42 protein-coding genes (1 of these 42 running past the window's edge) are annotated in these 57,671 nt (G+C 40.6%); 13 read left to right on the top strand and 29 right to left on the bottom strand.

Features of this window, described 5'->3' with window-relative positions:
• The first annotated feature begins 74 nt into the window (after positions 1–74).
• Positions 75–704 (top strand): transposase, encoded by a 630-nt coding sequence (locus tag CQ839_RS14325; RefSeq protein WP_103668971.1) that lies wholly within the window; start codon positions 75–77, stop codon positions 702–704.
• A gap of 129 nt (positions 705–833) precedes the next feature.
• Here the strand turns inward: CQ839_RS14325 and CQ839_RS14330 are convergent, their stop codons facing one another.
• The 11 genes from CQ839_RS14330 to CQ839_RS14380 form a co-directional block, all read right to left on the bottom strand.
• Positions 834–1,775, bottom strand: a complete 942-nt coding sequence (locus CQ839_RS14330) for a glycosyltransferase family 2 protein (RefSeq protein WP_103668972.1) — start codon at positions 1,773–1,775, stop codon at positions 834–836.
• Entirely contained in the window at positions 1,772–2,173 is a 402-nt protein-coding gene (locus CQ839_RS26040) for a GtrA family protein (protein ID WP_103668973.1), read from the bottom strand. The genes CQ839_RS14330 and CQ839_RS26040 overlap by 4 nt, the downstream gene beginning before the upstream one ends.
• An 81-nt stretch (positions 2,174–2,254) precedes the next feature.
• Entirely contained in the window at positions 2,255–3,160 is a 906-nt protein-coding gene (locus CQ839_RS14340; RefSeq protein WP_103668974.1) for a transketolase family protein, read from the bottom strand.
• Complete coding sequence (locus tag CQ839_RS14345; RefSeq protein WP_103668975.1) at positions 3,157–3,972, bottom strand: transketolase; 816 nt, start codon at positions 3,970–3,972, stop codon at positions 3,157–3,159. Before CQ839_RS14345 ends, CQ839_RS14340 begins: the two co-directional genes overlap by 4 nt.
• Positions 3,965–5,020: an NAD(P)-dependent oxidoreductase gene (locus CQ839_RS14350; RefSeq protein ID WP_103668976.1), complete on the bottom strand. Its 1,056-nt coding sequence runs from the start codon at positions 5,018–5,020 to the stop codon at positions 3,965–3,967. The genes CQ839_RS14345 and CQ839_RS14350 overlap by 8 nt, the downstream gene beginning before the upstream one ends.
• Positions 5,017–6,363: a lipopolysaccharide biosynthesis protein RfbH gene (rfbH, locus tag CQ839_RS14355; RefSeq protein WP_103668977.1), complete on the bottom strand. Its 1,347-nt coding sequence runs from the start codon at positions 6,361–6,363 to the stop codon at positions 5,017–5,019. Before rfbH ends, CQ839_RS14350 begins: the two co-directional genes overlap by 4 nt.
• Positions 6,364–6,383: 20 nt before the next feature.
• A complete protein-coding gene (locus CQ839_RS14360) occupies positions 6,384–7,361 on the bottom strand; it encodes an NAD-dependent epimerase/dehydratase family protein (protein WP_103668978.1) in 978 nt (325 codons plus the stop codon).
• Positions 7,355–8,143 (bottom strand): glucose-1-phosphate cytidylyltransferase, encoded by a 789-nt coding sequence (gene rfbF / locus CQ839_RS14365; protein WP_103668979.1) that lies wholly within the window; start codon positions 8,141–8,143, stop codon positions 7,355–7,357. The genes CQ839_RS14360 and rfbF overlap by 7 nt, the downstream gene beginning before the upstream one ends.
• 225 nt (positions 8,144–8,368) lie before the next feature.
• Positions 8,369–10,636 carry a hypothetical protein gene (locus CQ839_RS14370; RefSeq protein ID WP_103668980.1) on the bottom strand — a complete coding sequence of 756 codons (2,268 nt, stop codon included), beginning with the start codon at positions 10,634–10,636 and terminating at the stop codon, positions 8,369–8,371.
• 108 nt (positions 10,637–10,744) lie between these two features.
• The gene (locus CQ839_RS14375; protein ID WP_103668981.1) at positions 10,745–11,485 is read right to left on the bottom strand and encodes an ABC transporter ATP-binding protein; all 741 of its coding nucleotides are present in this window, start codon (positions 11,483–11,485) and stop codon (positions 10,745–10,747) included.
• On the bottom strand, positions 11,486–12,292 hold the full coding sequence (locus CQ839_RS14380) for an ABC transporter permease (protein WP_103668982.1): 807 nt from the start codon (positions 12,290–12,292) through the stop codon (positions 11,486–11,488).
• 175 nt (positions 12,293–12,467) lie between these two features.
• Between CQ839_RS14380 and CQ839_RS14385 the strand changes: the two genes are divergently transcribed.
• Both CQ839_RS14385 and CQ839_RS14390 read left to right on the top strand, forming a co-directional pair.
• A complete protein-coding gene (locus CQ839_RS14385) occupies positions 12,468–12,758 on the top strand; it encodes a GDP-mannose 4,6-dehydratase (RefSeq protein WP_103668983.1) in 291 nt (96 codons plus the stop codon).
• 8 nt (positions 12,759–12,766) lie between these two features.
• Positions 12,767–13,903, top strand: coding sequence for a glycosyltransferase family 4 protein (locus tag CQ839_RS14390; RefSeq protein WP_103668984.1), 1,137 nt, complete (start codon positions 12,767–12,769; stop codon positions 13,901–13,903).
• A gap of 95 nt (positions 13,904–13,998) precedes the next feature.
• On the opposite strand, the gene CQ839_RS14395 is transcribed toward CQ839_RS14390, so the two are convergent.
• Positions 13,999–15,732: a ShlB/FhaC/HecB family hemolysin secretion/activation protein gene (locus CQ839_RS14395; protein WP_181016203.1), complete on the bottom strand. Its 1,734-nt coding sequence runs from the start codon at positions 15,730–15,732 to the stop codon at positions 13,999–14,001.
• A gap of 156 nt (positions 15,733–15,888) precedes the next feature.
• Here CQ839_RS14395 and CQ839_RS14400 point away from each other — a divergent pair, with 156 nt between their 5' ends.
• The gene (locus CQ839_RS14400) at positions 15,889–19,641 is read left to right on the top strand and encodes a DUF4347 domain-containing protein (RefSeq protein ID WP_181016204.1); all 3,753 of its coding nucleotides are present in this window, start codon (positions 15,889–15,891) and stop codon (positions 19,639–19,641) included.
• A 191-nt stretch (positions 19,642–19,832) separates the two neighbouring features.
• On the opposite strand, the gene CQ839_RS14405 is transcribed toward CQ839_RS14400, so the two are convergent.
• Positions 19,833–21,527 carry a VanW family protein gene (locus tag CQ839_RS14405; protein ID WP_103668986.1) on the bottom strand — a complete coding sequence of 565 codons (1,695 nt, stop codon included), beginning with the start codon at positions 21,525–21,527 and terminating at the stop codon, positions 19,833–19,835.
• Positions 21,528–21,789: 262 nt separating this feature from the next.
• Between CQ839_RS14405 and CQ839_RS14410 the strand changes: the two genes are divergently transcribed.
• Positions 21,790–25,158 (top strand): DEAD/DEAH box helicase, encoded by a 3,369-nt coding sequence (locus CQ839_RS14410; RefSeq protein ID WP_103668987.1) that lies wholly within the window; start codon positions 21,790–21,792, stop codon positions 25,156–25,158.
• Between the two features lie 60 nt (positions 25,159–25,218).
• Positions 25,219–26,058 carry an SWIM zinc finger family protein gene (locus CQ839_RS14415; RefSeq protein ID WP_103668988.1) on the top strand — a complete coding sequence of 280 codons (840 nt, stop codon included), beginning with the start codon at positions 25,219–25,221 and terminating at the stop codon, positions 26,056–26,058.
• Between the two features lie 37 nt (positions 26,059–26,095).
• On the opposite strand, the gene CQ839_RS14420 is transcribed toward CQ839_RS14415, so the two are convergent.
• The 13 genes from CQ839_RS14420 to CQ839_RS14480 form a co-directional block, all read right to left on the bottom strand.
• Positions 26,096–28,270 (bottom strand): hypothetical protein, encoded by a 2,175-nt coding sequence (locus CQ839_RS14420; protein ID WP_181016205.1) that lies wholly within the window; start codon positions 28,268–28,270, stop codon positions 26,096–26,098.
• A 141-nt stretch (positions 28,271–28,411) separates the two neighbouring features.
• The gene (locus CQ839_RS14425; RefSeq protein WP_103668990.1) at positions 28,412–29,785 is read right to left on the bottom strand and encodes a cache domain-containing protein; all 1,374 of its coding nucleotides are present in this window, start codon (positions 29,783–29,785) and stop codon (positions 28,412–28,414) included.
• A 44-nt stretch (positions 29,786–29,829) separates the two neighbouring features.
• Entirely contained in the window at positions 29,830–31,302 is a 1,473-nt protein-coding gene (locus CQ839_RS14430; RefSeq protein WP_103668991.1) for a hypothetical protein, read from the bottom strand.
• 63 nt (positions 31,303–31,365) lie between these two features.
• Positions 31,366–32,442: a phage tail protein gene (locus CQ839_RS14435; RefSeq protein ID WP_103668992.1), complete on the bottom strand. Its 1,077-nt coding sequence runs from the start codon at positions 32,440–32,442 to the stop codon at positions 31,366–31,368.
• Positions 32,443–32,456: 14 nt separating this feature from the next.
• A complete protein-coding gene (locus CQ839_RS14440; protein WP_103668993.1) occupies positions 32,457–34,670 on the bottom strand; it encodes a putative baseplate assembly protein in 2,214 nt (737 codons plus the stop codon).
• Positions 34,671–35,015: 345 nt separating this feature from the next.
• Entirely contained in the window at positions 35,016–35,423 is a 408-nt protein-coding gene (locus CQ839_RS14445) for a GPW/gp25 family protein (protein WP_103668994.1), read from the bottom strand.
• A gap of 61 nt (positions 35,424–35,484) precedes the next feature.
• Positions 35,485–35,775, bottom strand: a complete 291-nt coding sequence (locus CQ839_RS14450) for a PAAR domain-containing protein (RefSeq protein ID WP_103668995.1) — start codon at positions 35,773–35,775, stop codon at positions 35,485–35,487.
• 192 nt (positions 35,776–35,967) lie between these two features.
• Entirely contained in the window at positions 35,968–37,851 is a 1,884-nt protein-coding gene (locus CQ839_RS14460) for a VgrG-related protein (RefSeq protein ID WP_103668997.1), read from the bottom strand.
• A 42-nt stretch (positions 37,852–37,893) separates the two neighbouring features.
• Complete coding sequence (locus tag CQ839_RS14465) at positions 37,894–38,343, bottom strand: hypothetical protein (protein WP_103668998.1); 450 nt, start codon at positions 38,341–38,343, stop codon at positions 37,894–37,896.
• Positions 38,344–38,408: 65 nt separating this feature from the next.
• Positions 38,409–44,933 carry a hypothetical protein gene (locus CQ839_RS14470; RefSeq protein ID WP_103668999.1) on the bottom strand — a complete coding sequence of 2,175 codons (6,525 nt, stop codon included), beginning with the start codon at positions 44,931–44,933 and terminating at the stop codon, positions 38,409–38,411.
• A gap of 3 nt (positions 44,934–44,936) precedes the next feature.
• Complete coding sequence (locus CQ839_RS14475) at positions 44,937–45,446, bottom strand: phage tail protein (RefSeq protein WP_103669000.1); 510 nt, start codon at positions 45,444–45,446, stop codon at positions 44,937–44,939.
• Positions 45,443–45,619, bottom strand: coding sequence for a hypothetical protein (locus CQ839_RS25155; protein WP_181016206.1), 177 nt, complete (start codon positions 45,617–45,619; stop codon positions 45,443–45,445). The genes CQ839_RS14475 and CQ839_RS25155 overlap by 4 nt, the downstream gene beginning before the upstream one ends.
• Positions 45,620–45,766: 147 nt before the next feature.
• A complete protein-coding gene (locus tag CQ839_RS14480; protein WP_103669001.1) occupies positions 45,767–48,166 on the bottom strand; it encodes a substrate-binding domain-containing protein in 2,400 nt (799 codons plus the stop codon).
• Between the two features lie 125 nt (positions 48,167–48,291).
• Here CQ839_RS14480 and CQ839_RS14485 point away from each other — a divergent pair, with 125 nt between their 5' ends.
• Positions 48,292–48,501 (top strand): Nif11-like leader peptide family natural product precursor, encoded by a 210-nt coding sequence (locus CQ839_RS14485; RefSeq protein ID WP_103669002.1) that lies wholly within the window; start codon positions 48,292–48,294, stop codon positions 48,499–48,501.
• 67 nt (positions 48,502–48,568) lie between these two features.
• Here CQ839_RS14485 and CQ839_RS14490 read toward each other — a convergent pair whose 3' ends face one another.
• Positions 48,569–50,293 carry a tetratricopeptide repeat protein gene (locus tag CQ839_RS14490; RefSeq protein WP_258040747.1) on the bottom strand — a complete coding sequence of 575 codons (1,725 nt, stop codon included), beginning with the start codon at positions 50,291–50,293 and terminating at the stop codon, positions 48,569–48,571.
• A 153-nt stretch (positions 50,294–50,446) separates the two neighbouring features.
• On the opposite strand from CQ839_RS14490, the gene CQ839_RS14495 reads away from it, so the two are divergent.
• From CQ839_RS14495 to CQ839_RS14510, 4 genes are all read left to right on the top strand, one after another.
• A complete protein-coding gene (locus CQ839_RS14495; RefSeq protein WP_181016207.1) occupies positions 50,447–51,121 on the top strand; it encodes a pentapeptide repeat-containing protein in 675 nt (224 codons plus the stop codon).
• 90 nt (positions 51,122–51,211) lie between these two features.
• Complete coding sequence (locus CQ839_RS14500; RefSeq protein WP_258040741.1) at positions 51,212–52,861, top strand: DUF4157 domain-containing protein; 1,650 nt, start codon at positions 51,212–51,214, stop codon at positions 52,859–52,861.
• 293 nt (positions 52,862–53,154) lie between these two features.
• Positions 53,155–53,691 (top strand): Uma2 family endonuclease, encoded by a 537-nt coding sequence (locus CQ839_RS14505; protein ID WP_103669005.1) that lies wholly within the window; start codon positions 53,155–53,157, stop codon positions 53,689–53,691.
• A 314-nt stretch (positions 53,692–54,005) separates the two neighbouring features.
• Positions 54,006–55,814: a DUF4157 domain-containing protein gene (locus CQ839_RS14510; protein WP_258040742.1), complete on the top strand. Its 1,809-nt coding sequence runs from the start codon at positions 54,006–54,008 to the stop codon at positions 55,812–55,814.
• A gap of 168 nt (positions 55,815–55,982) precedes the next feature.
• Here the strand turns inward: CQ839_RS14510 and CQ839_RS14515 are convergent, their stop codons facing one another.
• Together CQ839_RS14515 and CQ839_RS14520 are read right to left on the bottom strand one after the other, a co-directional pair.
• Positions 55,983–56,318: a XisI protein gene (locus CQ839_RS14515; protein WP_103669006.1), complete on the bottom strand. Its 336-nt coding sequence runs from the start codon at positions 56,316–56,318 to the stop codon at positions 55,983–55,985.
• Complete coding sequence (locus CQ839_RS14520) at positions 56,306–56,722, bottom strand: XisH family protein (RefSeq protein WP_103669007.1); 417 nt, start codon at positions 56,720–56,722, stop codon at positions 56,306–56,308. Before CQ839_RS14520 ends, CQ839_RS14515 begins: the two co-directional genes overlap by 13 nt.
• 212 nt (positions 56,723–56,934) lie before the next feature.
• Between CQ839_RS14520 and CQ839_RS26045 the strand changes: the two genes are divergently transcribed.
• Together CQ839_RS26045 and CQ839_RS14530 are read left to right on the top strand one after the other, a co-directional pair.
• Positions 56,935–57,099: a pentapeptide repeat-containing protein gene (locus CQ839_RS26045; RefSeq protein WP_103669008.1), complete on the top strand. Its 165-nt coding sequence runs from the start codon at positions 56,935–56,937 to the stop codon at positions 57,097–57,099.
• Positions 57,100–57,175: 76 nt separating this feature from the next.
• Positions 57,176–57,671, top strand: partial view of a DUF4157 domain-containing protein gene (locus CQ839_RS14530; RefSeq protein ID WP_258040743.1) — the 5' portion only. 1,562 nt of this gene lie beyond the right edge of the window; only the first 496 of its 2,058 coding nucleotides appear in the window; its start codon is at positions 57,176–57,178; the stop codon falls past the right edge of the window.

Consider the following 57,671-nt stretch of genomic DNA (forward strand, 5'->3'; position numbering starts at 1 on the left):
GTCATTTGCCGTCGCGTCAATTATTTTTTCTTCTCTCAACCAGCCAAGTTAATTGTCGTCATCGGACAAGTTAGTTGACATTTAACACCCAAGGCAAGACTGTGATTGGTCTTGCTGATACTGAGTTTAGTACGGTGAAGTTTTTCAATACTGTCCGCGCCAAGTCTTGGCGCATCGTTGTCGGTGTACGCAACAATCGTAAACTTCAAGATGGCCGTACAGTCAAACAACTTTATCGTCATGGCAAACGTGGACAACAAATTTTGCTAGAAGGGCTAACTCAGCCTTTGACGTTCTCTTGGTTTTGGCTCAAAAGAGCTGATAGTAAACGGGAGTTACGCTTTGTTGTCTCTTCTCATCCTTATTCTGGTGCTTATCTGGTGATGTTAGGTCGTAAGCGTTGGGCGATTGAGGGATTCTTCAAAACCATCAAACATCGCTTTGGTTTGTATTGTTTTGGGCAATCTACAAAACTTGGTGTTTATCGTTGGCTTATTCTCTCTCTGCTTGCTTATCTTTTGGCTCATTGGATCGATCAGTGGTCTCTTCCTCTTGTCTTGGACTGGAAAGCTACCTGTGATTTAACTCTTTCTGTTTTATTCCCTTCTGTCGTTTGGTTGAAACTTCTCAGGTATATCCGCATTAGTGCCGATATTGCTGCTCGTCATGGCTTTGAAATTGTTCTCAAACCCATTCCCACCTAACTCTTTCAGGAATGGTGCAAGATCTGAGTTTTTTTAGGATGGTGATTGCCACTATCTCTAACAAAAGAAAAGCCACTCCAGGAACCCCAAAACTTATAAAATTTCATGAATTGTCTGTCGTCGAAAGATTTAAGACAACCTATCAAAATTAACTCGTTCTCTTTCTGTGACCAAAGGACGATTAAGCATTCTCAGATGCATTAGCCCCATATATTCGCCAATCATACCAATAAAAAACAGTTGAACAGAAGCAAAGAAAAACAAACCAATCGTAATCGGCGCGGTTCCTAATGGAAATGCTTGCCAAAAAACGAGTTTTGCGACTAGATAACCAATAGCAATTATTAGACTCAGGAAAGACGTTGTAAATCCTAATATGGTTGCTATTCTTAGTGGTATTCGAGAATGACTTGTAATACCAAGCATAGCTTCATCAAAATATCGAAAAAAATTATAACTACTTTTTCCTTTCTGTCGTTGCTTTTGTTTATATTGAACTTTGATACTGTAAAAGCCAAGTTCTTCTATCAGCCCACGAAAATAGGGATAGGGATCATTGATCTCTCTTAGAGTTTTTATAACTTCTTTGTCATACAACCCAAAACCTATAAAATGGCTAGTAAGTTCAATATCGGAGATTCTACGAATCAGAAAATAGTAAATATTTCTTGATATATATATCAAAAAGTTTTCTTTGCTTGGAATTTTTACGCCTTTAACAACAGTATATCCATCTTCCCATTTTTCAATAAACTCAGGAATCAGTTCGGGTGGTTCCTGCAAATCTGCTGGCAGTAAAACAACTGAATCACCTGAAGTTTGAAGAAGAGCATAATACATGGATCGAGTTGGTCCAAAGTTTCTACAGTTAATTATAATTTTTACTCTTTGATCTTCTTTAGCAATTTCTTTTAAAATTTGAGGTGTTTTATCCTTAGAAGCATTATCTATGAAGAGATGTTCATAATTGTATTGATCCAAATTGTCAAAAATCTGCTTAACACGGGAATAGACATCTAGTATATTTTCTTCTTCATTGTAACAAGGAGTGACTATACTAATTTTTTTCATTTATTTCGACTGTCGAATACAAATTGTTTGTTTAAAAAGTAGGAAAAGCAAGCTAATGGCAGCACTAAAAGTGCTTGCGATAAAAACAGGTTAATTCCTAAAGAGTTAGTGATTTTCAATACTCCTACATTTATCAAGTAAGTAAGTAGGTAAACTATAATGAAACGAATTATCAATCTATTGTTTCTTGTCTTAAATACTAGAGTTCCCACTGTTTTAAAATTAAAGAATATCCCACATACTGTCGCTATTAGCAATGCAAGACGATATTCTAACCTGACAAAAACTAGTAGGGAAAATATAGTATACCCAAATAGTGTATTAATGCCTCCGACGAATAAAAAACTAACAAATGTATTATTTTTTATTTTTGAAATAGTTGATTTAACTATCGACATTCATTTTAAAAAGTATTATTTGTTTTGCAAATCAAGTAATAATACAAGCTTAAAAAGCTATATTAAAACCTAAATTATTATTTAACTGTTTAATTTATTGATTCTTTTAAAAATTGATTCAGTATCTAAATGATGTTCTTTCATTAAATATTGATAACTTCCACAAAACCGAGAAAATTTATCTTGAATACCTATTCTACAAACTCTAGTTTGAGATAGTTCTGAGGTTATTTCAGCAATCGCCGATCCTACTCCTCCATATATTGAATGCTCCTCTAATACTACAATAAGTTCATGGCGTTTAGCGATAGAAACAACCTGTGAGACATTCATTGGTTTAATACAAGGAACACTCCAAACTTCAAGATCACCAAACCTTTCGCTAAGATCCATCGCTGTTTTCACCATTGAGCCAGTGGCAACCAAACACATTTTGCTATTGCCTTGCTTAATTTGAGATAAATCACCTAATGGAAAATCAGGTAAACAGCTATGAATCGGATGCAAATCGGCTTTGCCAATGCGCAAATAAACCGCTTGATTGGCTTCTAGTGCCAAATTCATGCATTGTGTCATCTCATAACTATCTGCGGGAGATAGAATTGCAATATGTGGTATTGCACGCAATGCAGCGATATCCTCTGTACTTTGATGACTAGAACCTAAGCTACTATACACAACACCCGCACCATCACCAACTAATATTACGGGCAATTGTTCATAGCAAACATCTAATTTAATTTGCTCTAATACTCTAATGGGGACAAAAGCACTTAGACCATAGACGAAAGGTCTAAATCCACTTTTAGCAAGTCCTGCCGCAACCCCCACCATATTTTGTTCTGCAACACCCGCATTAATATATTGCTCGGGACATTGTTGTCGAAATTCATCAAATAGCGCATAGCCATGATCTCCTGTCATTAAGATAACTCGTGGGTCAGACTTTGCTGCGTTGATTAGGGCATTGCTAAAAGCATTTCTCATGGCAAAGATATAACCTCTTTTTCTGACAATTCGGCGATCGCCTGATGATACGTTTCTGACGTAAGGCGTGTATAGTGCCAACGGTTATCTGATTCCATAAAAGATATGCCTTTACCTTTAATTGTATTCGCAATAATTGCTTTAGGTTTATCTGAATGCGAGTTTACTAGTTCATGAATTGTTTTGTCTAGTAAATGTTCATCATGACCATTGATTTCTAGGGTATCGAAACCGAAAGCTTCAAACTTATCGGTAATATTTCCCATGTCCATAACTTCTTGAGTAGAACCCATTGCTTGGTAACCATTGACATCAACAATAACGATCAAATTATCAAGTTTAAAATGAACCGCAAACATCAGGGCTTCCCAAATCGTTCCCTCGTTCAATTCACCGTCTCCAACAATTGCAAAACACTTTTGCTTAGTGCGATTACGTTTTGCGCCCAATGCCAAGCCAACACTTACAGATAAACCATGACCAAGCGAACCTGAAGAAACTTCAAGCCCTGCCACATGGGCATCAGAAAGCCCTTTGAGAGAAGTCCCATCACTAAAATAATTTTGAATATCATCATCGGTTAACCATCCTAATTCGAGCATACAAGCATATTGAGCCATGACCCCGTGCCCCTTACTGAGTACGAGATAATCTCGAAGTGGATCCTCAGGATGACCATTGCCTAAATTGAGATGTGATCGATAAAGTACTGCTAATATTTCAACTATTGAGAAAGCGCAGGCAATATGTACTGTAGAACCTGCATAGGCCATATCTAAAATGGTTTTACGCAGTTTTCCGACCTCAAACATAACGACTTTCTCCTGTTTGTTGATACCAATTTATGGATCGATTAATTGCATCTTCAATTGAAATCGTTGGTTTTAACTGTAATGAGTTAAATACTCTTTGAATTGAGGGGACATATCGTTCAATGGGTTGAGCTGGATCGTTTTTTTGTGCAATATGAATTTCTGGTTTATGCTTAAACGCCTGAGAGACTAATATTGCTAAATTCTTGATGCTAATTTCTTGATCTGAACCAACGTTATAGGGACAACAATTTTTTCCTCTAAACAATATATGCCATAGCCATATCGTTAGATCTGCCATGTATAAATAAGAACGATAAGCTGTGCCATCACCTTGGATATTTATTGGCGTTTTACTCAAGCCCGCATTAATGAAACTGGCGATCGCCAAATGACTATCTAAAGGTAAATAAGCCCCAATAAAAGCAAAACAACGGGCAATCTTCACTTCAAAATCATATATATTGGCATAACCAGCACATAGGAATTCTGAAACTCTCTTACCTTGACCATAGGCTGATTGAATACTCATCAAATCAGGGGATCCTTGATATTCTTCAAAAATATGAGTCATATCATTCGGTTGTTTTCCATAGACCGCACCTGAGCTAGTTAACAAAAATTTTTCAGCCCCACATTGCTTGGTAAATTCTAAAACATGTTTCGTTCCTTCTACAATAGTATTGAAGATATCTAAAGAACTATTTCTGTTACTGAGCAAGTTTACTTCTGTTGCTGCATGGATAACATAGGAAAATTGAAGTTCAGGAAAAACAAAAGATGTAATATCACCCACATGTAGTTTAATGGCCTGATTATTGGCTAAATGTGGAGCTTTTTTAGTAAAAGACTGAATGTTTCTAGTTAATACATAGATTGTTGAGTCTAGTGATAGGTTTTCATTCGCCCATACAAAGCTTTCCAGCAACCAGCATCCAAAAAAACCAGTTCCACCTGTGATGAAAATTCGCTTACCTCTTAGTTGCTCCCACAAATTATCAGTATGTAAGATAATATGATCTAAGTCTAATGCTAGCGGATTCCTCATCCCAATTTCTCCGAACAGAAGTTTTTGATGACCCCAACAACATATTTGAGAATATCTTCAGTTAAATGTGGATAAAGACCAAGCCAAAATGAGTTCTTCATTGCCCAATCAGTATTTTTTAAATCACCAACAACACGATAACTTAAGCCCTTATATGCTGGCTGTCTAGTTAAATTTCCTGCAAATAATAACCTTGTGCCAATTCGATTTGTTTCTAGGTGCTGTACAAGTTGATTACGGGAAAAAGAAGCGTTTTCTTTCACCGAAAGTAAAAATCCAAACCAACTAGATTCAGAATTAGGGGTCGATTCTGGTAATAACAAAACATCTTGTAAGTCTTGTAAGTGAGAATAGAGAAACTCAAAATTTTGTTTTCTTTTTTCGATAAATATCGGCAATTTATCTAACTGAGCTACACCCACTGCAGCTTGCATATCCGTCATTTTGAGGTTGTAACCAATATGAGAATAGGTGTATTTATGGTCATACCCTGTGGGTAATTCCCCAAGTTGCCATTCGTAACGTTTACCGCAAGTATTGTCTACCCCTGGTGGACACCAACAATCTCTTCCCCAGTCTCGAAAAGACTCAACGATCTTTTTTAGCCGACTATCACTAGTTAAAACCGCACCACCCTCGCCCATAGTCATGTGATGGGCTGGATAAAAGCTGACTGTCGATAAATGACCAAATGTTCCAGTTTTTCTCTGGCGGTAAGTAGTTCCCACTGCATCACAATTATCTTCGATGACCCATAAATCATGTTTCTGGGCAAATGCCATCACGGCATCAATATCAAAGGCATTTCCAAGAGTATGGGCAATCATGATCGCACGCGATCGCTCTGAAAGAGCAGATTCTAATTGAGAAACATCAATTTCATAGCTAGGTAACTGAATATCAACAAAAACTGGAACCAGTTGATTTTGAAAAATAGGGTTGACTGTTGTTGGGAACCCCGCAGCAACGGTGATAACTTCATCACCTGCTTTTAATCGTTTATCACCTAGTTTCGGAGAAGTAAGAGCCGTCAGGGCTAACAAGTTAGCCGAAGATCCAGAATTAACTAGCAAACAGTGTTTGACACCAATCCATTCTGCAAATCGTTTTTCAAATTCAGCCGCAAAGCGTCCTGTTGTAAGCCAAAAATCTAGTGAAGCATCAACAAGATTAACGATTTCAGTCTCATCAAATACCTTGCCTGAGACTGGCACATAGGTTTCTCCCTCAATGAATTCTTTTGGGGCAAACTTGTACTGGGAATAAGCTTTGACAGCTTCAAAAACCCGTGCTCGCAACTCACTTTCCTGATTAGATGCACTTGACTGGAGAGATTGAGGCATATCTGACTGAAGACCTAATATTAATTATTTAAAAAATTTTTATACCAATTGATTGTCTCATGTAATCCTTGCTCTAGAGAGTAGCAAGGTGACCATTGCAGTATATCGCGAGCTTTCTGAGCTGACAAATATTGATGCTTAATTTCATTTTTAGCTTGATTGAGAATGATGGGCTTAAGATGGCTTTGATCCATCAGGAGTAAAACTTTATCGACTATTTCTAAGACGGTGAGTTGTAGCTCATTGCTAAAGTTGAAAGCCTCACCCCAAATCTGGGGATTGTCCATCTTTTCGGCAAGATGTAGATAGGCTAATGCTCCATCGCGAACATAAAAATAATCTCTAATATAGCTACCGTCACTACGGATAGTTACTGACTTTTGGACAAGAGCAGATCTAATAGTATCAGGTACTATTCGGTTAAAGTTTAAGTCTCCACCACCATAAAAATTACCACATCGGGTCACACATACGGGCAGTCCATAACTGACATAGTAAGTACGGCAGATTAAATCAGCACAACTTTTAGAAACATCATAAGGATGTTCTCCTTGTAATGGAGTAGTTTCATCGTAGGGTAGTATGTCTTGATCTCCATAAGCTTTATCGCTAGATGCGACAACAATCCGACTGACTCCACCTACTTGACGGCAAGCCTCTAAGACATTCCAAGTTCCTTTGATATTGGCTTCAAATGTACCTAAAGGATCTCTGTTAGCCACTCCTACAATAGTCTGAGCAGCGAGGTGAAACACAGTATCTATCTCATACTCAGCAACCGTTCTTTTTAAAACAGATAAATCTTCTACTTTCCCATGAACAATATTAATTTGGGTTTGTGCAGTGTCATACAAACGAGACTTAGGGACAATATCTCTAACTAGCCCTGTTACATGTGCTTTGGATTCAACTAATTCATTCACTAGCCAACTACCCAACAAACCAGTGCAGCCAGTTACCAAAACAGAGCGATTTTTCCAAAAATCTTTATTTACCATACTTTCCAATGTGCTTGACCACTATTCCAAAGGTGATTTAACAATTCCATCTCTCGATAAGTATCCATACTTTGCCAAAAACCTTCATGTTGGTAAGCAGATAGTTCTCCTGTATTGGCTAATTTTTGCATGGGTTCTTGCTCCCAAATAGTATCATCACCCTCAATAAAATCCAGTACTTTTCGATTAAGAACGAAAAAACCGCCATTAATCCAACCTTCATGAGTTTGCGGTTTTTCAGTAAATGCTTCAGCAATACCATTTTTGATTAACAATTCTCCGTAGCGAGAGGATGGTCTAACGGCTGTGACAGTGGCAAGCTTGCCTTTTTTTTGATGAAAATCAACTAACGCCTTTACGTCTACATCGGCAACTCCATCACCATAGGTGAGACAAAACTTATCGCCATCAATATACTTACTAACATTTTTTAATCGACCTCCAGTCATCGTTTCTTCGCCAGTATCGACCAGAGTAACAGACCAATCATTTTCATCATGTCCATTAGAAAGCTTTGTGACTTTCTTACTACCCAAATCTACTCTGATATCAGAGTTCTTAAAATCATAGTTTAGAAAGTAATCACGAATCATATCTCCTTTATAGCCCAAGCAAAGTATGAAATCTTTAAAGCCATGGGTAGCATAAATCTTCATGATATGCCAAATAATGGGGCGAGGACCAATATTGACCATTGGTTTTGGTCTCCATTCGGTTTCTTCTTTAAGCCGAGTACCACGTCCGCCACAGAGAATAACTACAGGAGTATTAGATGCTGTCATATTTGTGAAACATATTCTTAGAAGACCATACTATAAAAGCAAGTAAGAAGACAATACTTGCCATAAACTAAACATGCTGTTGATTACTAATTCTAAATAACAAGAAGGTTTTGCAGAACGAACTGTTTCCAGAAGGCTTAAAAGGCAAAAGTATTGCCTTAATGAAGCTTTTACCCTTTTAGTTTTTAAAATTTTGTAGCCTATGCCGAACTCACTTTTATCAAATCACTTAATTTGTTTGATAGATTCAGACAATTCTTGACTAACTTTCTTAAGCAAGTCCATTCGTCTTTTGTTTTCAGGATTCTCAAATTTAGAGTTTATCACTCTAAATAACATCCTTCTAATGTCAAGTGGAGCATCAACTTGTCTAGAATTTGAATAAAACTTTAGGCTATATTTTCCTAATGGAACAGCAAGTCTTTTCCTTAAGGTTAAGGGTTGGTTGTTGATCAAGAACTTTTCTGTCCACAGATCACTGACAATTCTCAATTCTGATTTTTCAGACCATGTAGTTTGCAAAGTTATTTCCAAGTTTAGTTCTTGTGGAATATTAGTACTATTGGCAATATTAATTACGGAACTATCTGAAGACCAACGCCATTCCATCTCTGAATTAGACTCACTTTGATAAAATCCTTTGCCAAAATTGACATTTAAAGGTGATGGGTGTAGCCATAAATCCTTATCAAGATTTGAATATTTTTCTTGATAAAGACTATTATACTTGTTCATATTGTAAAATAACAAATCTTGTCTTGCAGATATTATTGGTTCTACGTTAAGTTTTTCCCGCAAATTATTTTTTAGTTCTTCTAATTCTCTACCTTTCCTATCATAACCATTAGTATCCACGTATATCCCTTGAAACCCAACAGAAGCAAGGACAACTAATTGTTCATCAAGTTTTAAGTTGTTAACCCATTGATGCCAGTCTTGATTTCTTCCTTTTAACGCACCAAAACTCCACTTCAAATTATTAGAATGAAAATATCCTCTAAACAAATCATAGGAATGTATTGAAGTCCCAGATGGGGGCGGATTTTCAGGGAAAAACATATAAGGCAGTTGATAAATCATAGATCCCTTATCAACTTGCTTCTCGATTTCACCAACAAAACTTCTGTCATCTATAAACGCATTTTTGGCAGTGTTATATTCTGTAGACAGAACAGGTACTTGATCGTAAATACCCAGAATCAGTATCAAAGAACAAAAAATGATTTTTACTTTGATTTTTGATTTTTTTAGTAGCTTGGCAACTAAGAAGCCAAAACTTAACAATGCAAATAGAGAAACAAATATACTAATCCTATTATAAGCTCTAATTTGAGGACTAATATATAGATTTATAAGAGATCCAAACCCTCCTGTTTGCGCTAGAAAAATAGTTGAGTAAGTCAAAATTGATAAATAGAAAAAGATATAGGTATGTATCTTTCTATTCGCATTCACTAGATATATAAGAGGGATAACTAGTAATAAAAGAAAGCCAATACTTCCAAAAAAACCCAATGAAGCAGCCACTGCTTCATTTTGGTTCTGAGGAAAACCTTTGTCATATAGCTCTCTAAACCATCTTAACAGAGCGAATCTATGATTTTGTATTGGTAGAAGCATCTGAGAGATTTTTAGTGAATACATATCTGCTTCTAATGGCAACCTAGAAGCTATCTGTGAGTTTCCTCCTTCTTTAAACCAATAAATAAAGTTCGGTATTAAGTTAACAAGAAAACCAAAAGATATTGTGCTAATAACAACTAATGGGTTGAGTAGTGTTGCGAGATATTTTCTTTTACAAAAAGTAACAAAAGCTATAATTAACACAAAGAAGCAAGTGAAGATAGCATAGTATGCTCCACTAGAACTGATCATCAGGCATAGAATAATGCAAGCAATTGATCTATTGCTCCAAGCAAATTTATTTTTATGATTAGATTCAAAAAAAATTTCTTCATTGATAAGCCATATCATTATCAGCAAAGAAATTGGAACTAGATAGTATGCTGACAAGTAGTAATGAGCAGTATATCTAAGAAAATGATAGTATTGGAAAGAATATAGAATGGATATGATTATCGAAATAGAAACAGGAAGTTTTATCTTTTGTGCAACTATATAAGTGGTTATAGATGCAAAAACAAATCCAAGAATAAAATATATATTGAAAGCAATAACATAAGAATAATCTTGACTACTAAACAAAAAGTTGATAATTTTTATTAACAAAAAATGAAATCCCTCAATCATAGGGAAGTCATAAAACTCTAGACCGAAAGGTGCAGCTAGGTTTTCATTGTTCAAATACCATCCATGATCGGCAATATTTTTAGCAGTAAATAGAGATATGGCGGAATCACCCAATATACCACCCATAGGAATTTTAAAATCGTATTCCCATAGCTTTGTTAAAAGAGAAAAAATCCCTAAAGTTAAGACAGTTAATAATAAATAGGGCTTTACCTTATTTACTGTTTCATCTTTTATAATCATTTGTAGTTTCCACCATATTTAACGTCTTTGCTACTTCTTTATTCACTGACACGACATTGCACAGAGTTTTGCCTCGGTCAATATTTTTAACAAGAAGAATTAATAGTCTTAAGTAACACTATCCAGATAGGATTTTACAACTTCCTTCGAGTCACCTGCTAATTTAAGATGCCCCTTACTAAGCCAAATCGCTTGATCGCAGGACTTTTGAATAAAATCCATTGAGTGAGATACCACCAAAATCGTCACATGGGAGTCCCAAAATTTATCAATGCGTTTTTGACATTTATTTCTAAAGCTCTCATCTCCCACCGACAAGACTTCATCGAGGATTAATATTTCTGGTTGGATATCGGTGGCGATCGCAAAGCCCAACCTTGCCACCATCCCTGACGACAAACCCTTAACAGGGACAAACCGATAATCCTCTAGCTCAGCAAAATCAAGAATCGAATCAATCCTCTCTTTCATCTCGGCTCTAGAAAATCCTAACAACACTCCATACAGCAGAATATTGTCCATCACTGAAATTTCTGAATCAAAGCCCGCGCCTAGCTCAATCAAAGGTGCAATTTGACCACGGACTCGCACCGTGCCAGTAGTGGGTTGCAGTATCCCCGAAATCACTTTTAAAAGTGTAGACTTACCAGCGCCATTGCTACCAATGATGCCAATTTTTTCACCCTTTTCTACTACTAGATCAATCTTATCTAGAACTAATTTCTTCGCTGGCTGCCGATATTTCCCCTCAAAAAAAGATAAAACCGTTTTCTTAAGGTCATAGGAAAACTCCTCTTGAGTCCTACGCCACAGAGATACTTGATCTAATCGAATCGCTTCTTCCGTCATCTATAACAAGTCCATAAACTGCGATCGCGAGTGGTGAAAATACACCCAGCCCAAAGCCGCAAAGATCGTACCACTTAATAAAGCACTCGCCACCATCATCACGTCAGGCAGATTACCAGACAGAGTAATCTGTCTTAGACTCTCAATGATTGGTGATAGGGGATTAATACTTAGAAATGGTTTAACCGCAGGTGGCACGATCGCCGCAGGATAAAAGACAGGGCTGCTAATCCAGAGCATAAAGGTGATTAGCTCATAAAAATAGGGTAAGTCCCGAAAAAACACATAGAGGGCGCTTACAAAAAAACCTACCCCCACGCAGAAAAGTACCAGAGCAATGAATGGCAGCAGAATGGCAACGGCATTGAGTAAATTTTTAGACTTAACTAAAGCCACAATCGCTAATAGTGGATAAGCCCCCATTAAAAACTGAAGTACATTAGCTGTAATCATCGAAACGGGAAAAACGCTCACAGGCAAACGAATTTTATTAAGTAAAGCACCATTACCCACAACACTGCTCAAAGCCTGCATAGTGGAAGCTGAGAAAAAGTTAATCACGATTAAGCCCGTTAGGGCAGCTAAAACGTAATTTAAGACTGAATCATCATAGTATTTGGCAAAAGTTGCACCAAAAATAGCTGTGTATAAACCCGTCATGATCAAAGGATTGAGCAGCGACCAGTAAATCCCCAAAAACGATCCTCGATAACGCACTTTTAAGTTGCGCCCGACCAAGACCTGTAACAGCTCTAAATAGTGCTGCATATCAGTGCTAATGTATTTTTTGCTTAGTGAAAGACTCATATTCAAATGACGTTGGTTATGTATAGGTTATCCTAAGTTGACAAGCAATGTTTTAGACTTTTCTCAAACCCCAATATCTACATAATTTCTAGCTGAGAGTCATCACTGACTAGAAATTTCAACGCTTGGGACGTTTGGGTGAGACCTTCATGGATAGCTGACCGATGTAGAAACTATGTACTTAATGCTCCAACAAGAGCAACCAGATGACTTGGTGATCGCCACAGGCAAGACAATCAGTTTGTCCAATTTTATTGCTGAGGCTTTGGCTTTTGGGATTTTGAACCTAAGCTGGCAGGAGCATATAATTTTTGAGCAATCTTTGTATCGACCAACTGATATTACGATCAGCCGAGCCAATCTTTGCAAAGCTAATCAGCAGTTAGGGTGGTATGCCACTACAAGTATCCAGAAAATTGTGCAGATTATGGTTGAAGAAATGCAAAGAAAACTGGCTCTTTATTAAATATCAAGATGACTAAAACTCCTAAAATCCATGTTTGGCTACCTGATATCTTTCAATTCAAAGGAGGTATACAGGTTTACTCTGCTTTTTTAATTCAGGCTTTAGAGCAAGTTTTACCAGATAGCGATCGCCATGTGTTTCTTAAGAACGATGCTCATCCAACCGAAGATATTAAGTTTGACGAACAGACCAAAAGCAGCTTTGCGGGGAGATGGAAAGCGACTTTTTGGCATACGCCGATCTTTGCTGCTCAAGTTTTATTGGCTGCGATCAAAGATCGCCCTGATTTAATTATTTGTGGTCATATAAATTTTTCACCACTTGCGGCAAAGATATTTAACCTGTTAAAAATCCCATATTGGGTAATTGTCTATGGCATCGATGCATGGGATATTGAAGATAAATCTAAAATACATGGACTGAAGTTAGCACAAAAGATTGTTTCAATCGGTGAATATACTCGCGATCGCATTGTCCGTGAACAAAATATATCGCCTGACCGAATTCCGCTTTTACCCGTAACTTTTGATTCTCGCCAATTTACTGTCAGCGCTAAACCTCAATATCTATTAGACCGTCATCAGTTACATCCTGATCAGCCAACCATTCTAACTGTGACACGTTTGGCTAGTGGCGATCGCTACAAAGGCTATGATCAGATCATTCAAGCTCTACCAGCTATTCGCCGTCAGATTCCCAATATTTGTTATCTGCTAGTTGGCAAGGGCGATGACCGCGATCGCATCGAAGCGATGGTTGATGATATGGATGTAAGAGATTGCGTAACCTTTGCTGGCTTTGTTCCAGATGAAGAGCTAGCAGATTATTACAATCTCTGTGATCTATTTGCGATGCCTAGTAAGGGAGAAGGATTTGGGATTGTTTATTTAGAAGCATTAGCCTGTGGCAAACCAACAATTGGCGGCAATCAAGATGGTGCGATCGATGCTTTGTGCAATGGAGAGTTAGGCGTTTTAGTTAATCCTGACAGCATCGACGAAATCGGAGAGACTATTGTCCAAATCCTGATGAACAAGCATCCTTTATCAATCTTGTATAAACCAGAGATGCTTAGACAAAAAGCGATCGCAAAATATGGCTTTGAGCAATTTAAACAAAATCTTGCATCTCTCTTGGCAGATTAACTGGCTAAGAGATCCGCCTCAATCCCCATTTTTAAGGGGGATTGAGGCGGATCTCTTAGAGCTTTTGACCGCAGAAAGTAATTCTTAAATGGTTGCTAAAATTGGTAGCCGATGCTGAAATAAAGCGAAGACTCTTGCAAATTAGAGCCGCGATCGCTGAGATTAACAAATGGAAGTGCATAATCAAGCCGTAGGTTTAGCCGTTTAACTGGCTCGAAAAGAATTCCTAATCCACCACCAGCTAAAAAGTTTTGATTAGGAAGCAAATTGAGATTTCTAGAGTTATTCCAAACAGTGCCGAGATCGACAAAAGGAGCTAACTGGAGAACTGTGCGACCTTCCTCATTTCGCGCCACCACAAATCGACTCTCCACAGAAAAGCGAATTCCATTATCACCTGAACGCGCATTTTGACGGAAGCCACGTAACGATTGCCCACCACCAATCACAAATTGCTGCGAGGGTAAAAGCGGATCAGCCGAGAGTTGAGTATCCAAAGAACCGATCAAAATTGTGTCAGTGCCAAGAACCTGAACTCGTTGAATCTGCCCTAGCCAGCTAAAGAAAGCCGCACTAGGATCAGTAACGAAAGTTGCACCAAATAGACCTGTACCGAGACTAAACTGCGATCGCAATGACCAAGCTCCTTCTGTATCGCGACTAGTATAGTCTTGCCCAAATTTAAATACACTAGTACGGCTAGTTCCATCGGATTCAGATCCAATTCCAAATGGTACTGCAAGATCGTTAAATAGGAATGTCTGACCTCTTTGATATTCATAGCCTAGAGAGAGCGCAAATTCTTCGCGAGGAGTGCGCATCAAAGGCTGTCGATAAGTGGCAGCATAAACTTCATTATTGCCACGAATATTGAAGGCATCAAATGGTGACTGGGTAATGCGATAGTTGCTGGGTGCAAACCGAAGTGAGACAGTTCCATTCATCGGATTGACGGGAATGCTAAAGCCAAAATCATATTGGTTAGAGCCGCCTGTTGTGGTTCTGTAATAATTGGCTGTAAATACATCTCCCAATCCAAAAAGATTGCGGTAGTTTAGCCCTACTCCCATGCGCTCAGAACCAACCGCAGGAGGTGAGAAGTTATCAAAACTGACAGAACCTGCAAGTTGATTTGCCTCAACAACTGTAATCATGAGTATGCTCAAACCATCTTTGCTACCAGCTTTGAGGCTAGCATCTACGCTTGTAAAATTGGGATCGGCACGGAGAAGACGCAGTTGATCTTCGAGGTTATTGGTGTTGAGGGGAGTACCAATTCCTAGCTCAGTTCGCGATCGCACGTAGTCTGGATTAAGTGCATTAACACCAACAACTTCGATTTTTTCAACTTTTCCTTCCAAGACCTGAATCTTGGCAACACCATCAACAACACTTTGAGGAGTATAGAGAGCTTGAGAAGTAACATAGCCATTACTGACATACAGTTGAGTAATGGCGTTAGCAGCGTTTGTTAGTTGCTCTTCAGTAACTTCCTTACCTTCGAGAGGCTTAATGATAGGATCGAGTTTGTCGGCATCGAAAATAGTGCTGCCAATGACTTCAATTCTTTTAATTGGAATTGCTTGAGCGATTTGAGTTTGAGAAGTTTGAACTTGAGCAACTTGAGATGGAGAAGTCAGAGAAGAATGGGCTAAGTCTTGTGAGGAAATAGAACTAGTTGATAGCGAAGGTGTTAAATCTGTGGAAAGTGGATTAGCGTTAGCCGATAACCCGCAATCTGTTGCTACTAATGCAAGGGTAGAAAGCCCTAATAATATTGGATGAATTCTTGCGAGCTTGACCTTTAATTCCGCTATTTTTGGGCGCATAGTTCTTGTTTTTACGTTGATTCCTCACGAACAGTAAAAACGTTAGCATATGTTCAGTCTTAATTAAATATATTATTGCAATAAAATTTCAATAATTATAGTATAAATTTATATTGTTAAGTCTCAGTAAAAATTTTGATGGGGTTGTTGGAGATTATGCTGAAGTCAACTTGGGGAAAGTATTGGGCAACAACTGCGATCGCGATCGCCTTATCTCCAGCATTATTACTGACAACACCAGTCAATGCCCAATCAATACCGATCACTGCCGCACAAGACGGGACTGGCACAGTTGTATTGCCAAATGGACAAAGATTTGACATTACAGGCGGAACCCAAGCAGGGGCAAATCTCTTCCATAGTTTTCAACAATTTGGCTTAAGTCAGGGACAAATAGCCAACTTTCTCAGTCAGCCAAATATTCAAAATATTCTTGGTCGAGTAGTTGGAGGAGATCCTTCCGTCATTAATGGACTAATCCAACTGACAGGCGGAAATTCTAATCTCTACATCATGAACCCCGCAGGGATTATCTTTGGGAATAATGCTAGTTTGAATGTACCTGCTTCCTTTACTGCTACTACAGCCAATGGCATCCAAGTTGGGAATGGTTGGTTTGGCATGAATACCAGTGCAAGTGATCTCCAAAAGCTTAATGGAACTCCCAATGCTTTAGCTTTTACTAGTCCGACATCGCCACTGACTCAAGGACAAACTTCTGGCGTGATTCTCAATCAAGGAAATCTCAATGTTCCTCAAGGGAAAAGTATTTCGCTTGTTGGTGGCATTGTGATCAATACGGGGGCTATATCCACACCTAATGGCACAATCAATATCGTGGCAGTACCCGATGGTAAGTATGTGCGGATTACGCCTGAAGGTGGTGTGCTGAGTTTCGATCTCCCGATCGCAACTCAGCAAGAATTGGGCAGTACAAAACCGATCGCAGGAATTGATTTGCCAAAATTACTGACTGGGTCTGGGATTACTGCACCGACCAAAGCGGGAGAGGCGATCGCTACGGGTAATCTCACGGCAGCAAATATCAATGTCCTTGCCAATCGTTACAACACGACTCAAGCTTCTTTGAATGCGACTAATATCCAACAGGGTTGGAATTTTGTATTCATCGACAGCACAGTTAAAAATTATCAAACATTACTGGATGGCACTAATGGCGGAAGTAGTGTGACGGTGATTAATCCTGATCAGTATGGGATTCAGAAAGTTACCGCAACTTTAGCTAGTGTGACGGGTGCAAATAGTTTGCATATTGTTTCTGAAGGTGATGTGGGTAATTTCTGGCTGGGTAAAGATTTTGTCAGTACGGAGAATATTGCTAAATATGCTAACGATCTCCAAGCATGGAAGACGGCTCTATCTCCTGCGGCGAATATTTTGCTCTATGCCTGTAATTTGGCTAGTGGAGAGAATGGAGCGGCGCTTGTTCAAGCGGTGAAGAATTATACAGGTCATGATGTGGCGGCTTCAACCAATCGCACGGGGGCGGTGGCGCTGGGTGGTGATTGGAATCTGGAATACCAGACTGGGCAGAATCCTGCAACGGTGATTTTTAATGATGCGGCGACCAATGCTTATCAGAATGTTCTATTGACTTATACGGTACTGAATACTAATGATGCGGGGGCGGGTTCTTTGAGAGAGCGGATAGGGCTTGCTAATAGTGACGCAGTTGCGGATGATATTCGGTTTGACCCACTTGTGTTTAATGGCTCTCAAGGAGCGATTACTTTGGCATCAACTTTGGCGATTGATGTCACTAATGGAGATCTGACCATCAGTGGTGCATTTGGAGCAAGTAATGTCACGGTGAGTGGCAGTAATGCGGTGCGCGTCTTTGATATCGCGGGTAATGGCAACACCACGTTTGATAGTTTAAGAATTATCAATGGGAATGCAGGAGCAGGCGATGGTGGTGGGATAAACAATAATGGCAATGGAGTCGTGACGCTCACCAATAGCACTGTGTCGGGTAATTCGGCTATTAATGGTAGTGGGATTTTGGGCGGTGGAGCCGTGACTCTCACCAATAGCACTGTGTCGGGTAATTCGGCTAATGCTAATGGTGGTGGGATTTATGGCTTTGGAGCCGTGACGCTCACCAATAGCACTGTGTCGGGTAATACGGCTAATGTTGATGGTGGTGGGATTTTGAGCTTTGGAGCCGTGACTCTCACCAATAGCACTGTGTCGGGTAATACGGCTATTAATCGTATTGGTGGTGGGATTTTGAGCTTTGGAGCCGTGACTCTCACCAATAGCACTGTGTCGGGTAATACGGCTAATGTTGATGGTGGAGGGATTTGGGGCGTTGGAGTGACCCTCACCAATAGTACGGTGTCGGGTAATACGTCAAATAATAGTGGTGGTGGGATTTTTAGCGGTGGACTCGTGACGCTCACCAATAGCACTGTGTCGGTTAATACGGCTGGTAACTTTGGTGGTGGGATTTTAAGCGGAGCCGTGACCCTCACCAATAGTAATGTGTTGGCTAATACGGCTGGTAACTTTGGTGGTGGGATTTTTAGCAATGGACTCGTGACGCTCACCAATAGCACTGTGTCGGGTAATAGGGCTAATTCTAATGGTGGTGGGATTTTTAGCACTAACGGAGGCACGATCACCAATAGCACCATTACCAACAACACTGCCGATGCCGATAACAATGGCACAGGTGATGGTGGTGGGATTTATGGCAATGGAGCCGTGACTCTCACCAATAGCACTGTGTCGGGTAATACGGCGGGTGCTAGTGGTGGGGGGATTTTTAGCAATGGAGCCGTGACTCTCACCAATAGCACTGTGTCGGGTAATACGGCTGCTAATAATGGTGGTGGGATTTTTAGCATTGGAGCCGTGGCGCTCACCAATAGCACTGTGTCGGGTAATACGGCTGCTAATAATGGTGGTGGGATTTTTAGTTTTAATGGAGGCGCAATTACCAACAGCACGATCGCTAACAATACTGCCGATGCCGATAACAATGGCACAGGTAATGGTGGTGGAATTTTTCGTAATAGCGGCACATTCACGATCGCAAACTCGATAATTGCAGGTAACTTTGATCGAGGATTGCAAGCTCCTGACTTGGGGAGTAATGTCTCAGGAGTAGGTTTTACTAATGGCGGCAATAATTTAATCGGTGCAAATGATGGCTTTGCCGCCACATTTGCCAATAGCTCCCTCATCGGCACGATCTCAAATCCCATCAACCCCCAACTTGCACCACTTGGCAACTATGGCGGCTCGACCCAAACCCATGCACTCCTACCCAACAGCCCAGCCTTAAATGCTGGCAATAACGCAGGCGTAGCCGCTAACGATCAACGCAGTGCAACCCGCATTTTTGGTGGCGTTGTCGATATCGGTGCATTTGAATCTCAAGGCTTTAGTCTCACCCCAATAGCTAACTCCACACCCCAAAGTACCAATATCAACACCAGTTTTGCTCAGCTTCTAGGCATACAAGTCACCGAAAACTTCGTGAATAGCCCAATTCCCGTACCAAATATTCTAGTTACCTTTGCTCCATCATCTAGCAGTGCCAGTGGCTCATTTGCTGGTAATGCCAGCGTATTAACCAATAATCTCGGTATTGCCGTAGCTCCTACGTTCACCGCAAATGGAGTTTCAGGCAGTTATACTGTGGCGGCGACAGCAACTGGATTTACTCCCGCATCATTTTCACTGACCAATGTAGCTTTACCAGCAACCAACAAAGTTACCAATGGATTTGGTGGTGCGTTTCCTAGCCGTGAGGATTTAGAAGTACGCTCCCCCAGATTAGACGAGCAAGATCCAGAACTAAGTTTCACACAGGTTCTCTGCCTTGATCCTTCCCTCGCCAATGCTCAGACTACTTCCATTCCAAATTGCAAGAAACCTTAACGCATTATCAAAGACGAACCCTTAGGGGCTGCGCCCCCTTGCCAGCCCCAAACCTAATGCCATTAAAGGAATTCTTTCCACGTAATACCAATTCACAAAAGTGTGGCAACACTTTCGTGAATTAAAAACCAAACCCAGTAAGGGTTTTAAAAACACAAAATGGCGTAGCCATTTTGTGTTTTGGCATAACGTCAGTGATCATTGTCCTGAAGATTAGCTAGACCACAAGCAGATGAAGCAATTACGGGAATTCCACAGGCGATCGCTCTGAGTAATATTCGAGGATTGTGCTCTACAAACGCTGGCAGGATAACCAATCCAACTTGATCGAGACAATCCTGACTATTTGCTCTACAAATCGGTACATCCTTCCAGAAATCATCTCCTTCCAACTCATTTCCAAGCACCGTTAATTCTAGGTTTAGCTTTCTCGCCACCTCACGAACTTCGTAAGCTCCTTTTCTGCCAATCGTAGAAGCAGGAAATAGAATTTTGTTACCCTTAGTAGGAATTGATTTGAGCTCTGGAATGTGCCAATCCAGCGGAACGACCTGATCAGCGAAAAGGCTGGCTATTTCAGAATGTGGAGTGATTATTTTGCTAGCTTGCTGTAGAGCTTGACGCTCAATTTTTGCGAATGTCTCACTGGCTCTAAAATCCTTTAAAGTAGGACTTTCGGGATGTAATCTATAGACTAGATCTAATCGCTCTTGCAAAATATCGATGGGCAATCTTGTCATCAATACATCAAAAGTTCTGCCCTGCAAAACTCCCGCTTGCCATAACCAAGGGAGTAAATTTTGCATCACCACAACATGCGTTACATCATAGGTTAGCAAAGCGGCGAAGTCCTTAGCTAGCTTCTGATCATATTTCAGTAACAGACTTTGTATCGATTTCCCTTGTGGTGGCAAATTTCTTGATTGCCAAGCTCTCATTAAAGTTGTCAATGTCGCCTTACCAACCTTAGCAAATCCATCTTGAGTCCATTTGTAGTTATTCTTGTGAAACCTATGTCCATCAAGCGGAATACCCAAAATATCATGACTCGATCTTTGTGATTGGATATAGCGATCGTATTCAATCCAATATTCATTAACTAAAAAGACCGTCTTGCCAAAATCTGAGCGCATTTTGCTATGCGGAATATTTCTAAAGCAAGAGCTAACTTGGCAACTTACACAATTGTGGCGATCGCCAATCGTCTCGCGATCTTGAACATCTACTTTACCAACTGGATAATTACCTCGCTCACCTTTTAGCCTTAGTACCAATGAGTTATGCGTCAGATTTGCTTCAATTCTCACTGCACGATTTACTTTAAACCTTAAGTCCACATAGTTCCAAAATACTGTAGCATCTCTACCAATTTCAGCCAAAGAACCTGGAATGATTTGGGTGTGAGCATGTCGCTCCACAATCTCAAAGCCAGCATCTAAAGCGATGCTATAAAGAGCATTGGATAGCTGGCATAAACCACCAGCAATACTAGGAATAATGCAACCCTGCCGAATCTCCCGTCCTTCCATATAACCTTTCCATTGCGAAGGCCTCCCAATCTGCTGCCAGAAGCTAAACATCTTAAGGGGTTGGATTTCAATTCCATCAATGTTTTTAATCGCTATTCTCAGGTTATGGATTTTCCCCGCTAGTAGCTCCTGCTCTGAGGCTAATTCACTTGTCCATAGCGGAGTTATAGACTCCGCAATGACATTTTGTGTTGAAAGGCGATCGGACTTAGTATGAGTAGTAACTGGATGAATTAGATCAGAGATTGCTCTTTTTATGCGGAAGAAACTAGCTTTGATCGCAAATAAACTTGCATGTTTAAAATTAGGAGTTTTATCCCTTTGTCTTTGGATTGAGTACTGCGTTGTTGTATTCATGATTTCGACTTTTGCTCAAATGTCTGTTTGAAGATATTCAGCAATTTTCGAGCAAACGAACCACAATAAATCTTCTAGAAGATTTATTAATTCGGGTTTGAGCGTCAAGCGCTGTAACTATCTAAATATTCTGAATACACTGATTGCAAAGACTTTAAATTTGTTCCTTTCCTTAGGCAAATAAATAGATTTCGGTATATATTTGATTGGATAGACTGTATCAAGTTCAATATCTTTTGCCCTAGTCTAATCGAGCAATTTTATGAAAATTCTGCATGGTACTTGGATTCCTGCGCATAACAGCGATTTTATTCAAACTGGTAATTTTTATGTTTGGGTAGAGACGACTGAAGCTAAGGCGATCGCTACAAACAAGCGCAAATCATCCAAGACGGTGCAAGCATCTGATGCGATCGCAAAACATCCTGCGAGTTTGGGTGAATCAGATTTAAAGTCATTTCTCTATAAGGATCTAGCCATCAAGGATGATCTTCTAGAGGAACCAAGTAATAAAAGATATGAAAAGGCAAAGATTATCTTTCCTCAATATTTTCTTTTGCCAACTAGCGATAATCAACCATTACCATCTTTAGAATCGGCACGATATTTAGAAATTGATAGCCCTGAAGATTTTGATTTGCAATATTGGCAAATTGATTGTTATCAGGTGACTACTCCCGTCAAAACAGGTAGTTACACATATCGTCGAGCGATTAATGTTGTCAAATTGCTGAATGATTTACATTTCATAGCGATCAATAATCTTGCCGAAGTTCAGCTAGGCTCCGATTTACTATTTTGGTATCACTACACCCAAGCCTTCAAACAGATTATTCTCAAGGATCAATATATTCCTGCCTTTAAGTATCGAGAACTTGAGGTGAAAGCTACTAAAGCAACCAAAACTTCTGCTAAAACATCTGCAAAGCCGAAAAAAGAAGCAAGTCAAGCCCCAAAATTTGAGATTTATCCAGCTTGGGAGATCGTGTCTGAGAAATATGAAGAAGAACTCGGACAATATGTAGAATATATGCCCCTTGCCTGTGTTGCAGGATTTAGCGAACCTAATTCTCAACCGTTATTTAGCGATCGCCTCACCCTATTGCAGCATTTCTCAGAATCATTGCTGCATAATATCGTTACTCATACTCCATCAACTGCCCAATTTGATAAGCAAGTATTTGATTCTTTATTACACAAGGGTTTGGATTTTTCTGATGATCGCTTTGGCGATTCGATGCTTGCTGGTGATGCAGCATTAGAAGAGTATCAACAATGGCAAGCATGGCGACAAAAAATTGTTCGCACCCAATCGAATTCTGCTTTTTATCTCTGCTTTCAACTCCAAGCACCTGTAAAAGAGCAAGAGCCTTGGCAACTGGTATTTCAAGTTGCTCCTAAACAAGATCCATCGCTGAAATTACCACTAGCCGATTATTGGACAATGACGGCGGCGAAAAAGAAAGCAATGGAAAAGCAATTTGGCAAAGAGTTTGAGCAAAATCTATTATTAAATCTTGGTTATGCTGCCCGAATCTATAATCCAGTTTGGCAAGGATTAGAAACCGATCGCCCGATTGGCTTAAGTCTCGATCTTGACCAAGCCTTTGAATTTTTGAAGGAATCGGCTTGGGTTTTAGAGGATGCTGGTTATAAAGTTGTTGTACCTGCTTGGTGGACCCCAATGGGACGACGCAGGGCAAAAATGCGCTTGAAGGGATCGGGCAAAAGTGCCACTAGTAGCAAGACTCAAGCCAAGAGCTACTTTGGTTTCGATCAACTGGTGGAATATCAGTATGAATTAGCGATCGGGGATGAAACGGTTTCCGCAAAGGAATGGGAACAACTAGTAAATGCTAAAGTGCCGCTAGTCAAGTTTCGCGGCGAATGGATCGAACTCGATCGCGACAAAATGCAGGAGATGCTGACTTTTTGGCACCAGCAAGGACAAGGCACGTCGGCAATGAGTCTGATTGACTTAATGAAGTTAACTGCCACCGATCCTGATTGGGAAGTCGATCGCAATAGTGTCCTTGCGGAGATGCTGACTAAGTTGCAGGATAAGCAACAATTTGAACCCATCGAAAATCCACCGCAATTAAAGGGAACTTTGCGCGAATACCAAAAACGCGGTGTGGCATGGTTGCAATATTTGGAAAATCTGGGCTTAAATGGCTGTCTAGCCGATGATATGGGCTTGGGTAAGACAGTTCAGATTATTGCGAGATTGGTGAATGAACGTGCTGCAATTACAGAAATTTGCGAACCCACTAAAGCTAAAAAATCAACAAAAACAACAAAACCTAAAAAGGTTCTTCCCGCCTTTGAGTCAGTAGCTGAAATTCCGCCCACGTTACTGATTGCCCCCACTTCCGTTGTCGGTAACTGGCAAAAGGAAATCGAGAAGTTTGCGCCCCATTTACGAGCGATCGTGCATCATGGTAGCGATCGCATTCAAGATGCTGCCGCTTTTCAAGAGATCTATCAAACCCATGATTTGATCATTACTTCCTTTACCCTCATTCGCAAAGATGAAGCTCTATTTAATTCCGTAAACTGGCATCGGATTGTGATTGATGAAGCCCAAAACATCAAAAATCCCAAAGCCGCCCAAACTAAAGCAATTCTTAAATTAGAGTCAAAGCACCGTCTCGCCCTCACAGGCACACCCGTTGAGAATCGTCTTTTAGATTTATGGTCAATTTTCAACTTCCTAAATCCCAACTACTTGGGTAAAGAAGCACAGTTTAAAAAATCCTTTGAAACGCCAATTCAAAAGAATAACGATCAAATTCAGGCAGGTGTATTAAAAAAACTGGTCGAGCCATTTATTTTGCGGCGCGTCAAAACCGATCAATCGATCATTAAAGACCTGCCCGATAAAATCGAACAAAAGCTTTATACCAACCTCACTAAAGAGCAAGCCTCGCTTTATGAAGTAGTGGTTAGGGATGTGGAAAAACAACTTAATGAAGTCGAAGGAATTCAGCGTAAGGGATTAATTCTCTCGACATTGCTCAAACTTAAACAAATTTGCAATCATCCGCGCCAGTTTTTGCAAGATGGTAGCGATTTTACAACCGAGCGATCGCATAAGCTTAGCCGTTTATCCGAGATGATGGAGGAAGTAATTTCCGAAGGAGAAAGTCTGTTAATCTTTACGCAGTTTACGGAGATCGGTGATGCTTTGGAAAAATATATCCGTCAAAAGCTGCATTACAATACCTACTACATTCACGGTGGCACAAATCGCGATAAACGCGAGCGGATGATTACTGAGTTCCAAGATCCTGAAACGGAGCCTTCGGTATTTATTCTTTCGCTTAAGGCTGGTGGTGTCGGTATTACGCTCACCAAGGCAAACCACGTTTTCCACTTCGATCGCTGGTGGAATCCCGCCGTTGAAGACCAAGCCACCGATCGCGCCTTTCGGATTGGTCAGAAGAAAAATGTCTTTGTTCACAAATTCATCACTATCGGCTCCCTAGAGGAGCGCATCGATCAAATGATTGAGGACAAAAAGAAACTCGCAGGTGCGATCGTTGGTGCGGATGAGTCTTGGCTCACGGAGCTAGACAACGACAAGTTCAAGCAACTTATTGCTTTGAATAAGAGTGCAATTATGGATTAAATAAGATTACCGAAACGCGGCAATCTCTTAAAAATTTAGGAATAAAATAGGAGTAAAACAATGGCAAAACATAGTCGAACATGGTGGGGGCAAAAATTCATTAGCGCCCTCGAATCTTTCACCGATTCAGGTAGACTCCAACGCGGTCGCGCCTATTCGGGAGACAGTCGCATTCTTTATTTCGATATTACCAAAGGACTCGCCACGGCAACTATTCGCGGTAACGTCAATCCTTATTTTGGAGTCTATAAAGAGCCTCACTATGATACTGAAGTAAAAATGACCGCGATCGCAGCTAAGGACTGGACAAAAATCATTGCCAATATGTCCTCAAAGGCAAGTGTAGTCGCTAGATTATTGCTCAATGAAGTGCCTGAAAATATTGAAGATAGCTTTACCGCCGTTGGCAAACATCTATTACCCTATAGCAGCAAAGACTTTCATACGGAATGTACCTGTCCCGACTATTCCAATCCTTGCAAACATATTGCAGGGTTATGTTACCGACTTTCGGGTGAGATGGATCAAGATCCATTTCTGCTATTCGAGATGCGCGGCATATCTAAAGAAGATCTGCAAGCAGAACTAATCAAATCACCCCTCGGTAAAGCCCTCGCATCAGAATTAGGCGATCGCACTCTTGAACCAGAAGTAGCAACCTCTTACTTCACTAAACCTCAAACCGTAGCTATCAAAGAAACTCCTTCCCTCAAACAATTTTGGCAGGGACAAAAGCGCCTACCACAGGCAATTCCCTTTGCTACTCCTGCAAGTGTGTCAGCGATCGCTATCAAAAAACAAGGCGACAACCCGCCTTTTTGGCATAAGGATAGTTCATTTATCGAAACTATGGAGATACTTTACGATCGCGTAAAAAACAAAAACTCATCACTGTTATAGCTCCCAAAACTAATGTAGTGTGGGCTAGCTCACTACATTAGTTTTCGTTTTTATCACAGCCAAGATTAAAAAGTCGATCTGATTGTTGCCCAAATACTCGACCGATTCCAGTGCCCGTCATAATCAAAACATCCCTGTTAGTTAGGTGAATATCAACGGCATTAATATTAGATGGTTTAACATCTAAGGTCTTACCATTAATAAAACTAGAAACTCGCTTGCCATTACCAGTGAGCATCCATAGCTTGACTTCCTTATCATCTCCACCACTAGCTAAGTAGCAACCTTCTTCACTAAACGCCACCGATCGCACGGGCTTGCCATGATGAGCATTTTCCCATCCATCCAGCATTTCACAGGGGCGATCGCTTTGTAAACAGGTCTTCAAATCCCAAATAGCAATATATCCTTGATTATCTCCAGTCGCGAGCATATTCCGTTTGCGATCGGTAGCTGAGATGCTTTGGATATAATCATCCTGTCCACCAACTTTAGGATAGGGAATTACTTTTACGGTATCTTTAACCCAATTCCAAAGTACAAGTTGGTTATATCGACCTGCGATCGCCAAAGTACTGTCGTCTTGACCGACTAAAGCGATCGACGCAACCGCAAAATCAAATTTTTTGATTTGACTAGGCTGAGTTGGTGGGTTGGTGAACAAGTTTTGAAGATCCCAGCGTAAGACAGCGCCACTGCCATGACCACTAAATAGTGTTCGAGAATCAAGCGTATAAGCTAAGTCAAAAACTCGGTCATCTGCCTGATTGCTAAACGTTGCTAAAGGACTCTTACCAATATTGTCAGACTTCCAAATTTGAATTTCACCATTTTCCAATCCTGCCGCCACAAAATCGTTGTTAACTGGACGGAAACGAGCTACTCGAATAGCTTTTTGGGCTTCGCCAATAGATCCTAGATCTTGATTGACCCATGGCAAATAGAAACCATCTATAGCCCATTTACGCATTGTCCGATCGTTAGAACTACTAATCCCATATGTACCAGTACCATCAAACTGTACTGAAGTAACTGCACCTTTATGAGGAGGGAATGGATTGTTAGGATTAAGCCATGATAGCCACCAAATAAAGATTAACATCAGCACCATCAAAATCACAGCCAAAATAGTGGGAATTACTGGTTTAATAACCACTTCGACTGCTTGAATTTCATCAACTGTATTAACTCTAGGGTCTTGCCAATTAGCTTTAACAAATAAATTCAATTTCTGGACTTTAGCAAACCAAGATCGAGATTTATTGATTTCCAGACTTAGTTCTGTCTTACTGAACGGTTCAACGCTAGCTTCATTAGGAGAAATCTCAAAGGAAAAATCTGAATAATCACTAGTCTGAACATTTTCAATTTCAAAATCAATTTTTTGTGGCAGATTACTAGCATTATCAGCAATTAAAGTAAATATAGCAGGTGATGATTGCCAAAATTTCCACCACGATGTCCAATCTCGATTAGAGGGAATCGTTTGTTTTTTTGGTGAACAGAGAAATTCTAGAGAACCTTTGGGTAAAACTTCTAAAGTGCATTGAGATTCAGAGGAAGAGCCATTAGTATGCGAAACAGCAATAGTAAAATTATAAAGTTGAGAGATCGTGCCATGGTCAAAGGGGGGATTACATAAAAATGCGGTTTTGAATTTTGCCCCTGGTTTTAGTGGAAATTGCTGAATATTCCCTTTCGGTAGCCATGAATCAGGTAGACCAAGGCAGGTTAAGGTGACATTAGTATTCTGTTTACTGGGATTCCCAATCAAAATCGGAATTTCTATATTTTCGAGGGGAGTAGCTTGGATCTTGTAAAAAGGTGCATCTAAATCTAAGTGCGATCGCCCTGCACCTTCTTCCAAGATAATTCGCATTACAGCTCGATTTTCTTCTCGCAGTTCAATCGAAAAGGCTTTTACTGTAATATTCATAATGCCAGTGAAACCTGGGATCGGGGTTTCAATAATTGAAACCACAAATTCCACTAAGTCGCCTGGTGGAATCTTCACACTCACGTCAGGAGAAACTGTAAACCATTCATAGTCAATAGCTTGAGTATCTGCTCCTGCGGCAGCTATATCAATTTGAAAGCTGGCAAATTGATTGCTGTCATTAATGACAACTACTGGGAAAGAATTTTTTTCAGAACCAATTTTAAAATTTAGTTCTTTTTGAGGCATCTCTAAGCCAATCTGATTTGCTGACATCGCTGTGTGTTCCTTGTTTTCTCTGTTTGGGTATAGCGTTGAAATCATTTAAGAATTGCTTTCTGCGATCAAAAGCTTTAAGAGCTCCCCCTCAATCCCCATTTGCGCAGGGGGATTGAGGGGGAGCTAGACTGGGGTGCTCTACTTACTTCGAGCAGCTCGCGATCGACTCAGAATTGATTGCAATGAATTCTCCTGTCCCATTTGGGAAGCGATCGCCATCTTTTTGGCTTCATCCTTTTCTTCCCGTAGTTTACGAAGTTGACTCTTCATACCGTTTTGACGCTCAGCAATCGTACTTCCCATCTCTTGAAATACTCGTGCCATTTGTCCAAGTTCGTCCTTGCGTTGAGCAACTGAGTCTAGCTCTTCAGGATTAAAAGATTCTTCTTCGATTTCCTTTGCCGCAGTCATCAAATCTTTGATTGGACGCAATAACCATGCAGAGATAGCTAAACCAATCAAGATATTCAGCCCCAGCATAACCACAATAATAACTAGAGTGACTCGGTAATTGGCAGAAATCTCTTGCATAAATATCGATTTTGGCACAATAATTCCCACCGACCAATCTAGCTGTAAATCTTTATTCAATTTATAGGTGCTAACGATATATTTTTCGCCATTGAACTCAAATTCAACTACTTGTGAATCTTTAAGATTCCGAAATCCCCCAAACTGTTTTTGAATTGCCAAACCAGCATCCTGTAATCGGATATCTTTACTTTGCGAAACTTCAAGACGCTTAACTGTATCACCATTTTTCTCAAAGATTGGTGTTTCAGATGTAGCTGCTACTAAACTACCATCACCCTCAACTAAAAAATAATGCCATTGCTCCGAAGGACGAGTTTGGAGCATAAACTGCTTAATTTGTTTCAATGAGACATTAATTCCAACTACACCTTGAAGTCCCCCACTAGAATTATAGATCGGTGTGGCTTTGGTGGTAGTTAATTCGCCGTCAGTAGTACTGACAAAAATCGAACTCCAAATCGCCTTGCCAGATTGTTTAGCAGCAACATACCAAGGACGGTTTCGATGATCATAGTTTAGTTCAGTTTTGACTAGTTTACCCCGTACCCCTTTATTATTGAGTTCATAGGTCGGACGATTAGGACTGTCGTTGTCTTCTCGAATCCGTAATAAAAAGTTGGAGTCGCCATTGCGTTCAATGCCAACCATGGTTCCACTTTCATTGCCATAAAACAAAATATTTTGCGTATTCAGTTCTCTTAATTTATTAAATATATCTTTCTGAACTTGACTAATATCGTTCGGATTAATGCTGCCGTTGCTAAGGGCAATCGTCATTGCTTGGTTAACTTGTACCGACTCTTCTAGATAGGAAGTGATTTGTTGTTCAACGCGGAAATTCAAATTCTCAGCAAGTTGACGGGTGAGCTTTTGGACAGCGCGTTCACTACTTTGAAATGAAATCCAGCCTGTGATGCCGACAGCAACAGTAATTTGAATACTGAGAACGATGGGAACAACTTGTCGAATCGAAGCCATAATTATAGATAACCTTATTAAATAATTGTGAATGATTAGAGCTCTTAAGAGGTTTTGTCAACCATATTGGTGATGCGGCGCTGATCTGTTGCAGCTTGAGGAGCAAGTTGATTTTGGTATTGAGGATTTACTAGCATTGCATTATGCATTCCATACTGCTGAGTAGCGTAGTTAAGAATATTAATCCCCAATTCTTGACAATTACGAATGCTCTCTCTGGTCAAAGTAAGCTCTGACTGACCACTCCAGATAGATGATAGTTCGCCTAATATGACAATTACATTGCCATTTGTTAGTATTTGGATTGGTTGTTCTGCGATCGCAGCTAAGCTCGGAAAGAGAAATGGCTGGCTACGGAGAGGATGAGTGCGCTCTAAATCAGCAAAGGATCGCATTGGTGTTTCCATAGGAAGGGAACCACGCAAAGAACTAAGTAAACTTTCAGTAGAGGAGCTTACTTCGATCGCGATCGCATCTAACTCAGATTGAAGTTCTGCTTGAAGGCTAGATTGGTCAACCATATTTACATTTGGCTGACCATTAACAAATTGAGTTTGCATGGTTTTTCTCAATTTATTCTTAGCAGCCTCTAATTCATTCTGAATTTCCAATAGATTGGCTAGCTGACTATTCCGAATCGCCGCCTCAATCAAAATCACGCCACCGATCGCAGTGTATTCTCGTAAGGCTAATTGTGTAGATTCATTTATAGATATGGCTTGAGCATGGGTTAGGTAAACAAGATGGTAAGCGCTAAGATGATTTAGAGTTAGTTCGGCATTAATATCAAGGCTACTAATTGGCTCGATTAGTCTTAGACTAGGGGCTAGGCTGGGTAGAGATTGTCCAAGGGAATGGAAATGTTCTGGAATGACAATCTGTTGATTTTTCGGATTTTGATTTTTCGGGTTTTGAAAACAGGCGATCCGAATTGAGTTTTGTGGACGAATCTTGGCTTGCAATCGGTAGCGCATATCTAGTTGAGATGGGCTAGGCGAAAATACATCCGCAGGCTTCTGGACTGTTAATTGTCCTTCCACGATCGTAATTCGACAGATCTCAATATCTGTATCAAGGGGTAAGTCAGTCTTCTCATTGACTCGAAAGGTTTCTACCAGTATTTCATTGGCACTAGTTCGCTTAAGTTTAGCGGGATCAACATAACTAAGAACTAAATAAACGGTCTCAATTTCATTGTCGTAGGCAATTGTAGAAATCCGAAAATCGAGGGGCGTAGGCACAACAATAAAATTTCCTTGCAGATCGATCGCCATTCCTGGTTGGATCTGTACCCATCGTCCATCGCGAAACTTGGCTGGCAAATCCTCAGGTGCTGCGATCGGGGCAACGCCTAAACCGCAGATAATTCCTGGTAAAAATAGAGACTGATACTGTACATTTTGGCGATGCTGGTGATATTCGTGAGCGAGTCTCCATCGTTCACTATTAATCATCAAGCCATCAGATACCTGTAGCCGTTCAAAGGATTTGATTTCGGGATATGGAAAGTCGTTCATATGGTTTTATCAATGCAGTTTCAGTTTTAGGGTTAGGTTTGGCAACACTTCGTGTTGTCAAACCTAAATAATCTCTAGATCGTAAGTACAAAAAACAGGTTTCTCACGTTCGATAATCCTACGAATTAAAGGTAAATCAAGGCTATTTTGTAAATCGTTACGAATCCTCACTACAAAATGAAAAGGTCTACCACCGCCCGTTGAGGCATTGTTACCAAGAGTGGCTTCGCCAATTACAAAGCCTCTACCTATAATTTCAAAAATGCTAATGTGCTTTTCTAATTCAGGCAAATGTTCATCAAGTGGTAAACCTGTAAATAAATGGATATAAAAGCGTAGTCCTCTTCGAGTGCCCCGCCAACGATAGATCTGCATTGCTTGCTTGATCAAATACCGTTGTCGCTTAACCCCAAGAGTCGGCGCAGTGTCCCAGCCCACCCAATGGGCAAGAAACGGCAACATGGTTTCAGGAGCTAACATCGGATCAAGATAAGCCCAGAGAGTATCCAAAATTTGGACATCAGGTTCGAGCGTTTCTTCAAAGATTTTCAGCATCCTTCCGACAAAGTCAACTTCGCGGTAAGTATCAGGTAAGAAGTCTAGATATAGACTAGACGGACGGACATAAAGCTGAAATGTCTCAACAGCGAACAGTTCTAACCTTGGAGAAAATCCAGAGTCTGAGATGGAACTAGCATAACCACCATAAATCTGTAACTGTCCTTGATAGTTAATCGTGAGGGGCTGACCATTGACGATCGCTTCTTGATTCTCAAAAAAGTCCGCAGGAACTTGGAAATAGAGAACCGCTTCCATCTCTGCATAGGGTGGTAACTCATTGCCTTCCATGCCAATTTGGAGCCAATGGGTTGGGAAGTTCCCTTCTACGCGCAAGTTAGTCAGTAATGCTCGATTACTAGAATTTTTGAGCTTAACTACTATTTCGCTTGGCTCATTAGGATTAACTAGCAGTTTGCACTTAGATAGAGATCGCCCATTATCGAGGCTATTCGACTGTGATAGATTGCTCTGGGATCTATCCAAATTATCAGCACTCGCCAATGTCTCTTCATTAGCATCAGGAGACTTCATTGAAACTAGTTGAATACTTAGCGCTTGGAGTTTGCTTTTTGGAGTCATAGGAGTTGTGCTATCTAACTGACAATATTAATCACATGGCTAGAGCGCAACCTTGGGCTGCGCCAAGAACAAATCAAACCCAATGGGCCTGGATCAATCATCGGTTGCGGTGCAAGCCTTCGAGCCCATTCTCCATTTACATAGCGCAATTCAAAGAGTTGTACTGTACCTAAAAAGCGCACACCTTGAAAGTTTTGTAATAGTTTGACAATATCAGACGGATATACTGGACGACCAAACTCCCAACCCTGCCCATTAACTCCACCTGTAATCGGATTAAGAAAGCGATAGAGCATCACCTTGAGTTGTTGAACAATATCTTGCTGTACCTTTGGATTGCTGTAGGAAGATTCTAGGGCAATCTCAGTTTGGACACATACGCCCACATATTCAGGTTTCTCTAGTTGAATTTGTACACCTAGCATCTTGCGTTCATCAAGATAGGCTAATACGCGATCGCATAGTGGTGCGCTCAAGATGAACTGATCTGGGGTCATCCCTTGTCCTAGATCAATACTTTCAGTACTGACTCTTGGGACAGTTAGTAACCTGACAATTCCAGCATCTTCTTTACTCTTAGCTGGCGCACAGAGCACACGAGCTACAGCCCCATCGCCCGCGATCAGCGTCAGATATTCAAAATCCGTCTGGGTGATAGCGCGATTGCGAGTGCGCAGCATCTTAGGTACGCGGACTGCCACATCATCAAGGGACTCAGCATCCACGCCATTAGTCGCAGAAACATGGTTAGTTAAGCTTGCCACATAGGGAATGGCGCTCTTAGATATTCGCAAACTTCCGCGTTGCACATTGCCGCGAAACCCTCCACCCGTGCGATATTTCACCATTTGAATGATCGAACCTTTAGGCGGTACGGCTCCATATTGAGTCCCACTGCTCTTGGTATTCATCGCGATCGCCTTAGTCTGATCGGCAACAACCCTTTGCATCGGCTCACCCTGAATGCGCAAGCGTTGCAATGTATGCAAGCTCTGATAATTGGGCGTTTGTACGAAGGGCCCAAATTGAATGTTTCCAGAAGTAGAATCAATAATGTAATGTAGATCGCTTTCTGTGGATTCTGAGAAATCTGTAACTTCATGCCATATTTGTGGCAGTCCAACAGGTGGGGTGATTAGCAAATATTCATCAGCTTGGCGAGGTAATATTGGCTGATGCAGTAATTGAAATACTTGCCCTGATTTACCATTACTCTCACCCACAACTTCATTAGTTATTGCATTACATTGAGTTGCTTTGACCGTCCCACCGATCGCCCTTGCGCTCATACCAATAATATGAGGCGCTCGACTATAAGCTGCTTGATTAGGGGTTGGCTCTACGTAGCTACAGCGTAGCCACCGCCCCCGATAGGTAGAAAACTGTGTCACATCCCAAGAGAGTGGCAAATGAAAGATCACCTCTGCCCCCTGTAAAGGATTAGTGCCTTCATCGGCTAATTCGCTAAAGCTAAATCCCCTCGTGAGATCGTCACTTTCTTTTTGGAGTACAGGTTGCCATGCATTGCCATTCCATGCTTCCCAAAACCGAGGCGGATTATTAGGGTTAATCCCTGTAGTTGTAGCAGACTCTCCCTTTAACTTGAGGGCAATCACATTGCCATTAATTGGCTGCTCTCCATCAAAAACCACATAAAAGCAATTATTCGGTTGTGGCGGATCGCTAAACAGAGCTATTTCCTGTCCCGACCACCCTTCCTCGCGATCCTCTGTCCAAACATCTAAAAGAAGATCGCGCAGGAATTCAGGATTCTCTTCGACTCTAGGTGCAGCTAACAGGTTCAAAATTCTTGGATTGCCAATCACCAATGGTTCATCGGTACTGAAAATGATCGCATCTTCAGTTTCTGTCCGCAGTGTAGCGACCTCAATCCCCGCAGGAATCGTATAGGGCTCAGGCAAAGAAGCACTCAGATAAAAAGTTACTTCAGTCTGGGCGGGGGCTGGCGGTTGTAAGTGAATTCCCAGTAGTTCTAAAAAAGCAACATAATTGCGTCGCGGCACTTGGTTAAACCGCATTAACATCTGATCGGTTAGCCATGCAAATAGCTCGATCAGTGTTACCCCTGGATCGCTAGGATTGTAATTTGTCCATTCTGGACAGTAGCGCGGAATTCTGAGAAGACACTCATTCACCAATTCTGCAAAGGTGCGATCGTCAAGATCAGATTTTGGCAAATTGGGAAGAAAATCAAACTCTTTCGTCATTACACAATGCTCTTAGGTGAATTTGGCGATGATTAGATTTTACTAGCTATCTTTACCCTTCGCGGTTAAATACCAAATTATTTCAAAAAGTTGGTTCTGATTTTTTGAAATAGCGCAGCTTAGCTAAAAACTAAACCCAGCATACTGATTCGTCCGCTATACGGACGGCTCAGTATGCTGGGGGACGCACAACTGATTTTTTGTGGTACGGCAAAGCCGTATCACAAAAAATCTGGTTCTTTATACAAAAACACAAAGTGGCTACGCCACTTTGTGTTTTTAAAACCCTTACGGGGCTTGCTTTTTAAATTCACAAAAGTGTGACAACACTTCTGTGAATTGGTATTAATTGCCATTTGGGGGCAGTAAATAAAACGGATAAACCATGCTACGGCGATCATGGCTCTTTTTTATCTCGTAGAGAATTTTTAGATCTAAACGCCCTCTAATCGGATCAGGCTCTGCGTAAACTCCTGTAACCTTAATCCGAGGTTCCCATCTATTTAATGCTTCCTCAACATAGATTCTGGCTAGGAGAATCGTCTGCTGATTCATCGGCGCAAAAGTGAGATCCGAGAGTCTGCAACCAAAGTTTGGGCGATATACCCGTTCTCCTAATTTGGTGTTCAAAATTGACGAGATCGACTCCTGTAAATTGCGATCGCCACCGTCCGTTTTTAGTTCACCTTGAACATTAATCCGCAAAGGGAACGAAATGCCCCTACCCAGATAATCTTGTTCTAAATCACTCATAAATTTGTTTGGCTAAAAATGTCTTTACATATGGGGATATTATAAAAATTAAGTTCAGAGCTTATCCCCCAATTAGAACAGTCATTTCTGCTTTGCCCACAAAAGTAGTTATAGGTGTGGGTGGAGCATTGACATTGATCCCAACTACTTGAGAGGTAGTTCTCGCTGCGAAGCGTCCGCCGATTATGACCGTAAAAGAACCCATGACTATCGAGCCTACTACTAAATTACCAACAACGGCATCGCCAACACAGGCTGCGGGCATCCCTCCAATCAATACTGTAGGTGCTCCAGGCCCAATAATAGTATCATTTGTGACAGTCTTATCTGATAACCTTGCTGCTGGAAACATAAGAGATTAGGGATTGAGGAATGGATAAAGTTTGTGTAAAGCAGAAATGTCTAAAAGGATTAATGCGGTAACAATACTGCAAATATTAGCTATTAAATTTACAGCGCTTTGCGCTAAAAACCAAACCGAAATCGGTTTCATAATGAGAATTGCTGATTCTCTGCTATAAGTATTTGCGATCGCATAACTCATCTAATTAATCTTAACTAAAGTACCTTTAATTGTATTGATACCAAGAGCTTCTACATTGACCATTGGGGCTTCCATTTTGGCTGAAATAGTACCTTTTACTTGAACTTGGAGTCCATCGATGACTACGCCTGTGTTAGAAATCACTATTTTGTTAGCACCCACTTTAAGGGTAATGTTTGTGGTTGCAGTCAAGGTAATATTAGCCGCATTAATTGTTAAATCATTAGTCATACCAGTTGTCCCAGTTTTAACTGTAATGTTGCCTGTAGAAGTTAAGCTAATGACCTTGCTACTATCATCAGCCCGAAATTTGTGCCCGCCAGTAGTTTCTAATTCAGCAAACTTGGTACTATCATCTAGTCGCAGATTATGACCATCAATAGTATTGAGATAAACTCCCTTTTTGACGGTTCCTTTATCTTCTTCAACAAATTGCAATTGATGACCAACGCGAGTTTTAAAAGTCCGTAAGCGTACTTTCCCGCCTACAACACTGTCTGTGACCACAGTTGGGGGAGCATCAGTACCATTCCATACTCCACCAATCACATAGGGGCGGTGGATATCACCATGCTCAAAGGCTACTAAAACCTCATCATTTATTTCTGGCAAACAGTCAAAGCCCCTATTTTTACCTGCACCTGCACTCACGACTCTAGCCCAATTGCTCTCATGATCTTCTGTAAGTGTAGGAAACTTAACTCTAACTCGTCCCCATTTTTTAGGATCGTTATTATTGCTCACTATCCCCACTAACATCGTTTGCCCTGGCTGTAGATGAGGCTTCGATGACAACATCGAGAATAAACTACCCCCACGAAGGCCGCGCACACTGAAATGGGTAATGAACTTGCGCTCATGATACAAGTGGTGAGTTTCAGTAACATAGTAACTGCCACTATAGTTCCCGATACCAGTCAATTTTATTACTCTTCCAGGCCTAATATCAGGATTCCCTTCTCCCTTAGCATCCGCATTGACAAATTCACCGCCTAATTCATTACATAGTGACTGAGCCATTTTTTGGGCTTCACTAACACTAAAAACTGGTTGATCAACAACAATCATTTTCGGTGTGATACTAAATTTAGTGCTGGCTTGTTTACCTGTGCCGCTATCAGTTGTTGTAAGTACTGATCCTGTTGTTGCGGTAGAGACGATCGCTTTCTTTTGAACATAATCCCAACCTCTGACTTCAACAGAGCTGACCTGCTCAGAACTAGTAACACGCACTCGAAAACTATGAATATCTTCTAGCCATTTCAGCTCAAGAGTTTGGTCTTGACTTGGAGCGCGAAAGTTTAATTTTCCATCCTGAACATATAACTCAAAGCCATTACGAGCAGCTCGTTCTTGCAAAAACTCCATATTGGTCTGGTTTTCTTGAAAAGCATACTCATGGACAACAGTCGTCGCCGTGATTGTCCCAGCAGTAATGCCAGCTTCGACAATTATTTGGGAGACCATATCACTGTCTTTAACGTTTTGGAAAGAGCGATTAAAACGACCTCGATGTAAACGATGAGAGATGTCATACCCACGGACGATGATTGGAGCCTGAGATTTTTCGTTAAGCTCAGTTTCTATAGCGGTTATCTCACCTTCTAAGACATATCCAGTCTCCTCTTTTACAAAATCAGGATCTTCGGTAGTACTAGAAGTGAAACCTATTTTGATTTTTTTACCGATCGCAAATTGACTTTGGTGTTCCCAAGCTTTATCAGTACTTCCTGGGAAATAATCATTATTAACAATAATTGTGAACATTCCTGGTTGATGCAGACTTTCCTCAACAGATATTTGCAAAATATCGTTGAGCAAATCTTCTGAAGCATTAACTCCGTCAATTTGGAGCGAAGGTTTGGCTTTATATGTTGCTGGCATTGGTTTCTCTATTTAGCTTTGTGAATGGTTGAAAAATATTTTTTAGAGTTGAGTAGTATCGACTTCTTCGAGCGACATATCGACAACTGCGCGAACAGGTGTACCATCAGCCAAAAACATGGTTAGTTTATAGCTAACAGATTTGACAAAGCATTTTAGATATTGATTTTGACCCCATGCAAATACATATACTGGTGGTCGTTCTAGGGAACCTGTAAAGTCGGTGGCTTTAAGGATCGGGTCAATTAATGTCAGAACGCTTGTTCCTGCTTCATAAGTATCAAATACGAGATTGCTAAGCGAAAGGGAAACTGGATCTGGATAAGCAAAAGTGACTTTAGGGAGCCCTGAGTCAGTACGAGCGCCTGCTGATCGGTTGAGACTAACTGATCGGCTAAACTGAAGCTCAGTGGGGTTGAACTGAAAGTTTATGGCTTTTGCGCCTGCATCGGTGGTGGTGAGCATTGCTTTAACAATTGGGCCTGCGGTCATAAATATATCCTCATGATTTTTTTAGTAATTGTGTTGTGGACGCTTCGCGTCCACAACACAATTAGCTACCAAGGCAATCGCCCTTGATATCTAGAGCCTTGTCGTTCTTTTTCTATTCCTATACGTTGCTTTAACAAAATATATATTTCTTGAGCTAAGGTTTCAAGATTTTTGTCAAAATTCACTTCATCTTGATTCTCTTGTTCTTGTCGCGGTTGAACTGAGACTGTAGCTTCTGGTAATGAGTCAGAATTGAGTTCACGTTGGATTGTGCCAGATCGAGTATTTGTGATTTTGTTTGGATTTCCTTTTTGTAATCCTGTTGGCGTTAAGTATAGATCTTGATCGATGCTGCTATCTGTGTAGTCATTATCTGGCGATCGCTGAATAGTTGTTTGATTGTTTGTAGAGCTTGCTGAAGTAGGGTTAGTTGCGAGGGAACTGCGATCGCTAGTTTTTTGGTTGTTCAGTGAACTTGTAGATGAATTACTAGAACTTTTAGGCGGTGGTAAGTTAGCCAACAATTCCGCTATGTTTGCCCACCCATTAGAATCAGTCTGACTGCTATCAGAATCTTGATCTGGTTTGGGCTGAATTGTTCTGGACAAGTTATTTAAACTATTAGAAAAGTCGTTTTGGCTTGGGCGATCAGTTTGCGATCGCTGTACAGTTTGATAAGACGTAGAGTCAGTGTTTTTGGATGGTGTCAGTGGTGAAAAATTACCCAAATATTCTGTCTGGACAAGATTTTCAATGGCTTTGGGTAATTTTAGATCGGCGGCATTACTAGGATCTCTCATCATTTGAATAATCGTCTGGTCATCGCTTTTGCCTTCAGGATTTTCAACATTTCTCGGATCAACTTTTCTCTGAATAGATTGGCTGCGATCGCCTTGCAAAATATCACTAACAGCCAAAATGTCAGGTTGTCTTTGCAAAGAATCGGTCTGAGTGGTTTGAGTAATATTTGAGTTAGTCTCTCTTTGGATAGTGAGATCACCCTGTGAAACATCATCTAAAGCAGACAATTCAGCAAATCTTTGAATATTTTGATCAACTTGTGAAATATCACTAACAGCCGAAATATCAGATGCTCTTTGGATTGCATCAATCTGAGGAGTTTGAATAATATTTGAGGCAGAATCTTGGATCGTGAGATCGCTTTGTGATAAATCATCTAAAACAGGCGATTCAGCAAATCTTTGAATATTTTGATCAACTTGTGAAATATCACTAACAGTCGAAATATCAGATTGTCTTTGTATTGCATCAATCTGAGGAGCTTGTGAAATATTTGAGACAGATTCTTGAATCGTGCGATCGCTTTGTGATAAATCATCTAAAACAGGCGATTCAGCAAATCTTTGAACTTGTTGAATATTAAGATCGCCTTGAGAAATACCATCTATAGACGAAATGTCAGGTTGCCTCTGGATTGCATCAATTTGAGAAGGTTGAGAAATATTAGCAGTTGTGAAGTCAGCTTCCCTTTGGATAGTGCGATCGCTTTGTGAAGCATTATCTAAAACAGGTAACTCAGAAAATCTTTGAATATTTTGATTGCCTTGTGAAATATCATCTACAGCCGAAATGTCAGGTTGTCTTTGAATTGAATCGGTCTGAGGAGTTTGAGTAATATTTGAGGCAGAATCTTGGATCGTGTGATCGACTTGGAAGCCACTATCCAAAATAGGCAATTCAGACAATCTTTGAATATTTTGATCGCCTTGTGAAATATTATCTACTGCCGAAAAGTCAGATTCTCTTTGGATTGCATCAGTCTGAGGAGTTTGTAAAATGTTTAGGTCAGATTCTCTTTGGATCGTGCGATCGCCTTGTGATACATCATCTAAAACAGGGGACTCAGACAATCTGTGAGTATTTTGATCAACTTGTGAAATATCACTAACAGCCGAAATATCAGATTCTCTTTGGATTGAATTAGTCGGAGGAGTTTGAATAATATTTGAGTCAGAATCTTGGATAGTGCGATCGCTTTGGAAGCCACTATCCAAAATAGGCAATTCAGACAATCTTTGAATATTTTGATCGCCTTGTGAAATATTACTAACAGCCGAAATATCAGATTCTCTTTGGATTGCATCAGTCTGAGGAGTTTGTGAAATATTTAGGTCAGTTTCTCTTTGGATCGTGCGATCGCCTTGTGATACATCATCTAAAACAGGTAACTCAGACAATCTTTGAGTATTTTGATCAACTTGTGAAATATCACTAACAGCCAAAATATCAGATTCTCTTTGGATTGAATTAGTCGGAGGAGTTTGAATAATATTTGAGTCAGAATCTTGGATCGTGCGATCGCTTTGAGAGACACTATCCAAAACAGGCGATTCAGAAAACCTTTGAATATTTTGATCACCTTGTAAAATACCATCTACAGCCGAAATGTCAGTTTCTCTTTGGATCGTATGATCGCTTTGTGAAACAACATCTACAGGCTCAACATCAGATTTTTTCTGTACACCTTCAACTTGAGGAGATTGCGTAATGTCAACTGCTGACGAATTAGATTCTCGTTGAATATTTTGATCGCCTTGGAAGACACTATCCAAAACATCTGATTCAGACGATCTTTGAATATTTTGATCGCCTTGTGAAATATTATTAACAGCCGAAATGTCAGATTCTCTTTGGATTGCACCAGTCTCAGGTGTTTGTGAAATATTTAGGTCAGACTCTTGTTGAATCGTGCGATCGCTTTGAGAGACACTATCCAAAACAGGTGATTCAGAAAACCTTTGAATATTTTGATCACCTTGAGGAGTATCATCTACAGCCGAAAAGTCGTATTCTCTTTGGATTGCATCAGTCTGAGGAGTTTGTAAAATATTTAGGTCAGACTCTCTTTGGAGCGTGCGATCGCCTTGTGATACATCATCTAAAACAGGTAACTCAGACAATCTTTGAATATTTTGATCAACTTGTGAAATATCACTAACAGCCGAAATATCAGATTCTCTTTGGATTGCATCAGTCTGAGGAGTTTGTAAAATATTTAGGTCAGGCTCTCGTTGAATAGTGCGATCGCCTTGTGAAACACTATCCAAAACAGGTGATTCAGAAAACCTTTGAACTTGTTGAATATTCTGATCGCCTTGAGGAATATCATCTACAGCCGAAAAGTCAGATTGTCTTTGTAAAGAACTGGTTTGAGGAGTTCGAGTGACATTTAGGTCAGTTTCTCTTTGGATCGTGAGATCGCTTTGTGAAGCATTATCCAAAATAGGCAATTCAGACAATCTTTGAATATTTTGATCGCCTTGTGAAATATTATCTACAGCCGAAATGTTAGGTTGTCTTTGAATTGAATCGGTCTGAGGAGTTTGAGTAATATTTGAGTCAGAATCTTGGATCGTGCGATCGCCTTGGAAGCCACTATCCAAAATAGGCAATTCAGACAATCTTTGAATATTTTGATCGCCTTGTGAAATATTATCTACAGCCGAAATATCAGATTCTCTTTGGATTGCATCCGTCTGAGGAGTTTGTAAAATATTTAGGTCAGTTTCTCTTTGGATCGTGCGATCGCTTTGAGAGACACTATCCAAAACAGGTGATTCAGGCAATCTTTGAATATATTGATCACCTTGTGAAATATCATCAACATCTGAAATATCAGATTGTCTTTGTAGATAATCTGTCTGAGGAGATTGAGAAATATTAGTAGTTGTTAAGTCAGGCTCTCTTGGAATCGTGCGATCAGCTTGAGAGACACTATCCAAAACAGGTGATTCAGAAAATCGTTGAACTTGTTGAGTATTTTGATCACCTTGTGAAATATTATCTACAGCCGAAATATCAGATTCTCTTTGGATTGCACCAGTCTGAGAAGTTTGTGAAATATTTAGGTCGGTTTCTCTTTGAATCGTGCGATCATGGAGGACACTATCCAAAACATCTGATTCAGAAAACCTTTGAATATTTTGATCACCTTGTGAAATATTACTAACAGCCGAAATATCAGATTCTCTTTGGATTGCATCCGTCTGAGGAGTTTGTAAAATGTTTAGGTCAGTTTCTCTTTGGATCGTGTGATCGTTTTGTGAAACAACATCTACAGGCTCAATATCAGATTTTTTCTGTACACCTTCAGCTTGAGGAGATTGCGTAATTTCAACTGTTGATGAATTAGATTCTCGTTGAATCGTGCGATCGCTTTGTGAAGCATTATCCAAAACAGGCAATTCAGACAATCTTTGAATATTTTGATCGCCTTGCGAAATATTACTAACAGCCGAAAAGTCAGATTCTCTTTGGATTGCATCAGTCTGAGGAATTTGTGGAATATTTAGATCAGGCTCTCTTTGGATCGTGCGATCGCCTTGGAAGACATTATCCAAAACAGGCGATTCAGAAAACCTTTGAATATTTTGATCACCTTGTGAAATATTACTAACAGCCGAAAAGTCAGCTTCTCTTTGGATTGCATCAGTCTGAGGAGTTTGTAAAATGTTTAGGTCAGTTTCTCTTTGGATCGTGCGATCGCTTTGTGAAACACTATCCAAAACAGGTGATTCAGAAAACCTTTGAACTTGTTGAATATTCTGATCACCTTGAGGAATATCATCTACAGGCGAAAAGTCAGATTGTCTTTGTAAAGAACTGGTTTGAGGAGTTTGAGTGACATTTAGGTCAGTTTCTCTTTGGATCGTGAGATCGCTTTGAGAGACACTATCCAAAACAGGCAATTCAGAAAACCTTTGAACTTGTTGAATATTCTGATCGCCTTGAGGAGTATCATCTACAGCCGAAAAGTCAGATTCTCTTTGAATTGCATCAGTCTGAGGAGTTTGTAAAATATTTAGATCAGGCTCTCTTTGGATCGTGTGATCGCCTTGGAATACACTATCCAAAACAGGCAATTCAGAAAACCTTTGAATATTTTGATCACCTTGAGGAGTATCATCTACAGCCGAAAAGTCAGATTCTCTTTGGATTGCATCAGTCTGATGAGTTTGTAAAATATTTAGATCAGTTTCTCTTTGGATCGTGCGATCGCTTTGGGAAGCATTATCCAAAACAGATGATTCAGAAAATCTTTGAATATTTTGATTGCCTTGAGGAGTAGCATCTACAGCCGAAATGTCAGATTCTCTTTGGATTGCATCAGGCTGAGGGGTTTGTGAAATATTTAGGTCAGTTTCTCTTTGGATCGCGCGATCGCTTTGTGAAGCACTATCCAAAACAGGTGATTCAGAAAATCTTTGAACTTGTTGAATATTCTGATCGCCTTGAAGAATAACATCTACAGGCGAAAAGTCAGATTGTCTTTGTAAAGAACTGGTTTGAGGAATTTGTGAAATATTTAGGTCGGTTTCTCTTTGGATCGTGCGATCGCTTTGTGAAGCATTATCCAAAACAGGCGATTCAGAAAATCTTTGAACTTGTTGAATATTCTGATCGCCTTGTGAAATATTACTAACAGCCGAAATGTCAGATTCTCTTTGGATTGCATCAGTCTGAGGAGTTTGTAAAATATTTAGGTCAGGCTCTCGTTGAATCGTGCGATCGCCTTGGAAGACACTATCCAAAACAGGCGATTCAGAAAATCTTTGAACTTGTTGAATATTCTGATCACCTTGAAAAATATCATCTACAGCCGAAAAGTCAGCTTCTCTTTGAATTGCATCAGTCTGAGGGGGGTGTGAAATGTTTAGGTCAGGCTCTCTTTGGATCGTGCGATCACCTTGGGAAACACTATCCAAAACAGGTGATTCAGAAAATCTTTGAACTTGTTGAATATTCTGATCGCCTTGAGGAATAACATCTACAGGCGAAAAGTCAGATTGTCTTTGTAAAGAACTGGTTTGAGGAATTTGTGAAATATTTAGGTCAGTTTCTCTTTGGATCGTGCGATCGCTTTGTGAAGCATTATCCAAAACAGGTGATTCAGAAAATCTTTGAATGTTCTGAACACCTTGCGAAATATCACTGACAGATGAAATGTCAGGCTTTCTTTGTAGAGGACTTATCTGTGGAGTTTGAGTAATATTTGAATCTGACCCTTTGATAGTGCGATCACTATCAAAGACACTATCTAAAACAGGCGACTCAGGGGAGCTTTGAACTTGTCTAATATTCTGATCGCCTTGAGAAATACTATCTATAGCAGAAATATCAGGTTGTCTTTGTATTTCATTAGCTTGTGAAGCAGGAGAGCTTTTTAGAGGTTTCCTTTGAATTGATTTGTCGTTAGAAGAAGCACTTGAAGATAAATTAGTTTGCTGCTTGCGTTGTAGATTGTTCTGGGGAGAAAGAGACTTAGCTTGAATATTAGATTGATTTGTTGCTTGCCCATCAACCGAAGATAGAGAAGTTGGCGCTAAAGGTTGATCGAAAAAAGGAGAATCATCAAATGAATTGTTAAGAGGCTCAAAATCACCATTAAGAGCGACATTATCGGGATTAAATAATGAGACTGCTCCAAGGGGATAGATAAATTTGGGTTGCAAAAATAACTGCCCAAGAGACGGTGGTACAAGCAAAGGCGCATAATTACCTAATGGAATATCATCAGGCATATTTTCATTACTACTTGCCTCAAAAGAACTGTGGGTGTTTTCAGTCATGGTTTAAGAACTGGGGAAAGAACCACTTGATGAATCTCTTGTAACCACTGTAGCTATTCCACCACCTTCAACAGCCACCGTCAAGCCTTCAATTGCTAACCTTAACTCTTCAATAGCAACAGAATTACCATCCGCCTGAAGCGATGGAGCTGTCCAACCGACAGGAACTGCACCAATCAAAGTCCAGCATTGTCTTGTGTCACCAGCTTGATTAAAAAGTAAAATTCGGATATTTCTTCTGCGATTAGTTGTGGCGGTAAACCAGCTCCAGAAACTCAAGTCATTTGTTACACCATGCTTAAGCGTTACTTCAGAGAAAGAAGTGTGCTTGAGAAATATTCTCTGTTGATTATTAACCCCTCCCTCAAAATAAGTATCAAAATCAACTTTGGCACTCAATCCAGAACATTCCGTGAACCCCGCAACAATCGTTGCTGACGGCAACATTTCTACATAAAAATGATTAGTTGTAACATATGATTCTGCTCTAGCGAACTTACTAGTATTTGTCATAATCTCCCCTCATAATTTCTACCGACACGTTCTTTTTGTTGTCGTAATTCATTCGTGAGCAACTCATAAACCCGATCGCTGAGTAATCTGATTTGCAAAGGTTCTTGTAAAACTTTGGCTGCAAACTTGCCTAGCTCTGCCCGTTCTTTGGGTTCGTCAGAATGTTTTCCCATCAACGACTTACCATGTATATGTAAACGTATATTCAAGCGTATATCGTAACCAATTTATATTATACATTGGTTGCCAACCGTATTAGGGCAAACAAAAAAAACTAGAGGTGGTGCTTTGCACCGCCTCTAGTTTTTTTTGGTTTTTCGTTATTTGATTGGAAATTTTAGAGGGATTAGTCCAGTTTGCTTAAGTAGATTTTGGGCTTCTTCGGTTCGCATGATCGAGGCAAACCGCTCAGCGATCGGCAATCGGCGGTTGTCGCGGGTATAGACTACCGAAATTGGATAGGCAAGGGGATAGTTTTGATTGATAAAAGCATTGTAGTTTTGAATGTAACTACCTTTTTCATTGCATAGATCAACGTTGGGTGTAATGTCAGCACCAGTTTTCCAGACTAGAGGTGCAACGAAGGCTCGATAATCATCAGCGATCGCAAGGGGATAGACCGAGCACTGACCAAAAACCTGACTAATTGAGCCAAAGGAAATACTACCAATATTGCGATCCTCAAAGTCTTGGATTACTTGCCGCAATGAATCAAAAATAGATAGCGATTTGATATTTCCATCTTTGATCAAATTTTGGAAAGTCTCGATCGCTATTTTATCTTTCAATACCCGTTTCTCAAAAATCTTGACTGAATCATCATCTAGGGGCATATAGAGCTTCACAGGTAAGTTTGGTCCCCCTAACTGTCGCCAATTGATAATTTCTCCTGTATAGAGTTGGCGTAATTGGGCAAAGGTGAGTCTACCTTCTAGAGAGGTCGGTAAACTGTTATTGCGTTGGGCATAGCTAAAAGCGACAAACACCGTTAAGCCATCGTAGGCAATATCTTGAGTAATAAAGTTACCGCCAAGATTGTCAGACACACTTGAAATAGCAAAGTCGGCTTGGTTTGATAGCAATTGAGTGATCGGGGACTGATCGGCATTTCTATCAACATCAACTGGCTGATAGCTTAATTGGAGTTTCGGCTGGCGTTTTTGGAGCTCATCTTCGAGAGTTGAACCCTTAGCAATCAAATTATTTTGTAAAAGGGTGTAATTCCAAGTTCCATTTTTGTCAGATATATAGGTGAATTTGCCTTCAGGAATATCGGATATTTGGTTAATACAGCAAGGGAAATTGAGGTTAGCAGCTTTGGGCGGCTGTGTTAGCCAGAAATACAGTAACAAAGCTAGCAGTAACAAGAGGATTACGCCGATCGCGATCGCGATTACTTTTTTAGTTAGCCATCCCCACCAATTCTTTTTAACAGGTTCAACTTTCTCTTGGTCAATGAATTCGAGTAGAGCATCGCGATCAATATGTAATCTTAGTAGCGCCCTCCGAGCCACTTCAGCACTGCTATAAGTGGTTTCCCCAAAACCGAGCAAATTCTGAACAAATTTTTTCAGCCCCAGATGAACTTTCCCATCCCAATGGTCTGGGTCGAAGGGATTTAAACAAGAACGATTTTCAAGATCGATGACTCCGCCTTTTAATAGATAGAAAGCGATATAGCCTAAATCTTCGAGATCTCGATTGATGGAATAGGCAGGTGGCTGCACATCGGGAGGATAGAATTGATCTTCCCAAAGTGACATATCATTGAGATAGACTGTAAATCCCTGAAAATTTGATCGAATCGCAATGCTATAAAAGGTTAGATTGCCATGAGGGAGTCCTGAAGTCACCACACCAGAACGCAATCGGTATTTTTGTGAATGTAAGGACTCAAGAGTTTGTAAAGCTTGATTAAGAAACGATTTCACCTGCCAGTTACTCATCGCGCCATGCATATTTAGATAATCAGATAAAGTGAGCGCTTCATCAGTTTTGGGCAGGATCGCATAACAGCGTTCTTCACGAGCATCTGCGATCGCTTCTATCGGTGTAATTAAACGCGCGTCTTGCTTTCGACCATCTGATAATTTGAGCTCTGACGATGCTTCAAAATTACGCTTGCAGGCTCTAGTTTCTTGATCGTTAAAATATTTTTTGGGAATTACGTATTCTTTTAATAAAAAAGGCTCCCCGTCCGTTAAGTTAGTAGCATTATAGAGTCTGCCACTGCCGCGAATGCCGATATAGCTATCAACTTGATATACTCCAGCCCTGCCACGAATCTTGACCTCAGGTGGCAAACTGGCAGGAAATTGACATTTTTTGCAATACTTATTATTAGGATTATCTATGACGGTTTCGTGGGGAATTTCACACCGAAACGGATTTGATTCTTGACATTGGTAGCGGAGAAATTGCGGCTTGATTTGCCAAATTGTCCCCACTCTTTGATCAACAGAAATTTCTTTTAAAATTTCTTTGGTTTCATTCTTTTCGGGTATGCTGATACCTTTAAAAGAGGTAATTGAAGGAGGCGTTATCCCTAAATCATCTCTAAGAAATGGGATCAGAAATTTTAAAGGTTCTGGAACAGCCTTATTTAAGAATTCGACAAACTTATTACCGATCAACCCATCGATAGTGCCAAGAAACTGCCCCCAAAGGTCTGTGATGCGTTTCCAGAATTTTTGCCAAACATTTGGAGACTTCGTAGCCATAGATTGCTTGCCTTATTCTTGTTAAACTATTATCAATTAACTAGGTGTGATTTGCGGCAAAGGTTTGTATTGTTTATACATACTTGTCTAAAGCATATCCCACTACTTTACCCCTATTCAAGATTATGGCAAGAGATCAAGTAGCTCGTCTGTATCGAGCAGCGAAGACAGATTCCCTTCTCAAAGCAAAACTAAATCAAGCTCCTGATCTAGAAAGTTTTGTGGAAATGGCAAAGGCTGAAGGATATGACTTCACGATCGAAGAATGGCAACAGATGACCAACTTTGAGGTCGAAGAATTAAAGTGCCACCTTTCAGAAATTCCTGGTATTTAGTCTAGCTGTTGCTATCAAAAGAAGAGTGGCGTTGCTATGCGCCGCTGCTCTTCTTTTGGTCACTAAATTATGGCTTTACTGGTTTTGGTTTTAAGCGCTCGATCGCGATCGCCTTATTGATCGTAGCTTGCATCTGACTAGGATTAAGCTTTAGGGCTTGCTCAAACGAGACCAAGGCATCGGCATTGCTATTTAGCGCAAGTAAAGCTAGACCCCGACCAGTCCAATAATCGGCATTTTTGACATCGATCGCTAGTGCTCGGCTATAGGCTGTAACAGCTTCGACGTTGCGACCAAGGGACATCATGGCTAGACCCCGATTAAACCAAGCTGTGTCTGATTTGGGATTAATGCCCAATGCCTGTTGACTTGCCATCAATGATTCTTGAAATCGATTGAGCCGCCAGAGTAAAGCCGATTTATTTGTCCAAATATCTGCCAAGAAGATTTGGCTACCGATATTTGCATCGCCTTCAATGGCTTTGTCATAGGCTTTGAGCGCCTCTTCTGTGCGCCCCAATGAGGTAAGAATGCGCCCATGATTAAACCACCCAAATGATGAATTTTGATTCAGGGCGATCGCTTGATTAGTTGACGACAGCGCTAAGTCAAAACGCCCCAAAGCCCATAGGGTTGCTGCTCGATTGCCCCAAAAGCTAGCTTGGCTTGGCTGTAGGGAGATCGCCCGATTTGCCGAAGCTAGTGCCTCTTCGTACTTGCCCAAACCGTTGAGAGCATTAGCTCTCTGATCCCATGCCCAAGCTGGCCCCAGATAGTCCCATTGTTGATCTCCTTCTTGGAGTGCAGAGTTACAGGCAACTAGGGCTTCTTTATATTGGCGGAGCTGGTTAAGGGCAGCGCAGGAGTTAGCTAAGGCGAGGGAATATTTTTCTTTTGCCTTGAGAGACCATTCTTGTGAAGCCAAAGCTTCGGCATAACGCCCCAATCTCCATAAAATCATCCCCTGTTCTGCCCATGCCTGAGCATTTGTCGGCTCGATCGCTACAGCTTTGTCATAGGAAAATAGAGCTTCATCAAAGCGTTTTAACTGATTCTGGACTTTGCCTTTAGTTTTCCATGCGATCGCAGGTGTGGATTTGCCCCAGTTAGCATTTACCTTAATGGCGCGATCGCAGTCTTGGATGGCATCGGCAGCGCGATCAAGGGCAACAAAAATGTCGCAACGTTCTGTAAGTGCTAGAGAATAATTCGGATTTGAACGAATGGCAAGCCCCAGTGACTCTAATGCCTCCGCCATTTTTCCCTCCCGTTTCAGCAATGCTCCTTGGATGTACCACACCATCGCAGGGGAGGCATCTGCCCAGTTCTGGTCGAGTCGTAGGGCAAGTTCGCAGGAAGCGATCGCATCTTCATAGCGTTCTAGTTCCATCAGTGCCCCACAACGTTTTGCTAAACCACCTGAGTTATCGGGTTTCAGTTTAATAAAGCGATCATAGGACACCACCGCTTCGATATTCATCCCTAACCCAGACATGGCATCGCCCCGCTCTAGCCAAGCGATCGGCTCATTGGTATTTAGGGTAATCGCCTGATTGCAAGCATCGATAGCCTCTTTGTATTTGCGAGACTTGACCAAAGAACTACAAAGTGATGCCCAATAGTCAAAATCCTGTAACTTCTCTTGAGCGATCGCAGTCGGTGCGATCGGCAAGTTTAGCAGCACAACCATGAGCAACCAAAACCGCTTGCCTTGTTTGAATGACTGAAAAAAAGAACGCAAAATCATTGGTAATCCCAATTTCTCAACCCCAGGTCTAGCAAAAGTTGTCACCAAATACGACCTGTAATCTGATGACAACTTTTCATATCCACATTAATTTATCATTATGACTTACGAAGTTGGCAGTTGTGTAGTGGGCAAAGCCCACTACACAACTGTTAATTAGGATTAATTAGGATGCTTTTACTCAATCGAGGTCTGAAAATGAGCATTTTGGCTAGGGTGTTATTTTCGGGATTTCTGGCGACGATCGCGATCGCTTTACCCTTTGCTGCTTTGGCTGATCCTAGTAGCGATCGTATCCAAACCCTCAATCGTCAACGCCTGATCGAAACCAATCGTTGTCAGGGCTGTAATTTACAAAATACAGACTTGAATGGGCTGAAACTGATTGGGGCAGATTTAAATAAAGCTAATCTCCAAGGTGCAAACCTGCGAAGTGTTGATCTTCGGGGCGCAAATTTGCAAGGAACAAATCTTACCTATGCTGATCTTAGTTATGCCGATTTGCGGCTTGCTAATTTTGGTCAGGCCAATTTGACGGGGGCAAATCTGAGCAATGCATATTTACTTGAGGCTTCTTTTCGCCAGAGCAATCTCCAAGATGCGAATCTGACTGACAGCTATGCGGATGGCAATGTCGATGTATTTACGTCTGTGCGCCAATTTGTCGATCTTGAAGGGGCGAATTTATTTAGAGCCAATCTGACCAATGCCAAGCTAGGTTTTGCCAATCTCGAAGGGGCAAATCTTAGTGAAGTAAATTTAGTTGATGCTTATCTAGAAAATGCTTCATTAATCAATACAAATTTAACAAAAGCGAAGTTGTGTAACACAACCCTGCAAGATGGAGCGGTAAACAATCAGAATTGTCGTTAATTTTTGTAATTATGCGAGAATATGTGATGCCAAATATTATGTATGTGATATATTAAGGTGTCTTAGTAAGTAGATCTAGGGGTTGCTAATATGCCACATACTTACGATAACGAAAAAAAGCCTTCGCAATCCACGTTTTCATTCAAACCCACAGCTTCATTTTTACAAACTAGAGCCTTCGCGCCACTACAGACGGATTTGGATGAAGATGCTCCACGTCGATCTGGATACACTGAGAATTTTCTAGAAAAAATAATTAATCAGCGCGGTACTGAGTCGGCAGATACGCCAGTCCAATCAAAGCCAATGAACCGCTTGATGAAGCCGCTTCAATCCAAGCGTATGGCGATCCAAGCCAAGCTGAGTATTGGCGAGCCGAATGATAAGTATGAGCAGGAAGCAGATGCCACTGCCTCTAAAGTTGTCCAACAGATAAATTCGCCAACTCAGGAGCAATCTATCCAACGAGAAGAGTCGCTGGAAGAAGAAGATGAAGAATTGCAAATGAAGCCAATCTCTTCAATCCAACGAGGAATGATGGAAGAAGAAGAGGATGAATTGCAAATGAAGTCTTTGCTCCAGAGACGAGGAGATATTGATGGTGGAGAAGCTTCGACTGATTTAGAGTCATCAATTCAAAGTGCGAGAGGTAGTGGTCAATCTCTAGATTCTAATCTGCAAGCGAAGATGGGACAGGCGATGGGAGCAGACTTTAGCAGGGTGAAAGTCCATACAGATTTGCAATCTGATCAGTTAAATCAATCGATCCAAGCCAAAGCATTTACCACAGGTCAAGATGTCTTCTTTCGGCAAGGAGAATATAATCCTAGTAGCAAGAATGGTCAGGAGTTGATCGCTCATGAATTGACGCATGTGGTACAGCAAAATGGGGAAGCAGTGAGGAGATCGCCAGAACAATCGGAAAACCTGGCTCAAAATAGTGAATTTGATGTTAAATCAAAGGCAATTCGCATCGCGACAAGCCCTAGGCCACTACCAGACATCTCGCCGAAGCAACAAAATTCCGCACCAGTGATCCAAAGAATGGTGGGAATCAATTCAAAGGGAATCACCAATGAAATTAAATCTCTTATAGGTGATCCTAATAATATGGATAAACTGACCCAAGCCTATACCTTCATGCAACACATATCATGGGCAAATAACATAGTGGGAGGACCTATATTTGATATGAGCAAGCCAGCTTTCAACAAATTAGGCAATGAAAATTTAATATTGGTGGCTCATGGAGTCGAGGGAAAGTCAGGTCATTTTAATGGTCAACAGATTGGTAAATTTCTAGCAGACGAAAACAATGGCGTACCTAAGGATTGGCCACACAATGTATATATAAGCTCCTGTTATTCAGGAGCGGGTGTAACCCCCCTAGTAAAGGATGTAGCAGAAGAACTGGGCAAACTTGGTAAAAAGAATATTAAAGTCACGGGCTATACAGGAACAACTGTAACTCATAAAGAATTTGATGAGTTTATCTTTGTAGTCAATCCCAATAAAGAACAAGAATTTAAAAATGTTTCGGATAGAGTAAAAATTAAATATCAGCACTTATTCACAGAATGGTGGAAAAAAATGCAAGAATTAAGTCCTGATAATATTCTAGAGATGGCTGATTACACATCTAATCTGACGGCTGAGGCTTACAGAGAAATTATTGAGGAAGCTTCAAAACAGGATATCTTTTTAGATGAGGAACATGGCGAAGTTTCCCATAAATCATGAATAGTGCGATCGCTATCGCGTAGGTTGGGTTGAAGAATGAAACCCAACACCAACAGGCGTTATATGCAATGTGATTAACTGTTGGGTATCGCTGACGCTCCACCCAACCTACTTTTTATAATTTCGCATTTTTAAAATTGGCAACAGGCGATCGCATTTCTAGTCATTGATTTGTGGCTGATGCGATCGCCTGCTAAACTGCCTGAAACATCTCAACATTTGCCATAAACGAAATTCTCAAACTACAATAGAACTAAACATACGTTGTACCTTCGTTGGTGCATCTCAGGCTTATGGAATCTATTGCGATCGCTAGCCCCCTAGACACTTTTCTCCAGCAGCCCAACATTGAAACCTCACCTGCTTGGGAATTTATCCACGGGCAAGCCCAACAAAAAACGATGCCAACACTGTTTCATTCCCGCCTTCAGCGCAACCTAGTTAACAGGATCAACAGCCAAACCCAAACATACGAAGCCATTCAAGAACTGCGCTGCATTGTGCCACCACTATCCCCCGTCCCAGACATTACCGTGGTTAAAAGCGATCGGCTTACAGAAGTCGATGGACCACTGCAAGGAGCGCCAGACTGGCTGATTGAAATTCGCTCCCCCGACCAAAACACATTAGAGCTACAAAACAAAATCCTACACTGCTTGATCAACGGCACTCAACTAGCTTGGCTAATTGATATTCAGCGAAAGCAAATCTGGGTTTGGGAAAAATCTGAACTGCCATTAATTTATTCTGGAACCGATATACTTCCAACCCTTGGCAATATCTCAAACCTCACAGTAGAAATGATCATGGCAATGACCCAGCAGCGGTGACACTTGCCTAGCTGTTGGCGATCATCGCCAACAGCTAGGCAAGCTACTTTCTATAATTTCCTGTTTTCAAAATTGGCAATAGGCGATCGCAGTTCTAGTCATTGATTTTTGAGCGAATTAAATTTTGTTGAGGTAAATCTCGAAAATGCCTAATTAATCAATATAAATTTAACAAATGCGAAATTATGTAATACGACCTTGCAAGATATGGCAATAAACAACCAAAATTGTCGTTAATTATTCTTAATTGTGCGAGAATATGCAATATCAAAATATGTGCTGTGTCTGAATAAGAAGATTTAGAGGTTAGTGACATGAAGCGTAAATACGATTACGAAAAAAAGCCTTCCCAATCCACGGCTTCAGTCCAACCCAAAGCAACATATTTACAAACTAGAGGCTTCGCGCCGCTACAGACAGATGTGGATGAAGATGCTACCTTTCGACCATCTGGATACACTGAGAATTTTCTAGAAAAAATAATTAATCAGCGTGGCACTGAGTCGTCTGATACGCCAGTCCAAGCAAAGCCAATGAACCGCTTGAAGGCTTTTCAATCTAAGCGTATGGCGATTCAAGCTAAGCTGAGTATTGGTGAGCCAAATGATAAGTATGAGCAGGAAGCAGATGCCACTGCCTCTAAAGTTGTTCAGCAGATAAATTCAACACCACAGGATAAATCTGTCCAAAAGCAGGAGGCGATGCAATCTGAAGATGATGAATTGCAAATGAAGCCTGCGATTTCAAAGATTCAGCGTCAAGAAGTAATGGAAGATGATGAATTGCAAATGAAGCCTCTCTCTGATTCTATCCAACGAGAGGAAGCAGTAGAAGAGGAGGAAGAAGATATCCAAATGAAGCCAATGCTTCAGCGACGGGAGGCAGTTGGTGGCGGTGATGCGTCTGAGGAACTGGAAAGATCGATACAGCAAGCAAAGAGTAGCGGGCAGTTGCTAGATCCCAATCTGCAAGCAAAGATGGGTCGTGCCATGGGAGCAGATTTTAGTGGAGTAAAAGTGCACACAGATTCGCAATCAGATCGACTCAATCAATCGATTCAGGCAAAGGCGTTTACGACTGGTAAAGATGTGTTTTTTAGGCAGGGAGCTTATGAACCAAGTAGCAAAGGTGGACAGGAGTTGATCGCCCATGAGTTGACCCATGTGTTGCAACAAAATGGAAATTCCATCCAAACAAAATCACAAGATTATATTAGTGCATCCGACCATCATATCCAACGGACTTATAAAAATGATGAAGCTAATGCTTACTACAGCAGTGTTTTAGAAGGGCAAAAGATAACATCAGAAAATGCCGTGTTTACAGCAACTGCGAATGACCATAGGGGGGGTGGTCATTCTATTGTCTACATTGAATATCTAGAAAATGATAAACCTGCAGACACACAAGTTCATCTAACCGCAGTAAAAGAAGCAACTACTATTAAAATTAATAAGGGACATACCCCTCGTGAAAGTGAAACTAAACGTAGAAGCTGGGTAAGGGATATCAAAGACGTGGAACCCGCTCTTAGGAAAGCTGAGAAAATAGCAAACCTTAAGCCTAAAAAGAGAAAATATCGCCTTTTAGGAGGTAGTTTAACTAAAGGGGGAATAAATTGTGCAAAGTTTTCCGAGCAAATTTTAAAAGCGGCAGGGATTAAAGCCTCGGCAGGTTTACTTATCAAGACACCTAATGCACTTGCGAAAGGGAAGAATAAAGGACATATAAACACGTTGGATGCTGATATTGAAAACTATAATCTGATAAAGAAAGAAAAAGAACGCAACCGTTTAAAGGAAGAAGAAAGACAAAGGAAGCTATACAAGGGAATGATGAATTTTGACTATGGAATCAAAGAGAAAGTAAAAAAGGAGGAAAACCCTGAAGATGAACAATGGGTCACTAATGCCAAAGAACACGTTTATCAACTAACTGTTGATTTATCTGTACAGACGATGAAAGGAAGTTTGATAACTCTTCCTCAAGGTACTAAATTGATGATTCCTGGAAAATTAGATAATGACTTCGTAAAATTAGATCCAGGAACTAAATACGGTTACTGCAAGGTCAAGTTGTCTGAATTGTTTAAGGCTATCGATAAAGACTCCCCAGTCGGTTAAAAAATTAAAATTCGCCAACTCAATAATGAAATAAGACTAATTTTGCTTCATCAAAATTAGTCTTATTTACAGATATCTCTTGGCTTAATGGTGCATTTCATCCTTGAATTGGCGCATGCGATCGCAGTTCTAGTCATTGGTTTTTGGCTTATGCGATCGCGCTTTCACTCAAGCAACTGCATAGCCAGTATATTCACGCATTTCAGGAGACTGAAATCCCAGTACAATATCTTCCTTCGCCGCCCCTAAATCTACAAGTTCTTGAGCAACCCTCATTTCCGTCATATTTTGCTGAATCCAAATCTTTCCCTTTATAATATCCAAATGTAAAACGCAACCATAGACCCGTCGATAACCGTCCCATCCCACATTCATGACATGATAATGGTCTTGCTTTGTATCAAAAACCGTATAGCAATCAATCGCACCATTTGCGATCGGGACAGCAGCATAAGCTGTCAACAACGACTGGATTATATTGCGATAAGACTCTATTTTATCCATTGAACAATTACCTCTTGAATTGTGTCGTAAATAATTAGTTTGATTTGATATCTCTCTAATGAGATTTGGGCAAATTCGCGCTTAAAGAATGATTCGTAAACTCCCACTGGCACTGCTAAATACAAAATGCGTGTTGAGTCAGCAATTTCTAAGGCAAGACGATAATTCAAAAACTGTCCTAATGCAGCATGATAATCAGTCAATGGCGAATCACTCAAGAAGGTTTTAATTTCAACAGCTATTTTTTCTTTACCGCGCTCTGCTGCTAACAATTGCTCCGCGCCCAAATCAATTTCAAACTTAGTGCCGCCAATATCTAGTCGTAGTGGATCATCAGTTACATTCCACTGCTCCTTTTCTAAAGCGATCCTAACTACAGCATGAAATCTGTCTTTAGCAGCCATTGTTGTCTTTACTATATTTTATCTTCAATTATAAAGTAATCGCTTTCCTAAATATCTCAAATTCTAAAATGTTCAATTGGAGATCGCAGTTCTAATCATTGATTTTTGGCTGATGCGATCGCCGATCTTGTAGGTTAGTTTGAGGAATGGAACCCAACAGACATCAGATATTATCAGCAATGCGATCGCGATGTAGTTAGTTGTTATCGCTGATGCACCAGCCAGATTACTTTCTCGAAAGTGCCAATTTCAGCGAATTAAATTTTGTTGAGGCAAATCTCGAAAATGTCTTATTAATCAATATAAATTTAATAAAAGCGAAATTATGTAACATGACCTTGCAAGATGTGGAAGTAAACGATCAAAATTGTCGTTAAAAAATTTTGATTGTGCGAGAATATGCAATATCAAATATATGCTGTGTCTGAGTAAGAAAATTTAGAGGTTAGTGACATGTCGCGTACTTACGGTAACGAAAAAAATTCTTCCAAATCTACGACTTCAGTCCAACCCACAGCTTCATTTTTACATACTAGAGACTTTGCGCCACTACAGACAGATTTGGATGAAGATGCTACCTTTCGACCATCTGGATATACTGAGAATTTCCTTGAAAAAATAATTAATCAGCGTGGCACTGAGTCGGCTGATACGCCAGTCCAAGCAAAGCCAATGAACCGCTTGACGAAGCCGCTTCAATCTAAGCGTATGGCGATCCAAGCCAAACTGAGTATTGGTGAACCAAACGATAAGTATGAGCAGGAAGCAGATGCCACTGCATCTAAGGTCGTTCAGCAAATTAATTTGCCAATTCAGGATCAATCTGTCCAACGAGAAGAGTCGATGGAAGAAGAGGATGAAGAACTGCAAATGAAGCCAATCTCTACAATCCAACGAGAAGAGTCGATGGAAGAAGAGGATGAGGAATTGCAAATGAAGCCAATCTCTA

The sequence above is a fragment of the Pseudanabaena sp. BC1403 genome (assembly GCF_002914585.1).
Classification (GTDB): Bacteria; Cyanobacteriota; Cyanobacteriia; order Pseudanabaenales; family Pseudanabaenaceae; genus Pseudanabaena.

Coding starts and splice junctions, on each gene's coding strand:
- CQ839_RS14460 (WP_103668997.1), bottom strand. CDS start 37,851: ATGCCAGCAACATATAAAGCCAAACCTTCGCTCCAAATTGACGGAGTT.
- CQ839_RS14370 (WP_103668980.1), bottom strand. CDS start 10,636: ATGATTATAAAAGATGAAACAGTAAATAAGGTAAAGCCCTATTTATTA.
- rfbH (WP_103668977.1), bottom strand. CDS start 6,363: ATGCCTCAATCTCTCCAGTCAAGTGCATCTAATCAGGAAAGTGAGTTG.
- CQ839_RS14375 (WP_103668981.1), bottom strand. CDS start 11,485: ATGACGGAAGAAGCGATTCGATTAGATCAAGTATCTCTGTGGCGTAGG.
- CQ839_RS14465 (WP_103668998.1), bottom strand. CDS start 38,343: ATGACCGCAGGCCCAATTGTTAAAGCAATGCTCACCACCACCGATGCA.
- CQ839_RS26040 (WP_103668973.1), bottom strand. CDS start 2,173: ATGTCGATAGTTAAATCAACTATTTCAAAAATAAAAAATAATACATTT.
- CQ839_RS14415 (WP_103668988.1), top strand. CDS start 25,219: ATGGCAAAACATAGTCGAACATGGTGGGGGCAAAAATTCATTAGCGCC.
- CQ839_RS14425 (WP_103668990.1), bottom strand. CDS start 29,785: ATGGCTTCGATTCGACAAGTTGTTCCCATCGTTCTCAGTATTCAAATT.
- CQ839_RS14505 (WP_103669005.1), top strand. CDS start 53,155: ATGGAATCTATTGCGATCGCTAGCCCCCTAGACACTTTTCTCCAGCAG.
- CQ839_RS14500 (WP_258040741.1), top strand. CDS start 51,212: ATGCCACATACTTACGATAACGAAAAAAAGCCTTCGCAATCCACGTTT.
- CQ839_RS14435 (WP_103668992.1), bottom strand. CDS start 32,442: ATGACTCCAAAAAGCAAACTCCAAGCGCTAAGTATTCAACTAGTTTCA.
- CQ839_RS14470 (WP_103668999.1), bottom strand. CDS start 44,933: ATGACTGAAAACACCCACAGTTCTTTTGAGGCAAGTAGTAATGAAAAT.
- CQ839_RS14340 (WP_103668974.1), bottom strand. CDS start 3,160: ATGAGAAATGCTTTTAGCAATGCCCTAATCAACGCAGCAAAGTCTGAC.
- CQ839_RS14390 (WP_103668984.1), top strand. CDS start 12,767: ATGACTAAAACTCCTAAAATCCATGTTTGGCTACCTGATATCTTTCAA.
- CQ839_RS14385 (WP_103668983.1), top strand. CDS start 12,468: ATGTACTTAATGCTCCAACAAGAGCAACCAGATGACTTGGTGATCGCC.
- CQ839_RS14380 (WP_103668982.1), bottom strand. CDS start 12,292: ATGAGTCTTTCACTAAGCAAAAAATACATTAGCACTGATATGCAGCAC.
- rfbF (WP_103668979.1), bottom strand. CDS start 8,143: ATGACAGCATCTAATACTCCTGTAGTTATTCTCTGTGGCGGACGTGGT.
- CQ839_RS14430 (WP_103668991.1), bottom strand. CDS start 31,302: ATGAACGACTTTCCATATCCCGAAATCAAATCCTTTGAACGGCTACAG.
- CQ839_RS14510 (WP_258040742.1), top strand. CDS start 54,006: ATGAAGCGTAAATACGATTACGAAAAAAAGCCTTCCCAATCCACGGCT.
- CQ839_RS26045 (WP_103669008.1), top strand. CDS start 56,935: ATGCACCAGCCAGATTACTTTCTCGAAAGTGCCAATTTCAGCGAATTA.
- CQ839_RS14420 (WP_181016205.1), bottom strand. CDS start 28,270: ATGTCAGCAAATCAGATTGGCTTAGAGATGCCTCAAAAAGAACTAAAT.
- CQ839_RS14360 (WP_103668978.1), bottom strand. CDS start 7,361: ATGGTAAATAAAGATTTTTGGAAAAATCGCTCTGTTTTGGTAACTGGC.
- CQ839_RS14345 (WP_103668975.1), bottom strand. CDS start 3,972: ATGTTTGAGGTCGGAAAACTGCGTAAAACCATTTTAGATATGGCCTAT.
- CQ839_RS14480 (WP_103669001.1), bottom strand. CDS start 48,166: ATGGCTACGAAGTCTCCAAATGTTTGGCAAAAATTCTGGAAACGCATC.
- CQ839_RS14485 (WP_103669002.1), top strand. CDS start 48,292: ATGGCAAGAGATCAAGTAGCTCGTCTGTATCGAGCAGCGAAGACAGAT.
- CQ839_RS14330 (WP_103668972.1), bottom strand. CDS start 1,775: ATGAAAAAAATTAGTATAGTCACTCCTTGTTACAATGAAGAAGAAAAT.
- CQ839_RS14405 (WP_103668986.1), bottom strand. CDS start 21,527: ATGAATACAACAACGCAGTACTCAATCCAAAGACAAAGGGATAAAACT.
- CQ839_RS14520 (WP_103669007.1), bottom strand. CDS start 56,722: ATGGCTGCTAAAGACAGATTTCATGCTGTAGTTAGGATCGCTTTAGAA.
- CQ839_RS14410 (WP_103668987.1), top strand. CDS start 21,790: ATGAAAATTCTGCATGGTACTTGGATTCCTGCGCATAACAGCGATTTT.
- CQ839_RS14440 (WP_103668993.1), bottom strand. CDS start 34,670: ATGACGAAAGAGTTTGATTTTCTTCCCAATTTGCCAAAATCTGATCTT.
- CQ839_RS25155 (WP_181016206.1), bottom strand. CDS start 45,619: ATGGGAAAACATTCTGACGAACCCAAAGAACGGGCAGAGCTAGGCAAG.
- CQ839_RS14400 (WP_181016204.1), top strand. CDS start 15,889: ATGCTGAAGTCAACTTGGGGAAAGTATTGGGCAACAACTGCGATCGCG.
- CQ839_RS14395 (WP_181016203.1), bottom strand. CDS start 15,732: ATGCGCCCAAAAATAGCGGAATTAAAGGTCAAGCTCGCAAGAATTCAT.
- CQ839_RS14515 (WP_103669006.1), bottom strand. CDS start 56,318: ATGGATAAAATAGAGTCTTATCGCAATATAATCCAGTCGTTGTTGACA.
- CQ839_RS14475 (WP_103669000.1), bottom strand. CDS start 45,446: ATGACAAATACTAGTAAGTTCGCTAGAGCAGAATCATATGTTACAACT.
- CQ839_RS14450 (WP_103668995.1), bottom strand. CDS start 35,775: ATGTTTCCAGCAGCAAGGTTATCAGATAAGACTGTCACAAATGATACT.
- CQ839_RS14350 (WP_103668976.1), bottom strand. CDS start 5,020: ATGAGGAATCCGCTAGCATTAGACTTAGATCATATTATCTTACATACT.
- CQ839_RS14445 (WP_103668994.1), bottom strand. CDS start 35,423: ATGAGTGATTTAGAACAAGATTATCTGGGTAGGGGCATTTCGTTCCCT.
- CQ839_RS14495 (WP_181016207.1), top strand. CDS start 50,447: ATGAGCATTTTGGCTAGGGTGTTATTTTCGGGATTTCTGGCGACGATC.